Genomic DNA, 57,671 nt, shown 5'->3' on the forward strand with positions numbered 1-57,671 from the left:
ATCCTCGTGCGCCAACCTACGCCAGCAGCCGCCTTGCGTGGGTTTGAAATGAGAACTGCTGCCTCTGGCGCAGATCCTGCAAGGACGGCCCCGATTGCTGTAGACTGGGTCGCCGCCACGAATCGCGACAGACGGACACTTCACCGCGCAGCACTTTCGCGCTTTTCTTCGCCGCCCCTTGGCCCGAGTCACCGATCAACACCCGATCTTGAACTCGATCACAAAGACCGTCGTCCTGCACGACGTCGATAGCCGCATCCCGAATCTTGCGCTGCTGAAGCTCGGCACGTTCTATCGCCAGCAAGGCTGGCGCGTCGTTCTCAGCCGGGCTCGCGATCGGGCGAAGCAGGCAGTGACGATCGACGCTGACCTTCACCTGGGCAGTGTGGTGTTTCGCACACCGTCTTCGGCGCGCGCCGTGGAAAAGCTCCGGGCACTCTACGGCGACCGGATCGAGTTTGGCGGTTCGGGTGTCGATCTGGCCAAGCGCCTGCCGCCGGAAGTGGAGGCCTGTTTCCCGGACTACGGCCTCTACGATCACACGCTGTATGCCTTGGGTTTTCTGACGCGTGGCCGCACCAAGAGATGCCCTTTTTGCGTCGTTCCGGAAAAGGAAGGTCGGCTGCAACGCCAGGCGGCTTCCTTCGATGACTTTGTACGGTTTTGACAGCCGGCTGAGCGAAGACTACGAGCGCTTTCTCTTCATCCGGCAAAAAGGATACATTCCGTTCTTCCAGCAGTACTGGCTGATCGAAGGCGTCCCCAGCCGCCTTCCCGAGGACTATTTCGACATGGACCTCAACGAAATGATCCGGCTGACCTTCTACTCGAACGGGCAGAACTGGGAGAAGTACCTGCTCTGGATCAACACGCTCTACTTCCAGCGCTACGGGAGGTATTACCGGCCGCTGTTCGAGATTCTCTATCGCTACAACCACAAGCATCGGCTCGAGTGGTTCAGGATGAATCCCGGTTTCGTGAGCGATGAGCTCTACCAGGACCATCGCGACAGCGTTCCCGAACTGCGTGGAAAGCTGCAGCACGGTGTCGGCCTGCCGCCGCCGAGGGGCCTGGTCCAATGGCTGGCTCGCGAACAGCCCCTGAGCGCCCCTCCGACCGGGGACTGCCCGGTGCCCACCGAGCATCCGTTCTCCGGACAATTGTAGTCGAGCAGCCCGGCGCTGATCGGCTCGACGCTTCGGAACGGCATCAGCGCCCAAGTCCGCACCGCACTGGGCGACAGCCGTGCGTGATCGCGGGTCAAGAACGGTCTGGCCAGCGCGCCACGGCGTCTTGACATCACGCATGTTCGGCCCAGGACCACAGGCGCTGAGCGGGGCGGGATTCGGATGACTTTTCAGGGGCCACTGGGGTCAAATTCGAGATTGACGCCCCTTGATGGAGGCTCATATACTCTCGATGGTGCCGTTGGATTTCCTATCCTTATGCAGATCCTGCTGTTGCTGACCTATCTCCGTGCGCGGCTGAGAGTGGTCCTCTGGGCCGTGTCGCTATTTCTTTGCACTGCGGGGACGGCTAACGCGCAACTCGCCGCGAGCGGGTCCACGCTCACAGCCACCACACCGAACCTCGCCGCCACGTTTACCGGGGCTGACCTCGTCGGGCTCGCCAACCGCGTAACTGGCGAATCGTATCTGCGCTTTCCGACCGGCGGTGAGCTGGCGACCGTCACCCCGATGAACGGTGGCAGATCGCTGCCCCTGGCGGCATGGACGCTCGGCGCCGACCCCGGAACCGGCCAGCCGCGCGCTGTGCTGACCACGTCGGAAGGGGGACGTACGCTGACCCTCGGCGTGAAGATCGACGCGGCTACCGGCGAGATCGTGCTGCGCCTGGCGGCATCGGTGTCCGCACCAGGGCTGCGCGGCGCGTCGTGGGGTCTGGCTGGGCTGGATCTCTCACAGGGCCGGCTGATCCTGCCCGTCGACACGGGCCGGGTTTTCAGCAGTGCCCATCCAGGGGTTGGCTCGACCTACGAGTACCCTTTCGCATGGCAGGCGCAGATGGCTGTCTACGAAGGCGCGGCCGGGAGCTTGCTGTTGTACTCGACGGATCAGACGTATGCGTGCAAACAGTTGCACCTGGCGACCCGCGGGCGCACGACGATCGACGTATCCGTCACGACCGAGGCAGTCGCGCCGTTCCACCTCCGTGCCGACAGTCGAGTGGCGTCTGAGAGCGTTCACCGGCGACTGGCGCGCAGCCGCCACGCCCTACAAGGCCTGGCTCACCGCCACTCGCCCGCCGGTGTCGAACGCATCGCGGCCGTGGGTGGCCAACATCCGCGCGGTTGTGCGCACCGTGCCGGACGCGTCGCTGCTGGCGCCGCTGGCGCAGCAGTTCGTGCCAGAGCAGACGCTGTTGTACCTCCACGACTGGCGGCAGAACGGCTACGACGAGAACTATCCCGACTACACGCCGCGCGCCGCCGTCGCCAGCTACGTGAGCGCTGCCCACGCACTTGGGTTCCGTGTGATGTTGCACACCGACTTCATTGGCGTCACGCCCTCCAACCCCGACTACCCCGGCGTCCAGGCATTTCACGTCAAGACGCCGGACAAGCTCGCGCCCACGGGCTGGCTGTGGTCGTCGCCGCCGTCGACGCCGCAGCGATTCGCCTACATCAGTCCCGCGTCCGCAGACTTTCGGAGTCTCTTCATCGCCCGCGTCGGCGCGGCGGTGAGCGCCGTCGGGCCCGATGCGCTGCACCTCGACATCTCGGCACCTGAGTTCAACGACGGCAACGGGCTCATCGAGGGCAAGACCTTTGCCCAGGGATCCGCGGCCCTGCACGAAGATTTGACCACGGCGTTCCCGTCGCTTGCGCTCGGCGGAGAAGGCGAAAACGACATCCTCTACCGCTATCACGCGTTCGCGCAGGAGTGGGCGCTCAACGGCGACGCGCCCGGGCATCCCATCAATGCGTTCATCTTCGGTCCAACGGTGCGCTACTACGGGCACTTGAGTCAGCCGTCCGCACAGGATCCCTCCCTCAAGGGCGTGCTGCTGCAGCTCGAGCGGCGGGCGATCGCGCCGGCGATGATCGTGACGAGCGCGAGCGATCTCGACATGACCAACGTGGACAACGCGCGGCTGGTGAACATCGTCAAGTCGTGGCAGACGAACGCGTTCGTCCCGGACTGGACTGGCGATTGGACGGGGGCCGCGATCCGCTACACCGGCCTCGGCGGCACCTCGGCAGACTTCACCGAGACGCAGGGCCTCTCGACGTTGACCGCGCTCGGGGCACCCTGCTCCGCATCGCCCATGATGGGAGCCAGCTCACGACATCGGGGTTCACGTTCGGCTGGCCGGCGTTCGACGCGACGTCGCTGTTCGGGCTCGAGCGACTGGCGATGTACTTCGTGGACGCGTTGACGAGACCGACGACCACGCATGCCACGGTCCTGCCGCCGAACGTGCGCCTCGGGCCGGGGTCGTTCTCCGGCAGCCGGTTCGCGCGCGTCGACGTGGTCGATGACGCGCCCTCTGTCGACTTGGTGTCGCGGTTCGTCGAGGCGACGACGGGCGTGAGCTACGCCGGCCAGGACGTTCCGCTCGGCAACGGTGCAGTGGCCTATCCATCTGGCATCGTCGCCGGCGATGTCAACAAGGGCGGGCTCTTCCTTCATCCTCCCGACCAGGGCCAGGTCGGCGGCGAGACCTTCGCCGAATACTCGGTGCTGATCCCTGCTGCCGGGCAGCTGCGGTTTTCGGTCGGCGTGGCCGACGATGCGACCTGCACGGACGGCGTGACGTTCCGCGTGACAGTAAACGGCTCGGAACAGTGGAGAGAGCATGTGCTTCGAACCGGGTGGCAGGCGAGAGCGGTGAGCCTCGCCGGGTTTTCGGGGACGACCGTTGCGCTGAGGCTCATCAGCAACCCCGGACCGTGGTCGAACCCGAGCTGCGACTGGTCGCTCTGGAGCGACGTAGCGATCGGCGGCGTGCCCGCGAGTTCGACCTTGTCAGTTCCCCTCGCGCTTGTTCCGGGCGGCATGTTGGCTGGGTTCGACGGCCAGGGCTCGCCCACATTGACCTCCTCGTCAACTGTGCAGGTGGCGAACGTACCGGTGCCAGGCGGCTTCACTGTATTCACGAGCCCGGGGACAGCCGTAGCGAGCGGCGTGAACTTGGCGTCGCTGACGCTCGAGACGTGGAAGGCGAACCACTCCGACCTTCTGCAGCCGGGCCCGGTCTTCAATGACGGCACCGTCGGGTCAGTGACCTCTGGAGGCATGTTCAAAAGTTCCGCGATCTTCGCGCATCCGCCCGATGGCGGCCGGACCGCGCTCACGTGGGTCCTGAGGCTCCCGTCCAGCCCGGCCCTTGCGCTCAACTGGGCCGGCGGCATTTCAGATGCGGCGACGAGCGAGGACGGTGTCGACGCGTCGGTCCGGATCAATGGGGCGACCTACTGGACAGCGTCCGTGACCACGCCGGGTTGGCGTTCGGGGAGCATGGATCTCTCGCGCTGGGCCGGGAAGGACGTGCTCATCGAGCTCGTCAGCGACTCGCGTGCCCGGTTCATCTTCGACTGGTTCTACTGGGCCGACTTGACGCTCACGCCGAGTGGCGCATCGTGCACGTACGGCCTCCCCTCGGGCTCGAGCGTCGGTGCGGGCGGCGGGACGTTATCGATCGACGTGAAGACGGTGGCCACATGTTCCTGGAACGCCGTGAGCGACGCGGCGTGGGCGCTGGTCACCAACGGAACCGGTCTTGGGACCGGCATCGCGGCCGTCACCTTGCAGACCAACCCAGGGCGCGCGCGCACCACGGTCATCAGGATAGCCGGCCAGGGCTACACGATCACTCAAGCGGCCAACCCCAACGCCGTGCCCACGACGGTGGACGACAAATACGTGACGGCCACCGGCGTCGCGCTCATGGTTGCCGCGCCTGGCGTGCTGCAGAACGACGCTGCCAATCAGGGCGGACCGATGACCGCACGGCTCGTGGACGTGCCCACGCACGGCGTCGCGGTGCTCGATCCGGATGGACGGTTCGTCTACACGCCGGCGGCCGGGTTCGCTGGCGTCGACGCGTTCACGTACCGCGCGGCGAGCGCGGGTGGCGACGGCAACGTGGCTACCGTGCGCATCACGGTGACCGATACGACCACGCCCATGGCGCCGACCGGTCTTGTCGCGTCGTCGATTGTCGGCAACCTCGTGACGCTTCGCTTCACGCCGCCGGCGGTGGGCGCGGTGCCGACCGGCTACGTCGTCGAAGGGGGGCTCAATCCGGGAGAGGTGCTGGGCAGCATCGCTCGTGGCGCCGCGCCAGAGCAGACGTTCACCGCGCCGACCGGAGTGTTCTACGTGCGCGTGCACACGCTCGCGGGCGCCGCGCGCAGCGGGCCATCGAACGAGATCCGCATCTACGTGAACGTCCCCACCGCCGCCTCTCCGCCGACGGCGTTGACCGGAATGGCGAACGGCGCGTTCCTCGCGCTCGCGTGGCGCAACACGTTTGGCGGCGGCACGCCGGCGTCGGTGACCCTCGACGTCTCGGGCGCGTACAATGGATCGTTCGTGCTCGGCCCTGTGGAGACATTCACTTTCAGTGAAGTCCCGAGCGGCAGCTACACCTTCAGAGTGCGCGTGATCAGTCCGACAGGAACGAGTGCGCCGTCAAGCGCCGTAACGCTCGCGTTTCCGGCAGCATGCTCCGGGCCGCCGCAGGCGCCGACCGCGTTTCTCGCCTACCGCGTCGGGAGCAGCGTGGTCTTGAGCTGGGATCCTCCGGCGGGCGGACCCGCGCCGACGGGCTATGTCGTGGCGGTGAGCGGTGCATTCGCGGGAACGATTCCCGTTGGCGGGCGCGCGATCAGCGGCGTGGTGGCGCCAGGGACCTACCGGCTGAGCGTGGCCGGGACCAACCCCTGCGGGACTGGCGCGGCGACGGCAGCGCAAACGGTGGTCGTGCCCTGATGAGCGTTGCACGCGGCGGGGTCATGCACGCGGCGGGGTCACATGCACGCGGCGGGGTCAGATCTTTCCTTTTGTCTCGGTGCGCGTGTTGCCAGTGATTGCACCCTCTTCGAGGCCATGGGAAACAGACCCTACAATGTGTTCGCCCGCAACTAATTGACGCTCCGCCTCGCCGACGAGTCACGCGGCGACTTCCATATATTCAACAACACTTGAGGGTTGCGGAATTGGAGCCCCGTCTGCACGAAGCCCATCGATGTGAAATGCAATGGCATCGCGAATTTCACCTTCGACTTCCTGGAAAGTGTCCCCGGTTGCCACGCATCCGGGAAGGTCGGGGACGTAGGCAGAATAGTTGCCTTCAGCTCTCTCGATCACTATTGCGTAGCGCATCAAATCCTCACTTTCTCAATCCCGCCTGCTTCAGGATGCTGCCCAACGTGCCGGGCGCAAGATCATCACTCGGCTTTCCGGCAACGGTCACCCGGCCAGGCTTTGCAGAGTGCCTGAACTGGCGGTGGCTACCACGCGCAGCGACGAGAAACCACCCATCCTCCGCGAGCAACCTGAGGATCTCGCTGACTTTCATTGGCCAAGAATAGCAGGCAAGGGGTAATTCACCAAGTCCACGCAACAGGGGCAACAGCGGCATTATCCTAAAAACCTCTGTTGGCGGGGGGAAATCCCGTTCATGCTTCGACAGGCTCAGCACGAACGGGATTTTTTCGGCTCACCCAACGGGTGAGCTTCCGTTCGCCCTGAGCAGCCCGCGCAGCGGGCGTGTCGAAGGGCTCTCGTGTCATCAACAGAGGTTTCTAGGATTATGGTGCAGCCACTCCCTGCACCAGACTGTCGGTTCGGCAAAAATGCGCTTGTTTTCGACGAACCGGAGCATTTTCATGGCAGAGAGCCACGTGGTAACAGCCCTGGTGATCAAACGTTCCGAGATGGCCGGGCTGACCGAGCATCACAGGAAGGAAATGAGGCGACTGGCGGCTGATCTGGCCCACCTCGACGCGACCCTTAAGCTGTTTTGCCCGGAACTCGACCTGCGGACGATCCACGCCAAGGAACTTCGGACGCACAGCCGCTTCTTCCGGCAGGGAGAATGCCAGCGCATGGTTCTGGACATCTTGAAGGTGAGCGTCTTCCTGCCCCGGCGTCGCAGGACTCCACCTCCGCCTCGGTGTGCGTCCCAGTGGGCTGGGGTGGCTGCTCCATGATGCCGCGAATTTGCGCTAGGGCACGAGAGTGATGTAGCGCTTGGCGACAAAGCCCGTGCTGCGGGGCTGCTCTATCACATACCAAGTGCCGAATTCGCCGATGACCAGTACCGGCGTAGCGCTAGGCAGATGGGCAAAGATGTTGGCGTTGGTCGCGGTCGTCGGTCGGCTGCGGACCATCAGGTCGTCGCGCGCTGTGGCCACGACGCCGTTGCGGCGCAAGGGCGTAACCGCGAAGTCGTTTTCGTCGGGTACGTCGGCGCGGCCGAGGTTGATGTTGGCGTTGGCTGGGCGCGTCGGGTCGGGGGCCCCGGCGACCGGCCGGCCGATGGCAGCGAGGATCTCTTCCTCCGATCCGCCGGCGAGCGGACCGAGAGCGGCGAGAACTCCTGCCGCCGCGGGAAACGTCGGTCCGGCACCCAGCAAGCCGCGCAGGAAAGCGATGTGGGCCGGCAGTGGCGAGGGCGGCGGTGAGAGCACAGGGGCATGGCGGGCGGCGAGCAGGGCCAGCTTGAGTTGTGCGGCCGCCGGCGGCAGCGCCAGCAGGTCCGGCACCTGCGGCATGACGAGATTCATGTCCAGGTCGGCTGCGGCGAGTGCGCAACTGCCGTAACGGGCGAGCTCGGTCATGAACTGGCCGCGGCGCGCGTGGTTATATTGCATCCAGACCTGCTCGAGCGTGATCGCCACCCGCATGTTCGCCGTGCTGGTCGGATCGGCAGTGACACGGGTGAAGAACTGATTGACCTGGGCGACGTTGCCGGCGATCACCGCCAGGGAATTGTTGATCTGCGCCGGCGTCGTGTGGTTGACCATGTAGAGCAGGAATACGTGGTCGGCAACTTCGCCCAGTTGGCGAATGGCATCGCCACTACCCCAGTAATGGTTGGCTGCCAGATCGTAGAGCGGCTGGATGATGCTTTCGCGCCAGGTGTCGGTCGCCGCTGCGGCGACGTGCGTCGATCGGCCGGCGCCGATACGGCGCAGCATGGCGTCACGACAATCGTGCGTGCCGGCGACCTGGTCGGCAGCCCAGCACTCGAGCACGGCGCGCATGCAACCGGCGGGTTCGCTGCCGAATTCGACGTAAACCAGTTTGCTGGCTACCAGATCGGGGTCGCCGGGTACGCCCAGACCGATGTCGAGCGACCCCGGCGTCTTGAACGTGGTCTCCGATGGGGCGAAGGAAGCGTCGGCACCGAGGACCGTGGCGCCGGCACCGGCGATGCCGGCGACAACATCGCGCAGGCTCGGATCGGCGGCGATGGCCGCATTGACGTCGGCGGCGGCATCGGCCGGCGAGGCGCGCAGCGCCGAGGCAACATGATGCGAGTCGGTCAGGCAGGCGTCGAGAACGATCCTGCGCTGGGCCGGACTGCTGCTCATCAGTCGCGTCAGTTCGGTCATCAGGCCGGTGGTGTTGGCGCCACTGGTACCGCTGGTCCCCAGGGCATCGACCGTTACCGCGGCATTGGCGCTGCCGGCCAGGTTGAGCACCGTCGAGTTGCCGTGGCCGCCGACCATGGCCTGGTAGATCTCGCCGTTGATGCCATAGCGAGCGGCAACCGGCGCCAGTTGCGCTTGGTAATCGCCGACGCTGGCATGGCCTTCGATGACGATGCTCAGGATGTCGCTACTGGTGACCATGGCTTCCAGGCCGGCATTGCGGTGGAAGGCGTGATTGTCGTCGATGGCCGGATAGAGGACGACCGTCAGGGGACGCTGGAACCAGCTCCATTGCTGCTTCCATTGCGGGAAGGCTTCATTGCTGACCAGTCCGTCGAGCGTGTTCCTGGTGAAGTGGTGGTAGGTCTGCGCGTAGTTGATGCGCCCGTGGTAGCTTTGTGGCAGGACACCTTCACCGCGCAGCGCGAGGTAGGAATCGACTTCGCTGCCGTCGTTGGCCGACAACACCGGCTTGCAGGTCGTCAGATAGCCGATGAAGTTGGCCAGTTCCGGCGTTGCGGGGTCGACCAGTTTTTCGAACGGAGCTTTGGCCGCCGCCGGGTCCGGTGGTGCGCGCATGACGAGCGACAGATTGGCGGCCGGCCAGGCGGCCTCCAGAGTGGTCAGGTCGCGCCCCCAGCTTTCGGCCTTGTTGATGTCGCTGGTCGAGCGCAGCCACGCTGTGTTGCGCGTCGCCGCGCCCTCGGCATATTTTTCCAGCGGCGCATAGATGCCGGGAATCCCCTTGGTGATCACCTCGCCAACCTTCAGTTCCCCCGCGCCGGCCAGAACGTTGGGGCGCTCGGCAAAGCGATCGATTTCCCTGAAGGCCGCCAGCGCGGGCCCGTCGGCCTGCAAGTCGGGGCTGGTCGCCCAGTCGAGTTGCGTCTCGGTGAGCAGCGAAAAGCCCGACAGGGTCATCGCCCGGATGCTCGCCGGCGTCTCGGAGGTTTGTGCGCTGGTGCGAGTCACCGCCGGCCAGCGCGCAATGTCGGTCAGGCCGTCACGCAACTGCAGTACGTGGGTCAGCTCATGCGCCAGTAGTGACCTGCCTTCAGGCCTGTCCGGCTGGAATTCACCCTCCGCGAAAACGATGTGGATGTCGAAGGCGAAGGCGCGCGCCTGCAGCGATCTGGCGGTGTCGAAGGCGCCGGGGTTGGTATGGATGAACACCTGGCTCAGGTCTACGCCCATGGCCTGCTCGAATTCATTGCGAATGCGGTCGGGCAGGGGGACACCTTCGCCGATCCGTTCCAGGAGCTGGGCGCGGTCGAGTTGTTGCGCAGAGGAGCGGGGGTTTGGCGCGGCGCTACGCATGCCGGGGGCGGCAATGGCATCGCGGGGCGCCGGGGCACCGCTTGGGTTCGCATCGGCGGGCTCGGCAAGGGTGGTCGCGCCGGATTCGGGGCTGCGGCAGATACCCAGTTCTTCGTCATAATGGGTTTCGACGCGTTCTTCGCCTTTGCCCATGATGTTGCCCATCAGTTCGCTGACCTTGATGTCGGGCGTCTTGAACTCCGGCCGGCCGAATCTCACTTTACCGGTACTGGTGTTGTAGCCCGCCGAGATCGTGGCGGAGAGCGACAGTTTTGGATCCAGCGTGTACTTGGGACCGTCGAACTTTTTTTCCCACAAGGTGATGGTCTTGACGATGAGGTTGGCTTCCGCGAACAGCTTGCCGTTGATGCCCAGCGAAAGCACGGGCGTGAGCGAGGCCGTGACATCGCTCTCCACGTCCAGGCCGTCCGCGTAACTCCAGGAAAACTTCGGATTGGCCTCGATCTTGGGTTCGATCCCCGCCTTGCCCTCGACGCCCACGCTGCCACCCACCGAGGCGATGCCGGCATCAAGCGTAAGTCGTGCATCCAGGTCGGCAGCCAGCCCGGCATAGGCCGGCACCTCGAACTTCGCATCGCCGAACAGCTTGAGCTTGTCGATCGTGGTCTCGGCCGGATTGAATTCCTTGACCCCGATGCTGATGTTCTTGAACCCACCCGGCCCCACCCAGGCATCGCTGTACAGGCCACCTTTGAGCGAAAGATTGAGGCCTACCGCCACGCCACCCACCGAGATGGCCAAGCCCGGTACCGGGATCTTTGGTGAGGTCATTTCGAAGAGCGTCTTGCGGGAATCCTCTTCCTTGGGGAAGCGCTCGAAGAGCTTGGCCTCGGCCTTGGTGATGGTGCCGCTGATCCAGACGCTACCCCTCTTGTCGAGCCTGATGTTGGCTTCACCGTTGATGGTGTCGGTCAGCTTGGCCTTGAGCTTCCCGGTGCCATACACCACGAAGGTCTTGCCACCGCCCTTGCCGAGTGGTTTGCCGTTGTCATCTGCCCCACCGTTGGTGACGCCGATTGATATCTCACTACCCGAGAAAACTTTGCTGTCTTCGTAACCGAGCTTGCCGTTGAGGTCGACCAGGCCATCCTTGTAGCTACCTTCGAAACTGCCGCTGAGACCCTTGGGCAGGTCGGGCACGGCGCTGGCCGTGCCTTCCAGCGACCACGCGCCCTCGGCCTTGGCGAGCGTCATGTCCAGATTCCCGCTCTTGATGCCGGGCAGCTTTTCCAGCTCGGCCTTGCCGGTGATGCTGAAGTTCTCCGCGTCCTGAAACCTGGCGTCGGCCGTGAAGTTCTTGACGCCGGGGATATCGGTCTCGGCATTGCCGGAGGCCGTGAAGGTCTGGCTTTGTTGGGTGTAGGCGACGGTGAGCTTGGCCGCCTTGATGCCCTTGATCTTGCCCGGCTTGGAGATTTCCAGTACGCCCTTGGCGCCGAACTTCTCCTTCTCGCTCCACGAGGCCGTGATTGCGGCTTTGTCGAACAGGTCGCTCTGGAAGTCGACCTTGCCTTCGACCGACAGGCCGCTGCCTTGTACGAAGGTGGCCTTGAGCGAGCCGTCGGCCACATTGGTGATGGTGAAGAATATGTCGCCGCCCAGCTTGAAGCCTTGCGCTACGGAGTAGGCGGCCTGCACCGTGGCCTCATCGACCGTCACACCCGGCGCGCTCAGATTGATCTGGTCGGAGCTGAATTCGATGTAGAACTCGATGTCGTCGCCATCGAGCCGCACCATGATGGGGGCATTGAGCAAGGGAATCGAGGGCGTCAGCTTCCCTTCGCCCAGGATCTTGCCATCATCAATCTGGATATCATCGAACTCGACCGGGCTCAGGTTTTCAAAGGAAAGCGATTGCTTGCCGAGCTTGGCGGGGAAGCCGCGATACTTTCCGTCACCACTGAGCGTGAGCGTGACATCCGGCTTGGCGTGGGACCACTTCTTGGGCAGCTTCCAGGTGGCCTCAATCGAGCCTGCCGTTCCGCTGCCTTTCTTGGCTGCTTCAGTGATGTTGATGTTCTTGAGTGTCAGGCCGGAGATGGCGGATTGCGCCGTGCCGCTGATCGCGAAGCTGCCCGGGCCGCTCTTGTGGCTAATGCGCTGGATGACTATGCCCCCGGGCGCATCGGCTAGCAGGAATTCCTTGTCGGTGCCCTCTTCGTCTACATCCGGCGTGGCCTCGGCGGTTTCAAGCGGTTTGGCTCCCTTGATCTCCGCCAGGTTCCACCAGGCGCTGTCCGCTGCGCTGGCGCCCGACTTGAGATTGGCGCTGGCGCTTGCGAAAACCAGATCGTGCTTCTTGAGGAAGGTCGTGCGCTTGGGCTGTGGGGCCTTGAAGCTGTTGAGGTAGGCGTCCACCTTGCTGTAGATCGCGCCTCGAATCGCGCCACCAGAGCTGCTGTTGCTGGGCTGGTCGAGCAGCTCCATGTTCTCCGGGCTGTTGCCCGTGCCGGTACCGTTTTCGCCCGAGACCTGCAGCTCCACGATGTGATCGACCTGGAAGCCATTGGTCACCGGCTTGCCATGGCGTGTCCAGGTCGGGATCTTCAGCAGCTTCTGCAACTGCGTAATGCTCTTGGATTGTGGCTTCTTCTTGTTGCCCAGTTGGAGTTTGAAAGACTCGCTGGCATCGTCGGGAACATTCTTGAGGCCCTTATCCTTGAGCTTCTGGCGAATCGTGGCTTCGGCGATCGTGATGCCCGAATTCCAGACGCCGACCTGCGCGGGATTGCCACGGCTGTAGCCGCGCTTGCGCTTGAGGTTTCCACTTGACGCATTGCCCTGGTATAGCGCCAGGTGGCGCGCTTTTACTGCGGGAATGTCGAGCTGGTCCAGCGCCTTGAGCGCGGCATTCGTCGCCGTCTGGTTGCGTGGCTTGTACTTGTCTTCCATCTCCGGATCGATTTTGCGTGCGATCACCGGGCCGGAATCCTGGTGCTGCACCACGTGGGTGAGCTCATGGGCGAGCAGCGCCAGCCCTGCTTTGCTGTTCGGCTGGTAGCGGCCGTGAGCGAAGAAGATGTCGTTACCGGTGGTGAAGGCGAGCGCGCCCAACTGCGTGCACAACTGGTGGGCGCGTGAGTCCTGATGGATGCGTACCTGGCTGAAGTCGTGCCCGAGCTGACCTTCCATGCGGGCGCGCACGTCCTCACTCAGGGGCTCGCCCTGGCCCCGCTGGTCCTTGATGGAACTGCCGACATCGGCACCGCGTACCGGCTCGGCACCACCGGTTTCCTCGGCGGGTGGCGTGCTGGCTGAGGCTTGCGCCTCCGGCTGGGCGACCGCACGGGAGATCGGTGCCGCGTCCTGACGGCCAGCGGGGCCGTTTGCTGGCGGTTTTATGGGTGGCGCCACGGCAGGTGCTGCCGCCTTTTCTGGTTTGCTCCCTGGAGCGATCGGGCCGCCGGCGCCGGTCTGGGCTTTTCCCGCCGCTGGTCCGGCACCGGGTGCAGACGCCGCAGCACCTTGCGCGGGGTCGAGTGCCCGGGGATCTTCCTTGCGCTTGATTTCCGCCGGTTTCGCCGGGGCAGCGCCCTGGGCCGCTGCCGGCGTAGCCGCCAGCTCCTGCATGCGCATCACCTTGTCGGCAGCCGCATCCGCTTCGCGCTCGACGGCATCGCCAGGTTCGCTGACCGCCAGCTTGGCGCGCACAGCCATGCGGTCGAAACGTTGCTGGCTACCGGCAGGTGCCGCCGCACCGGCTTTCGCAGTCGCCGCCGCCGGCGCACCGGCCTGACCCTGCCCGGCGTTCTGCTCGGCTTTCGCTTGCTTGCCGGCCTGACGCTCGGCCGGCTTGCCTGCTGCGGCCGCCGGCGCCTTGCCCTGGTCGGCCTGGCCTGCCGCTGCGGGCGGCGTGGCCGGTTTCTTGAAGTCAGCGGCGGGAGCTGGGGCGGGCATGATCTGTCGACCTCATCAACCGGCGTTGAGTTCGAAGAAGATCACCTCGTCGTAGTCGTCGGGGACGAGCCCGATCTCGATGAGTTGGCCCCGGTCGTGCGTGTTGATCTGCTCGACGACCTGCCGCGCGGCCGTCGGAGCCGGCCTGCTGGCGGCAGTCAGGGCGTCGACCACTGCCTGCAGGCGCACTGCCGCGCCACCATCGGGAGCCGCCCTGGTGGTCGCCAGAGTCACCCCAAGCACCGGCTGGTTGGCGGTCAACGAAGCGATGAAATTCGCCAGCGCCATGCCCTGCGGCTGGTTGTCGACAAACTGCAGCGGACTGCGCGGCGCCTCCGTGGTCAGGTAGTGGTTGGGCGCATCCCAGTTGCCGTAGATCAGCAGCGCATTGCGCGCCTCGCCAATGACCGCAGTGACCACCAGCATGCCGCCGTCGAGAGCGCCATCGGCCAGCGCTGGTGGCGGGTGCGGAATCGCCGCCAGCGCCCCTTGACCAGCCGCTGGCGTCTCGGTGAGGCTGGCGATCTGCTGCAGCATGTTGCGCAGGCGGAAATGGTTCTGCCAGCCCTGCCCGGTTGCCGGCGCGGATTCCCAGACCCGGCCGAAAGCCACTTGCGGCGCTGGCTGCGCCAGCCGCCACATAGCCAACACACGGTCGGCCGACTCTTCGGCAAAGGTGCTCTCGTCACGGAAGCGCAAGATGCCGACGCGCTGGAACTTGAAACGCGCGAGCGTATTGGCATCGCCCTTGTCGACGGCGGCCCGCAATAGATCCAGATCCTTCAGGGTATCCAGCCGCAGATGCCAGACCTGAAACGCTTCCAGCGCGGCAACGGTGAGCGGCGTGCACAGCGGGCCGCACAGATGCGTCCGTGCCCGGCGGAACATGATCCAGTCGTGCGTCGCACGCACCTGTTGCGCCGGCAGGACGTCCAGAGTCGGGAACAGCCGGCGGCGCGCGCGCGCCAGGAAGGCGGCATCGTCAGTGGCCTCGGCGATCGCCAGCAGGGCGTTCATCACCGACGCACCGAGCGCACTCGACGCCGCCGGAATTCCGGCGAGGGCGCTCATGACCAGCAACTGCTCGCGGGCGGCGAGCAGCGCACCGCTGGCCAGCGAAGCGTTGCTGTTCACCATCGCGCGTACCAGCTTCTGGAGAACGACCTGTTGCGCTGTGGTGGCGGCGCTGACCGAAAGCGTCGCGCGGCGCGGCGTGTCGTCCCAGTCGACGAACACCGGCGAACTCTTCGGGTCATGCCGCTGATCGTCGAGGATGAAGCTCCCGGCGTCGCCGTCACCCTTGCGCAGCATCGTCAAGCGCAGCGAACTGCGGTTGGTCTGCGTCACCGGCCCTTCGCTGCCGCCGTAAGCAGTAGTGCTGGCCACCATGTCGATCTGCACCAGCAACTCGACGTAGTTGCCCACCGGCTGGCGCGACAGCAAGGTCAGCTCACCAGCGATCGCCGAGGCAGTACCCCGGCTGCCGATGATCAGGCGTAGTTCCGCCTTGACCTCGATGGCGTCGCCAATGCCAAGATCGAAAGGATCATTGCCGACGTCGCCAGCCAGGTACACGCTCAAGCGACCTAGATCGAGCCTCGTCGCCTGCGCACGTCTTGCCTCCAGATCGGCAAGCTCCTGCGCGTCGACCGATGTCGCCAGCGTCAGGGCGTAACTGCCTTTGTCGCGCGCTTCTGTGCGCGCCATACCCGAAAGCGTCAGCGTAGTGAGCGAGTTCACGGAATTCGTCGCGCCGCCAGAGGTGTTGTCCTGCAGGTCAGCGCTCGGCGCAGCGAAATTCGCGTTCGCCTCGCTGACCGGCGCCGATGTCTGTTCGACCACCTGGTCTTGCCCGTCGTCGTTGCCGAAGTTGAAAACCGTCAGGGCCGCGGCGCGCATGTCGACCTGCCACCAGGTGCCGGCTGCCTGCGCCTGCAGGTCGATCACCTGCCCATCGGGGACAAAGATTTCGACCTCCTCGAGCGCAGCGGGATTGTCGATGCCGCGGGTCAGCGAAATACGGTCCAGGTGCTGGGCTTCGGAGAGCAGATGGGCAATTTCGTCGGCGCGCACGGCGTGGTAGTGCAGCACGACTCCCTCGCCAAAAATGCGCGCGAGTTGCTCCTCGATGGCCACCTTGCCGGCCGCCACCGGAAGATAGCCGGCCGGCGGCAGTTCCATGAAGCCGGCATTGATCAGCATTCTCTGTACCGGCAGCGCGCCGGTCCCTAGTTCGGCCACCGAGAGCTGACTGCTCAACTCGTAGAGCTCGCTGTAAGCCACCTTCACTTCGTTGGCCGCATCCTGCGCTCCTTTCCTGGTCGGCTTGTCGCCAAACGACTGGACGATTTTCTCGGCGCTGTCGCGGTACTTCTTTTGCAGAGCCTCGAGTTCCTTGCGCGTCTTGTCGAGTAGCAGGCGCAACTGCTCACAGTCGTCGCCCGGATTGATGACCACGCTGCCGGCGTCGAAAGTGCCGCTGAGCTGGCACTGAAACTGCAGGATCTGGGCGACGAAGACGTTCCACGGCCGCATTGCCATGCGCCCCTGCCAGTAGCCGCGCGCCTGGCTATCCATGCGCTCGCGGCGACCACTCCAGGCGTCGAGTACCCGATTGGCGCCGGCTTCGCGCACCAACAGCCCGATCACCACTTCGTCGCGACCATAGAGACCAGCCGGCTCGCACCAGAGATTGCTGGCCAGGCCGGCGGCACTGACCGCGCTCGCCGTCAGCCAGGGTTCGGCGGCAAAATAGCCCGCCGCGATGCGATTGCGCAGGTGGACCAGCGACGCGGGAACTGCGCTGCTCACCGGCAATTGCAGACTGATCGGACGCAAGCGCACGACGACGCCTTCGCGCCACCACGGATGCCGCGAGTCGCTGACGCAGGCGCTCTCGCAGAGTTTGCCGAACACCGGCTCGTTGCCGCACTGCCCTTCGATCGGCCCGACGGTGATCTCGTAGATCGCCAGGGCAGCGGTTTCCTTCACCCCGACTTTGGCGGCTTCGGGACAATCGCCGAAACTCGCGTTGCCACTCGCCGGCGCCGGCGTGGCGGTCACCAGCAGGTCACTGATCGCCGCCTGCATCTCGCCGCTGGCGAGAACGAAATTGCCCGCCGCGGTGACCGCCAGTCCGGCGCCGACGACGAGTTGCGTGCCGCTGATGGCGATGCCCAGCCCGTGAACGACGCCCCAGCCGCCGGCGAGGTTGGCCAGCCGCGTCCGCGTGCGGTGGTAATCCTGTTCGAGCGCAAAAGCGTCAGCGCGCAGGAACTGACCATCGAAGAAATGCAGGCGGGTCAGTGGGCTGGCCTGCTCGATGAAAGCGACGCCGTCCCTGGCGCTGATTTCGACGGTCTCGCCGGTGATTTCGTTTGTGCCCATGACTAGCCCCTAAATGATGGTTGAGGGTGGTGGATCGGCGAGGAGGACCATTTGCAGCAGGCTGCTCGGCAGCAAGGTGCTGCGCGCGCCGAGTTCGACGCTGCCAATCGTCGCCTGCCAGCCATTTGCGTCTTGCCAGATATGGACCTCGCGCAGGCGGGCGAGGGTCAGGCAGAGGTCCGCTTCGTCGGCCTCGGGTGCGAAGGGCGAAATGTCGGCGACGGCGCGCGCGCTGATCTCGCGCAGCAATGCAGCGCGTGCAGCGCCCTGCTCGGCGGCCGGCAGTGCCTGCACGGCGGCGACGCTGTCGCTCAACCACTGCTCGGCAGGTAGCGGCTGGCCTTCGCCATCGGTGGCCACGACGGCCAGCCCCAGCCAGCGCTGCAACAGGTGATACGGGCCTGGCCGCACGGCTACCGCCGCGTCCACGTGTCGATGCAGCGCCAACTGGGCGGTTTCACAGAGCCGCGCGTAGGCAATGTCGGCGGCACTGCCGGCGCAGGGCTCGGCGATCGCCGGCACGGGTTGATCGAGACAACTGCTGTAACAGACGACGACGTCGAGGTCGAAACGGACATCCTCAACCGACTTGAGGTCGTCGAATTCCTCGTCGCCCGAATGTTTTTCCCACCACTTGGGCAGACTGACGCACTGCTCCTTGTCGAGCAGAAGGTCGCGCCCCAGCGAGTCGATCGCGTAGCCGGGGCCGACGTGCAGTTCGAAATCCTTGTCGTCGAAACGCACCGGATAACCGGCGACGACGCCGCTGCCATGCAACAGGCGTTGGTGACGGCGCAGACGGCCGACATGGAAGCCCTGCTCGGCGCGAAAATCCGCCACTCCCAACAGCATGCCGAAATGATAGTTCGGCGCGCACTGCGGGTTGTCGGGCAGACTCGCCGCGCAACGGTCGATCACCGGCAGGCCGTTGCAAGCGAGGCCGGGTGTGTCAGTCGGGTTCATGGCTAGCCCTCCGTACTCAGAACGGCGAAGCGCTACGGGCGAAGGCGCTGGCGCGTTGCCGTTGCGTTTCGCTCTCGGCCAGATCGGCGGCGCCGGCGCGGGCGGCAGCCACGGCGGCCGCGTTCGTCTTGCGCTGCACCAGGCGTGCGGCACTCAGGGCGCTGACCAGACTGGCCTCGGCCGAATCCAGACTGGCCAGCAGAGTGGCCACGGTGGGCGGCCCGGCCAGCCAGGTCAACCGCGCCAGAGCGCTGTCGAGGCTGTCGAGCGCCTCCCAGAGGGCGTCGGGGACGGCGGCAAACCACGCTTGCAGCGTCGTCCGCGCACCGCCATCGAGCGCCGCGCGCGCGGTCTCCAGGTCGGCCATTTTTCCGTCCAGTGCTGCGCGCTGGGCGCCGAGCGTGGCGGCATCCAGCTCGGCCTGCGTCGCGTCAGGCTGCGCCTGCATCGCGGCGTGCAGCGCCTGGTCGTAGCTGGCCTGCGCAGCGCGCAGCGCAACCTGGCCGTCATCGACGTCGGTCAGCCTGGCCAGTGCCGTTTCGCGAGCAGCCTTCCTGGTCGCGTCGTGCACACGTTCATGCTGCCAGGGCGTCAGGATCGAGAAGGCGGTCGGTGGCACCGCCACCGGCAGCGCTGCCAGCCGCCTCAAGGTGGCGGCGTCGGCCACCAGCGCCGGCGCCGCCTGAAAACGGGCGATGACCGCCTGCAGGGCAGCGTCGTAGGAGCGCTGCGCCTGCGCCAGATCGTCGTGACTGGCATTGAAAGCGGCACTCTCGACTTCGTCGGCGGCGGTCGCCGACGCCTCGACGATCGCGCGCCGCGCGCGCACGCGCTTGAGAAAGTCTTCTGCCGCCGTGACGCTTGACGGGAACTCTCCTTCGACTCGGTCGCGCGCGTCGGCGGCGTCAGCAGCGAGCACTGCGGCGGCGTCAGTAGCCAAGGTGGCCAGGCCGCCGGTGGTCAGCGCGTCGCTGATCACGGTGTGCGCGGCACTTTCCTGCGTCGCTTGCCTGAGCGCGCGCCGGGCCTCGGCCAGATCGCCGCCGAGCGCGCCCGTTCGCTGCTGACCAGCCGCCAGATCGGCGCGCAGACTGTGCACCGCGAACTCTGCTTTGGCCTGGCTGACTCTGGCCTCCGCCAGAGAGGCGAGCGCCTCCTCCATCCGGACCAGCAGCGGGTCGCCATCGGCCGGCATCGGGATCGCGGCCAGGGCCTTGCGTGCGGCAGCCAGCGCTTCGCCCTCGCTGCGCAGCGCATCGGCAGCCGCGCGCTGGGCGGTCTGAGCGGCAGCGAGCGTGCCGCGCAGCGTCGCCACCGCCACCTGCTCGGTGCCGAGAGCGGTACCGAGGCGGGTCACTTCGTCGTTCCAGTACTGGGTCCGGGTGGCCATGGAAATTCCTCCTGTCAGCGTGCCAGTCGTGAAAGTCGCGTTCGCGACTCACGAATCTCCCCTCTCCCGCATGCGGGAGAGGGGTCGGGGGGTTAGGGAAACGGGCATGACTTTCATAATCCAGGCTGTCTCGACAAGTCATGGCCGTGCGGGGTGATCAATGCGAGGTCGTCGACGTATTCTTCGGCCGGCCAGACGGTGTGTGGCGGAAAGCCAGGGTGGGCGCGCCCTGCCTTGTCGAATTCATTCTCGACGGCGAGCAGGAAATGGCGTTGATGAATGCGCCCCGCCGCGGCCGCGGCAAGGAACGCCGCGGCCAGCGCCGCGTTCTTGATCTGCGCGCCGGACAACGCATACCAGGCGGCCAGTTCCGGCAGGCTGACATCGTCGGCGAGCGGCGCGCCAGCCGGCAGATGCAAGCGCCACAGCGCTTCACGCGTCGCCGCATCGGGCTCGGGAAACTCGACGATGAATTCGAAGCGGCGGGCGAAGGCGTTGTCGAGGTTGGAGCGCAGGTTGGTCGTCAGCACCGCGACGCCTTCGTAGCGCTCCAGCCGTTGCAGGAGATAGGCGGTTTCCAGATTGGCGTAGCGATCGTGCGCATCCTGCGTTTCCGTACGCCTGGCAAACAGCGCGTCGGCTTCGTCGAAGAGCAGCAAGGCGCGCGAACGCTCGGCGATGTCGAAGACCGCAGCGAGATTCTTCTCGGTTTCGCCGATCCATTTCGAAACCAGGCTGGCCAGATCGACGACCAGCATATCGACTCCCAGCGCCCGCGCGACGACTTCGGCCGCCAGCGACTTGCCGGTACCCGGCGTGCCGAAGAAGAGCATGCGCACGCCGCGTCGTTCGCCGCGTCCCTGCGCAAAACCCCAGTCGTCGAGGACGGTAATCTGTTGCAGCACTCGCCGCACGGCGCGCTGCAACTGGCGGCGTGCCGATTCGGGCACGAGCAGCGCCCGCCAGTCGGCACGCGGCAGCACGCGCTGGATGCCGGGGCGGCTGCTCCAGATGGTCCGCGCGCGGATGCACTCAGCCACCTGTTCGACCGCCAGCGGTTGCTGCGACAGGCTCTGGCGCAAACCCAGATCGCGCACCACATCGCGCGCGTCGTCCGGATCGATCGGGTAACGCGCAGCAAGGACGGTGGCCTGTTCGCCGAGCTGGGGCAGCAGCGATTGCCACAGGCTACGCCGGGCGACTGGCGCCAGCGCGTGCACCGGCAGGCGGATCAGGGGAAGTCCGAGCATCGGCGCATGCCGGTCGGAAGGCCCGCTGGTGATCATCGGCAACTCGGGCAGGTTGGCCAGCGCTGCGCCGAGTCCGGCGCTCAGCCTGGCCAGCGCGTCGTCGAGCGCCGGCTCGTCGCTGCGCGCTTCGAGCCACAGGCAGGCCTGGTGCATGAAGGCGGCGGTGTAGCCGTCGACGCAGTGGTCGCCACGCGCGTCAGCCTCGGGGCCGTCGATCCGCGTCCGGATGGCGACCACCGTGGCCGCGCCGAGCAGCGCGCGCACGCGCGTCACGCGCATCGCCGCATCGCCGCCGACGAGCATGATCTGGCAAGGCAGGGCATGGCGCAAAGCCAGGATCGCCTGCGTCACTGCCGGCGCTGCGAGCCAGTCGTCGAGTCCCGGCACCTGCGCGTAGCCACCCACCAGTTCGGCGTTGTCGACTTGCGGTGGCCGTGCCATCAGCGCTTCCCAGACCCCCGGGCCGGGTTGCAGACTACGCCCATGCCAGGGTCCGCGACCCGACAGGCGGACCAGGCCGAGCACTGCGAGCGGTGAATCGTGCAGCAAATCCTCGACCGCATCACGCACCGCGAAGGGCAAGGCGAGGCCATCATGGACCGCCTCGGACTCGATCCAGTGCACGGCCAGCGCGCCGGTCGGCATCGGCAAGCCGTCGGGGTGCACCAGCCGGCAGAGTGTGGCGAAGCCTTCGTGTGCCTCCGGCAGGCAGGCCAGCAACAGGAGATCCTTGAGCAGCACGGCGCTTTCCCGGACACGCTGCTGCGCTTCGAGGCGCAGCAAGGGGTGTGCCGGCGGCGGCGGCTGCACGGCCACCGGCACCTGGCGCGCGAAGTCATCGGCGAAGGCCAGCGCCGGCCACAGCGCGTCGCGTGTCGGATCGGCGAGTCCAGTGGTGGCAGTGGCTGCGCTCGCCGGCGTGCCATCGCCCACGGTGACGAAGCGCTGGCGCAGGCTCTGCGCCACGCGCAGGCCGACCTGCGCGAGTTCGCGCCGGCTGTGCGCTCGGATTTCGCCGATCAGCCGTTCCAGGCGCTGGGGGGCGTCATCGCTCATAGCGAATCCTCAGGACGCAAGCCAGCCAGGGCAGCCAGCCGGGATCGAGATCGAGCCCGAGACGACGCGTGCTGGTGTCGACCGAATCGAGCGGCAGGAGCAATTCGATCCAGCCGGGCTCGAAGCGGATCCGCCCACCACGGCGACAGACCGATGGCAGGCGCGGCGCCGCCACTTCGGGCGCTACCTCGGCTAGCCACTCAGCCCAGCCGTCGGCCAGTTTCGCTGCGTACTCTTCGATCACCGCCGGCATTTCACCGCTCGGCACTTCGCCGCCACAGAAAGCCCGCCGAGCCGGATCATCGGCGGGCACCGCGAGCGCTTCGGCCAGAGCACGCAGCAACAGCGGCAGCGCGTCGGCCGGCAGCTCGGGCCGCTCGGCCAGCCACGCCAGCGCGCCACTGGCCGGCAGGCGGCCTAGCCAGAAGAGCGCGCCGCCCCAGGCGGTGCACTGCCAATCGCCTGACTCGGGTAGCGCTGGCAGATCGGGCAGGGCATCGACGCGCGTGATCACCTCGCTGGCCTGAACCACGACGACGGTCGCTGGCTCGGTGCGCCCCAGCTCGACGACGGGCGGCGTCGCTCCCCTGGCCAAGGCGCGCGCGCCGGGTGCGCCGATCGCCGCCGCCAGCTCGGCGCGAACGGCAGCCAGGCGGGCGCGCAGAGCGGGCACCGGGGTGGCAGCCGCCGACCAGCGAAGCGCCGCGAGCAGCACCGTCAGCGTGTCGAGATGTCGCGCTGCAAAATACGCGCGCGTTGATGCCCAGCGCAACCACTCGCATACCTCCGGCCAGACCTGCAGGGACGCCGCATGCTGCGCCCCTGCGTCTGCGGTCGCCGCTGTGCTGTGCTCGCCGCTTGCCTGCACGCTGACGTAAGCCGCGGTGCGCGGGCTGGCGGCAAAGACGCGGGCCCACGCCGTGGCCGGCAGGGCACGCAGCAGCGCGGTCAATGCCGCTGTCCGGCTCTCGCCGACGAGCAGGCGCTGCAGGACCGGCCAGACGTGCGCTGGCTCGCCAACGAGCAAGGCAATGCCTGCCGCCAGCACCTCGTCCGCGCTGCTCGCCGCGCGTGCGATCAGACCCATGCGCTGCCACGCCCACTGCCGGCTGCACTCGCCGAGGGCGCTGCGGTAGAGCAGGTCGGCCAGCGCGTCACGCCGACTGGCATAGCGGATGATCAGCGAGTCGTGGCCATCGCGGCCATCGTGGCCATCGTCGTCGGCGGCCAGCACCTGTTCGATGGCGAGGCGCAGTTGCGTCTGCCATTGCTCGCCGACCGCGGTCGGCGAGCAATCGAGCGACCAGCGCAGGGCAAGCGGCAGGCGCGCTATGAACAGCCACTCGTCGCTGCCGACCAGACCCGCGCCGAGCGCATCGCCATCGGCCTCGGCGAAGGCGCCAAGCCACTCGTCACGACGCTCTCGCGGCAGCGGCGACGCACTGCGGAAACGCGTGTTCAGGCAGTCGATGGCCAGGCTCATGTCCCCTCCCGATCGAGCTCCGGCCGTCCGAGCAGGTAGCCGGCACCGAGCACGGCGTCGCCCAGGATGCCGCGCTCGAAGCCAGCCGACTTGCCGATCACCGACGAGATGCCGACATGGGCACCCAGACTGGCGCGGATACCGCTGCTGGCAGTGCACAGCGCGAAGTCGGTGTGCGCCGGCTTGTGCAGTTCGATCAGCCGGCGCACGCAGGCGAGCTGACTCGCGTCGAGCGCGGCGACGACGCTGACCGTGAAGCGGTGAGCAAAATCGTCGAAGTCTTCAAGATCACCGGCGGCGGCGGGCGAGTCGGTGGCCAGAGACTGCCGCCGCGGGTCGCCGATGACTCCGCCGACGCGGTAGCCGACACCGAGTACCGCCTGCGAGGCATTCACCTGCGGGTTGCCGACGACGCCGCCGCCGCGCAGCCGGAAGTGCTCGATGACCACCACTTGGGCACCGCTCAGGATCTCGACCATGCGCTGCAGGCTGGCCAGGGTGCCGCGGCTGCGAAACAGGGTCGCCGCCTCGGCAATCATCCGCCGTTGCACGGCCGGCGGCCAGCATGGGTCGAGCACCAGGCCGAGGAACGACGCCAGCCAGGGCAAAGCCTGCTCGGGAGCTATCCGCGAGTCGAGCAGGCGATGGCGGTCGCCGGCGACCGCTTGCCATTCATCGAGCATCGCCGCCGGCGACATCAGGTAGCGGAACAGGAAGTCGCGGCTCGCCGGGTCGCGCCAAAGCGTTCGCGGCAGCTTGCTAAGGAGGTCGTGGCCCGGATACTCGACGCAGGCGCTGCGCAGGCGCGGGCTCTTGCTGCGCGTCCCGGTGAACTCGAAGACCAGCCACAGGTAGCGGCCGGGCGAGACGATCAGGGGTGCATCGTAGCGCGCGAAGCCCTCGCCCGGTGCCGGCGCCAGCGGACCTTGCGAGGGGTCGCGGAAGAGTGCCTGCATCTCCCCGGCAACGGTATCCCAGGTGTGTTGCGAGAGCACTGGCGTCTCGCTGGACAAGCCCTTGCCGTCGACCGGATCGTCGAATTCCAGGTCGTCGCGAGTGAAGGCCCGGAAACGGAGGCTGGTGCCGGCGGGCAGGCAAGCATCGACGACCAGTCGGCCCCAGGGCGTCTGGTCATGCTCGGCGTCGAGCGCGAAAGCGAAGAGCAGACCGCGTTGACGATACTGGGCGCGTGCCGGTGCCGCATGGCGCAGGCCTTGTGCCGTCCAGTAGGCGACCCGGCAGTCGGGCGCCAGCGCGATGCCGCGTCCGTCGTAATGCGGCGCCACCAGCGGCGGCAGCAGCGTCGGCTGATTGCCAAGCAGACGCAGGCGCAGGAAGTGGTCGCCAGGCAGTTGCGCGATGATTACCAGGGTTCCGAACTCGGGATGCTCGGCTTCGCTGGCGATGTCGGTGCAGAACGGCACGGTGATCGACTTGTCGAGGTGCAGCGCGTACAGCGACGCGTCGAACTGGCCGGAACGGCTGAGCACCCAGGCCAGATGTCCGCCGCGCGCGCTGGCCGAGACCGTCAAGCGCTCGGCGCCGGCAAGCACCGGCCAGACGGTGCGTATCGGCGCGGGGCAGGGCGCCAGTTGCCAGGTGCTGCCATCGGCGAGCAAAACGAAGACCTCGGCGCCGCAGGCGGCAAGGTCGAGCGGTGGCTGATCGAATTCGATCCGTCGGGCGACCTCCTGCTGCCAGGTATCGACCAGCCACACGGCCTTCGCATCAGGGTCGGCGACATAGAGATAATCGGCTTCGTCGCCAGCCAGCGCCAGTGGGCGCTTGGGCAGATCGCCGCTGACGCTGCCGTCGACTTCGGTGCCGGCGGCGGTAATGGCGAACGGCTGCGGAGCGCTGTCGTGTACGCCCAGGGCGCTGGTCTGGCCCCAGAGGACGTAGTCGACGGCGCCTCCTTCCGGCCGTGGGTGGAAGAGGCGGCAACGCCGGTCGAAAGCCATTCCGGCATAGCCGCCGCTGAAAGGCTTCGCCGCAGCGCCTGCGCCGCCATCGTCGGCACTGGCTGGTGCGAGCATCAGCACGTCGTCGACGCGCGCCGTGTCGCGCAGGGCACACAATTGCCAGTGGGCGCTGCCGCGCAGCGTCCGCGTGCCGGAGTCCGGGATCAGGCGCATGGTGTGTCCATTCCCTCAGCAGATGTCTCTGAGCACCGGTACGGGGACCGGCGGGCGGGCCAGCGGCGGCGCCAGCCCGCTGCCCGGAGCGGGCAGTTCGGTCGCCTCGTCGACGACGATGATCCCGGCCACTTCGGGGACCTCCCAGTCGGCAATCGGCAGGATCTCGGTCGCTGCCCAACTGATCTGGCCATCTTGGTCGGTGTTGGCGGCGTCGAGGCGCAACGTTTCGATATAGTCGACTCCTTCGACCTGCATCGCGACGCCTTCGAGTTCCCGTGCCAGTACCCGCCGGCCGAGTGGCCAGCCGTGTCCGTCGGGTCCGAAGGGCGGTAGCGGCGCGAGGTACTGGCGGAGCAGGATATCCACCCAGTCGCGGATGGCATCGAGCCCGTAGCCGTCGCGCACTTTGACCGAGACGGCCAGCGCGATGCGCCGATAAGTCGGCGGGATGACATACAACTCGGTGGTCACCAGACGCCAGCGATCGAGCCAGCCACAGACCTGCGTCAGCTCCCAGGCATCGGGCAGCGGTGCGTTCGGATGCTGCGCGTCGCGTGCCGGCCAGACGACGACGCTGACCGTTCCCGGCTTGCGGCTTCGGCTTGGCGCGTGAAAGAGCGGCAGGCACTCGGCGCGACCGAGGACGACGGCCGGCGTCTGCAGGGCGAGTTCGGCGAAATCGTCGCGCGCCACGGCGCGGTGGTTGCGCCGCAGTTCGCTCGGAATGCGGCGCAGCGCCGCGTCCAGGCTCTCGCTGTCGGCGCCACCGGAGGCGGGCAGCGGATTGCTGCATTTCAGCGCCACCTGCCCCGCCCGGACCAGCGGTGCCGGCGGCAGCGCCCCGGCGAGCAGCGCGCCGAGCTTGTCGATCCCCAGCGCGGCAACATTGCCGGCGGCGCCGCCACCCCAGCGATAGCCGATGACTCGCAAACGCTCGCCCAGTTGCGGCCAGCGTTCGCCAAAACGCAACGTACCGGCTTCGGCATCGAGCGCAAAGTGCCGGTCGGCGCTCGTCGAAGCGTCGAGCGTGTCGACCTGCGTCCAGTCGGTCCACACGCCGCTCTCCTCGACCTGCAGACGCACGGGGTAGCGCGGATCGAGCAACACCGGAGTGTGCGCGAGCTGGTACACCTGACCGGGCTGGCCGTTGCCGCTACCGAGCAACTCGCCGGCCGCAGCGACGCTTTGCTCGCCGGGAACGGCGTTCAGCGTCACCCAGCGGACCTCGCCGATGCGGCTGCCATCGCCGCGCCAGACGCGCAGCCAGAACCACAGCCGGTCGGCGCGATCGTCGTCGAGTTCGGGCGGAAAGTCGCCGCTACCGGCGAGGCCGATCGGTGCGACGGGAACACCAAGGGGCGTCAGGTCGGCGGCCAGTTCGAGACGGACGACACCCTGGCGCGTAAAACCGGCGGTGCTGTCTCCGGCGACGCGCACCGCCGTGTAAGCGGGGCTACCGTCCTTGTCGAGCTGCGCCAGCGACGCCTGCCAGATCAGCGACGGGCCGTCGCCGGCGGCGCAGGCGGCCACTTCGTCGATTCCCGGATACCAGGCCGCCGGCGCGAAGCCGATGGCCAGCGGCAGCGTGCGCCCGGCGGGGCGCTGAAGATCGACGACCGGATCCTTGACCACATCTGTGTTCTTGAGAACGCCGATCCAGAGGCAGCCATCGACCGTCGCCGAGAAGTCCACCGGCGCCGAAAGAGCGTCCGAGGTCAGGGTCAGCACATCGTAGGGCGCTACCGGCTGGTCCTCGCCCTGGGCCAACCTGATTGCGTCTACACTGCCGCGGACGGCGACGCTCAACTCGGAATCAAGTCCGTCGATGAATGCGCGCACCTTTGCCGTGTCGCCGAGGTCTTCGTCGCTGAGCAGGCTGCGACGCGCGACGGTGACGCAATCGAGCGGCCAGATGGTCGCGTCCTGGGTCAGCGTGAACAGCGTCTTGCCGGCCTTGACCTGATCGCCGCCATAGAGCACGACGCCGTTGGCGACCTTGCTCTCGAAACGGACCAGCACCTGAGCCGGCCGCGACGGCTCCATCGGCAGGTCGAGCAGCTTCAGGAAAGCGATCTGTGTCGCCTCGGGGATCTGGTTGAAGCGGAACTGCAGGCCCTCGCCGAGATAGGCAAAGAGCTGCAACAGGGTGATCCCGGGGTCACTGTCGAGGTGATCGGTCCACGTCGGGTTGTAGACCGGAATGCGGTTGCGCAACTCGGCGAACAGGTCCTCGAAACTGCGGTCGTCCAGGATAGGAGCGATCAGTGGCATGATTGACCTCCTGCCGGCAAGGCAGCGCTAGGGCGTGCGGCGCGATTCATCCGCTCTGCTCCAGATAGAAGGGATAGACCAGGACGTCCTGGCGACCGTCGAGCACATGCGCGTACTGAATCTCGATCAGCACGGTGGCGCGGTCGTCGGTCGGCGACACCCGAACACCGATCACCGTGACGCGCGGTTCCCAGCGTGCCAGCGACTGAGCAATCTCGCGCTCGATAGCGGCGCGCGTCGCCGGATTGTTCGGCGCCATCAGGAAACGCCGCAAGCCACAGCCGAAATCGGCGCGCATCACACGCTCGCCCGGTTCGGTATCGAGGATCGTGAAGATCGCCTGGCGGACCTTCTCCGGGCCGGCGACGACCGGCAGGCGACCGGCATCGTCGGCCAGAATCGGCTGCCCGAGTCCCTGGCCGAGACGTTCGTAGCGCCTCAGTGGGCTACTGAGAGGGGTGTTCATTGCCATGAAAGTCGCGCGAGCGACTCGCGAAGCTCCCCTCGCCCGCGTTCGCGGGAGAGGGGCCGGGGGTGAGGGAAACGGCCATGACTTTCATGACCTGGGCTGTCTTGGCAAGTCATGACCGTTTGGCACCTCCGGTCGCCGGCCAGACCGGCGTCACCGGGTCTTCATAGACCAGAGGTGTGCCCACCGGTGGCGGCGGTGGCAGCGTACCGTCGCTGGCCGGCAAGCGCTCGGCGTTGTCCTGCAGCGTCTGGTCGATCGGTCCGAGGTTGTTGTTGCTCAGATCGTCGATCGCCGGGTCTTGATCGATGCCGACGTCGCTCTTGATTCGTGTCTTCAGCGAATCGCTGCCGGTGGTCAGCGCCGCGTGCAGGTCGTCAGTGTCGATCAGCGTGTCGACCCCGTCGACCTTGACGCTGAAATCGGCGTCGAGGTCGACCTTTGGCGGAGTCACCGCCAGCGCCGCGTCGAGACCGGCAGCGACCTTGATTTGCGGTGGAATGCAGAAGCGGAAGACGAGCAGGAACCAGAGGTTGAAGATGAACACGACGATCGGCAGGAAGAGACTGAGGACGAAGAGCGCGATGATCGTGATCAGCGGAATCGAGAAACTGCAGATCGCCTCGCCGCCCATCTCGCCGCCGTCTACGGCACTGTCCTTGACCTTTGGCGACAGGTGCTGCGGCTGCACGAAGCGCACCGGCGAAAGCTTGCCGCGTGGCCGCGTCGCCGCCTGCGCAGCCAGTTCGCGCAGGTCGGGCATCTTGATGGTGATCGGCCGATTGGCCGCACCGAGCACGTCGAACGGCGCCGCGACGCGGAACGCTTCGCTGGGCAGGCTCCAGACCAGCGGCCCGTGACAGTCGGGCGTCTTGCCGATGCGCGGCGGACAGGGATGATGCTGGCGGACGAAACAGCGGATTTCATAGGTCATCAGGTCGTCGAAACGCGCTACGCCATTGGCGTCGTGCTGCACACCGCCGGTCGGCACCGTGCCGTAGTAGAGCGTACGGCCGGCGGCATCGTGCTGTGCTTCGCGCGGATCGGGAACGATGGCAAACAGCGGGTAGGACTGTTCGCCGGCGGCGACGTCGGCGAAAATCTTGGCGGGGCTGTCGAGCCGCCGCCATTCGCCATACACGCGGCTCGTCTTGCCGTCCTGAAGAGTCGGGAACCAGCCCTCGATGTCGACCCTGACGCCATGCTCGTCGTACCACTGCTGCAGGCGTTCACGTTCGGCTTCGAGCTGGCGGCGCTTGTCGGCGAGCAGCGCCGGCCAGCTCGGCTGATGCTCCAGCGCGACGAGCAGCGCCTGCTGCCTCAGCGCGTTGGCGCGCAGCGCCTGCTGCTGCTGGAGTTCCCTGGCGCTCAGGCCGACGCTGTCCTGCGCGTCGCGGGCACCGGCGTCGTCGAGGCTCAGCAGTTCGCGCAAGTCGGCGGCCATCGTCTGCGCCGCCTTCGCCTGTTCGGTGACGCTCTCCGCGCTCAAGCCGTCCGGACGTCTGCTGATCCGGCGGCGGACGACGAAACCGGCCTGACAGACCTGCTGGCGGGCGACGCGCGGAAAACCGGGCTCATCGCAGTGCAGTTCGCAGGTGACCAGGTAATGGCGGTCGTGCGCCGGCTGGTAGAGCTTGCGCAGACTGGTCGGCGCCAGACGGGCGCGGTACACCGCCGCCTTGCTGATCGTCGTGCCATCGGCCTCATACTTTGGCGCCGGCTTGCCGGTCGCGGTCAGCGGCAGCAGGCACAGCACCCTGGCGGCAAACGAACCGGCCTCGGCCAACTGGTAGCTGTTGACCACGTCGATCACTTCGTCGTATTTCAGCGAGTGCTGCGGCCGCGCCAGGAAGTCCTTGATGAAGTCGTCGCCGGCGAATTTCTGGATCGTCGGCCGGCTGACCCGACCATCGGCAGGCAGAGCGGGATGCGCCCAGCGATACCACGGCCCGACCAGGCGCCAGTTCGGCGCCGGGTGAGTCGCTTGGCGGGTGATCACCATACGTTCCCCGCTCCGGGGGTGTAGCTTGGCGAGACGACGCCGGTCGAGGCGATCAGCGTCGTGCATTGGACGATGCCGTCGCAACTGACCATCGGCGCATGGACATTGACCGCCGAGGCATTGACTTCGACCGTCGCGTTGGCGGTGATCGTCACCTGGCCGGCGATGTTGATGTTGATCTTGCAGCCATTGCTGTGTTCGACGGTGACCTCCTGGGCAGCGTCGTCGAGAACGATGCGGTGGCCGCTCTCCATCGACACGGTGACCTTGGCGGCGCCGTCGGTGTCGTCGAACTGCAGCATGCTGCCCGAACGTGTCTTCAGCGTGCGCAGGTTGTTGGCCACTGTGGCAGCTTCGGGCAGCGACCGGCTGCCGTTCCAGCAGGCGCCGACGATATACGGTCGCGCCGGATCGCCGGCCTCGAAGGCGAGCACGACCTGCGAATCGACTTCGGGCAGGATCTCGAGGCCCTGGTCCTGGTCGGCGTAGGGCGTGAGCAGCGTCGCCCAGGCAAAAACCGCTTCGCCGGCAGCGCCGAAAGCGGGAATCTTCACCTTGATGCGGCCCTTGGCATCAGGATCGACGAGGTCGCTGACCACCGCCGGGTAGAGCCCGAACCAGCGCGGCCCTTCACCGTCGCGCGGGCTGCGCGGGTCGCCGTTCATGTCGCCCTCCCAAGCCAGGCACGTTCGGCATCGAAATGCGTCCGGTAGCCTGTCGGCTGATCATACTGGTGGCGAACGCGCGTGACGTAGAAGCCGTCGCCCTCGAACAGCGGACTGACCCGTTCCAGGCGCAACAGGCTGCCAACGTGGATCGCCGTGTTGCCATCGGCGACACCGTTCACGCTGACGAAACGCCGTGCGCGTCCGAGCAGCGCAGCGCGGGCGAGGGCGGTGGCCTCGCCATCCTTGAGCGGCACCTCGCGCACACGGTAACTGACGCGCTCGCCGAAAGCGCGTTCGAGCACCTGCGCGCCATGCGTGTTGCCCTGCGCCTCGGCGGCGATCTGATTGCCGTCGGATTCCTCGTCGATGGCGTCCTGATCGGCGTCGTCGAAACCGCCGACGACGACCTTGCTGCGCTGATGCGCGAGATCGGCGCGCAAGCGCACCTGCAACAGATTGCTGCCCTGGATCAGGGTCACTGCATTGCCGCCACGCCGGTCGCGCGTCGCCATGTGCACCGCGTCGCCGTCGACCCATACCTCGGCGGCCAGCCGCCGCGCGCGCTCGCGCAGGAAAGCCAGGTCGCTCTGGTTCCATTGCTGTGCCAGCGGCCAGGTCGGTCCGTCGACGTCGGCAACCGCGCGCAGGCCGTGCTCGGCGGCAATCTGCTGCAGCAGGTCGGCCTCGCTGACGTTTTCGTAGGTCTTGAAGCGCCGGGTCATGCGCAGATCCATCAGGTGGTCCTCGGCCAGGCAAACGACTTCGGGTGATCTGCCCTGCGCCATCGACAGCTCGATCGCGCTGAGCTTGCCGGCAAACACTTCCTGGCGGGAATCGCTCGGACCCATCGCCACACGCAACTCCTTGCCGAAATCGAGAACGGCGCCGTCGAGCCAGTTGAGTTGCTCGTTCTGTTCGCCGGCGCGCGGTCCGACGGCGACGAAGGTTGCCAGCAGGCGACGCAGGCCGTGCATGTCCTCGTCGACCTGCAGCAGGCACACGTCGCGCGCCAGCTCGGCGTTCGCCCGCCCATCGACCTTGATCTCGGGGATCGTCGATGACTGCAGGGGAGTCGGGATCAGGGGCATGATTTCAGTTTCGTTTAGTCACATTCTCAGTCATCGAAACCCCAGGCCTGCGTTCGCGCGGCGAGTTGCGTATCGCGGCGCGCGACTTCCTGCCAGCGCTGCAGCGCCTCGGCAGAGGCCTCGCTGTGCGGCTGCTCACCGCCACTGCCACCACCAGCGGCATCGACCTCGACTTCGGCGTTCACTTCCCCAATCTCGATGGGCATCGCTTTTTCTCCTCAGGGGTTGCGGCGCGCACGCCTGCCGCGGCAGCCACAGTCAGCCAAGGCCATGCTGCGCCCGACACTTGCCGTGCTCAGCGCCGGTGTGCTACTCGTCGCAAGCTTGCCGGCCGTCGCCCAACCGGGCTGAGTCGGATCGCGACGCGCGGCAGGCAGCGCACTGCCGAAGCGGGGTCGCAGCGGTACGCCGGCACCCCACGGACGGTCGGCACTGTCGGCAGCTTCGCCGCTCGTCAGGCCGAAAGCGGCGAGGCTGCTGCTCGCCCCCTGCTGATGCGCTGCGCTCTTGACCTGCGCGATGGCGCCGCCGAGGCCTCCCTGACTGGCCAGCGCCTGCCCCTGATGGACCGGGTCGATGCCGCTGGCGCTGCGCGCCGTTGCGGCCCGACCGCCACCCGCAGCTCCTGTCGGCGCAGCGACGAGCGGCAGGCTGGCGGCGGTTTTCGCCGGGTCGCTCCCTTGCCCGTTGCCGCCGCTGGCGACGCCGCGGCCGGCAGCGGCGGGCAGCGCCACCTCCTGCCCAAGTTCGAGCCGCAGCGGGTTGCTCAGGCCGTCGGCCAGTGCCCGCCAGGCCTTGGCATCGAAACCGTTGCGCGCCGCCAGTTGCGCCAGGCTCTCGCCGGGCATCGCCTGCACGATGCGCTCGGGCGACTGCTGGTTACCCTGCGTTCCGGGCGAACCGGCGGGTAGCGCGCTGCCATTGCTCGACCCCGCCGGTGCTCCGGCCGCGGCGGCAGCGTTGGCCGGCGCCGGGGTGTAGGTCCAGCGCGGGTCCTGGCCCTTGATGCTGACCGACACCTTGGCGCGCAGCGGGACGCCATTAGCGTCGAAGAGATCGAGGTCGAGGTTGGCACTCTCCATCGTCCCCTGCACCAGGAAGCTGCCCCATGCGAAGAGTACGCGCGGCGGCGCTTCCTGACCCGGCCGCGGTCCGCGCGGGCGGACGAAGCGCTCGACCATCGCGGTCTTGTCGAGCACACTGACGCCGGACTCGGTACTGCCTTCGTCGGCGGTATCGAAGACCAGATCGAAGCTGACCTGCATCTCGCCGGTGCCCGGGCGCTGCCGTGCCTGGGCGCCGGCCTGCGCGCCACCGGCGGTGCGGTTGGAAATCTGCACGCGCAGCGTCGTCGGGTTGAACTGCACGTCCACCGACGTGTTGGGCGTCTCGGTCGGCCGCTCACCCGAGCCGATCTCGGCCAGACGAGCTTTCAGCAGCGCGCTCATGCCGGCACCTCGGCGGGTAGCAGGCGCAGGCCTTCGTGCGCGATCGACAGTTCCTCGATGGCGATCTCGCCCGTCCTGGCGTTCAGTTCGGGGCCGCGAATCTTGGCCGGCAGACCGCGATCGAACATCCACGTCGCGCGCACCGTCTGGTCGGCACTGAGCACGTAGACGATGCCGTCATAGCGCGTCACTGGTCGCTCGCCGTTGATGATCCGCTGCAGCCAGTGCCACAGATCGGTGTTCGCCTGGCCACCGCCATCGGGTTGATAGAACATGCCGCGCTTGAGCAACAGCGGCTGATACTTGGCGCGGCCGACGCGCCGGATGGTGCCGTTGTTGCGGCCACCCTCCTGGTATTCCTGGATGTCCATCTCGATTTCGAGGCCGGTGCACTCCTGAAAAGCGCCATTGCCGAGTAGCGCCGCGGTCTGCGATGGGTCGTAGCCGTCACCCGCACCGGGCAAGCGCTGGCGACCGGCAATCAGGTTCGGCGAGCGCAGCAGCTTCACCTCGAAGCGGAAAGCGGGCAGGATCAGCGCGTCAGGCATGGTCGCCTCATTCCTCGAGATTCAGCGTGCCATCACCGTCGCGACGCAGGCGGACGAGAATGAATTCGAGTGGCTCGGCGGGCGCCACGCCGATGTCCACCAGGAGCTCGCCGCGATCCAACCCTTGCCTATCGGTATGGACACGCACGAAGAAGGACTCGGCCTCGCTGGCCCCGGCGAAGGCGCCGGCGCGAAACAGGCCGCGCAGCAGACTCTCGATCGCGTGCTGCAGATCGCGCCACAGCGCCGGGCCGTTGGGCTCGAAAACGGCCCACTGCATGTCGACCAGCAGCGTTCGCCTCAGCATCAGGATCAGCCGGCGGACCGACAACTGTCGCCAGTCGCTCTCGCGCGACAGCGTGCGCGCAGCGACCAGCGCGATGCCGTCTGGACCGCGCACGAAACAGTTGATTCCCTGCGCATGGAGAGCGTCGGCGCGGCCCTCGGGCTGTGCTTCGGCGACATGAATGATCTGTCGCGCGATCTCGTTGGCCGGTCCGAACTGGATGCCACGCTCGAATTCACGCCGCGCAATGATGCCGGCGGCGACGGCCGATGGCGGCAACTGATGCCGGCGGGCTTGTGCCGCGTCGACCCCGTCGGCCGTGCGGCGGGCCGTCACCAGCCACGGGTGGTAAGCCGCCGCCCAGGAGCTGTCGAACTGCGCCCGCCACTGTTCGATGCGCGCCTGTGACAGACCGGGCGGTACATCGAAGAGCGCGATCAGCGCCTGGGTGCTCTCGCAGAAGTCGAGAACGCGCTGCTGCAGACCAGTGATCAGGGTCAGTCCGGCCTGCGTGCGCGGATCGACGATCAGACCCGAGAGAGCGCTCGGCGCTACCTGGCTCGCCGTGGCGGGGGTCGATACGGTCAGGCAGGCGGAGAACTCGGCGCCGGCGCCGCCGGTGGGCGGGTCCTCGACGGTCTCCGGGCCGGCCCATTGCGCCGGCACGTAGAGATCGGGCAGCATCAGGTGGGTGATCGTGTCATTGTGGGCCAGCGCGGCGATTCCCGCGCCGGGGTTGTCGTCGGCGACCGACCAGTGGCTGTCGAAAAAATCGTCAGGGGTGATGGTCTGCCAGTCGTCACGACCGCCGGCAAAAACATCGCTGACCCCGCGCAGGAACTCGACGCGCGGACCACGCGGCGCGATTCTCGTCGCCGCCCAGTCGGGATGCGGCCAGAGCAGCGTCGAGCGATCACAGAGGACGCTGGCCAGACTCTCGGGATGATCGGGCGATAGGGCCAGATTGTCGAAGCGCTCGCTGCGCCCGACCCCATCGGCGATCGCCAGGCTGGCGGCGACGAGTTCGGCACGCACCGGCGGCGAAGCGGGCGCACCATCGAGCGTCAGTAGCCAGCGCTCGCGCGCGCGGTCGCTGTCGCGCACCCGCCGCAGGCCAGCGCAGAAGGCCAGCGTTGACGCCCCGGCGGAGTCGGTCAGGCGCAGACAGCTACCGACGGCCACCGGACTGCGCGGGTCGACCAGCAAGCGGTCGAGCGCGTCGAGTGTGAACGCCAGCGCAGTCGCCGAAAAGCCGAGTGAGAGCTTGATCTGGTTGCCCCACACGCCTTCGTTGCGGGCAACGAACTTGAGGTCAATGGTGAACGCGCCGCTCAGTTTGCCGACCGCGCAGGCGTCGGCAAACGAAGCGCCGCGGGAATGCACGATGCGTACGATCCACGCCAGGCGTGCCCCCTGTTCGAAGTAACTGGCCACCGCGTGCGGCAACAGGCCTGGCCCTTCAAAGCCACCGAAGTCATGCACATACTCGTCGAAACTGCGCACCGGCACCGGCTGGCTGCGCCGCAGCGGTCGTGCCAGGTCGCTGACCATGCGATAGCCCGCCGGCCAGCTCTCGTCGACCAGCGGAACGTTCGCCGGGCCGCGCGGCGCCACACCCACGAAGGCACAGACGTCCATGCGCTGCGGATTGAGCACCGGCACGCGTACTTCGGGCAGCGCGAATACGCCTGGAGCGCCGAGCGGGGAGCGGACTGAAGTCAGCATGGCTCGTTGACCTAGACGTACTCGACGCCTTCGTGCACCAGGTGCAGCTCTTCCATCGCCACTTCGCCGCCACCTTTTGCCGCCAGCGTCGGGCCGACCCACTTCTTGGGCTGAGCATTGGTCAGCTTGAAAGCGGCGACCGGATTGCGCGCTTCATCGAGGACCGTAATGGTCACCGTACGGCGACCGTCGCCGCCTTCACGGACGTCCTTGACCCACTGGAACAGGTCGGTCGAACCGATCAGCCCACGTTTGAGCGTCACGTCTTCCTGTTTGAAGGTATTGGCGACCTTGCGCACGGTATTGACCATGTCGTTGCCGTTGCGGTACTCGGAATAGTTGATCTCGCTGCCCAGACCGGAAGCGTCGGAAAAGCCCGCGATGACGCTGGTCTCACTGCCATTGCCGAGCGAGACCAGGAAATTGAAGGCGCCGTAGGGATTGTTGCGTTGGGTTGCCATCTGGAGTTCTCCTCAATCAGCTCTTGCTGTCGGCAGTCCATTGACCGACGCGGAAGATCACGAACTCGGCCGGACGGCTGGGCGCCATGCCGACCAGGCAGATCAGGCGGCCGTTGTCGAGATCGTTCTGGGTCATCGTCGTGCGATCGCAGCGGACGAAGAACGCTTCCGCTGGCTTCGCGCCGATCAGCGCGCCATCGCGCCAGAGGACATAGAGGAAGTCTTCGACCATGCTGCGGATGTTGGTCCACAGACGCTCGTTGTTGGGTTCGAAGACCGCCCACTGGGTCGCCTTGTCGATCGAGTGCTCGACGTAGATGAACAAGCGACGGACGTTGACGTACTTCCATTCCGGGTCCGAACTCATCGTACGCGCACCCCAGACGCGGTTGCCGCGACCGTCGAAGAAGCGCAGGCAGTTGACGCCTTCGGGGTTGAGGACATCCTGGCGCGCCTTGTTGATGTTGATCTCGAACTTCGTCAGGCCACGCACCACCTCGTTGGCCGGCGCCTTGTGCACGCCACGTTCGATGTCGCTGCGCGCATAGATGCCGCAGACGAAACCTGACGGCGGCAGGGTCAGCTTGCGCGGCGGCACGCCGGGAACGGTCGGGAAGAGTGGATCGAGGATCTCGATCCACGGGTGGTAGAGGGCCGCATACTTGCTGTCGAACTTGCCGCGGAACTCGCGGATCTCGGAGATCGAGCTGTTCGCCGCGGCGTCGACGACGGCGATGCGATAGCGGTACTTCTCGGCGTGCGCGATGAGATGGTCGGCCGCCGCCTGGACCGAGTCACTATCGAGCATCGCACCGCCGTCGGGCAGGGCGACGATGGCGATGTCGTCGAGTTCGCCGAGCGCTTCGAGGCCGGTCGCGCGCTCGGCGACGACGTCCGGGTTGGCCTCCTTGCCGCCCAGATCGTCGGCGCTAGGCAGCGTGCCGTCGCCGCCGCCGGCGAGCCGCTTGTCGGCGGACTGCAGGCCAACCATCAGTGCCGCCGGCGCGAAAGCATTTCCGCCCGGCAGCCAGTCGAGATAGACCATCGCGTTCTCGTCATCGGGGTCATCGAGTTCGAGGACTTTGCCAATGTCGCGACGCTGGTCGCGGTGTGCGCCGAGTTGGTCATAGACGTCGATACGGCCGTCGGGACCGTAGACCGTGACGCGCAATTCGACGAGCGAAATCTGCGCGCCGGCGGCGACCGGTACCGGCAGGCCGGTGTTGTCGATGAAAGTCTGCCGACCATCGCTATCGACGTTGATCACCCGCAGGTTGCCGGCGACCAGCGGCACGTTACCGGTCGGCGCGACCGCCGGCAAGGGCGCGCTGACTTCGACGACGGCGCCGGCACGAATGCTCTTTACCTGCACACCCCAGGTGTGCCTGGCCAGAATGTCGCCAACGACCAGCGGGAATTCGAAGGCCAGGTTCTTGCTGCGCATGACCTGGGTGTCGACCAGGACGTTGCCGTCCTGACCCGGCCAGCGGGCGTGCCAGGCGGCCGCGCCAAGCGTCGTCGGGACGGTCAGATGGGCGATGAAGTCGGCGACCGGCTGAGCTGCCGCTGGCGTGAAGACTCGCGACACGTACAGCCGGCGCCCGCCGTTGTTGAAGAAGGCACGCGCTGCGTGCGCCAGATACGCTGTTCGCTCGCCGGTCGCCAGATCCAGTGGCGCCAGGCTGCCATAGACGCGCTCGAATTCGGTGAACGAGGTGATCAGGCGCGGCTTGGTCGTCGTCGGCCCGAGCGAGTACTGCACGGGACCGAAGCGGGTCACGCCGGCAAAACCGGTGGTACTGGTCGGCACGCCTTCGATCGACTTGGAGCGGAAGCTGACCTCCTCGACATAGACGCCAGGTGCTAGATACTCGGGCATGGTGTTCCCCTCTGTTCTGTGGTCATGGGACAAAAGGCGCCGCGGCGCGATCGCAACGCCCGCTGTGGCCAACGATTGCGCCGACTAGGCAAAAAGCAGGTCGGCATCATTTACTCCTGACACCCTGCCCGGTGCCAGCGTGATGTCGATGAAAGCGGCCTCCAGCACGTGGCCGGCCGGCATCGCTGTGCCGCTGAGGACCTCGTTCAAGGCGTCGCTGCCGGCCACCTCGAGCGGCAGACCAGAGAGCGGATCGGCAACACCAAGCACGCTTGCCGGAGCGAGGAAGATCCACAGCCGCAGGGCTATCGTCGCCGGCAGGACGACGCCTCCCGGCACTGCCTGCGTCCCGAGGACGACGAGGAATTCGCCGCGGTCATCGCCGTGCGCCCAGGCCAGCGGTGTTTCCGTGGCGAAGTTCGCCGGTCCGGCACCCGGCCGGGTGACCACCACGCGCGCCCAGGCGACAGGCACCGCCGACGCCAGCGAAGCACCGCGCCGAATACAGCCACGAATCGCCGAGGCATTGGCGGCCAGCGGATAGGTGGCGCCAGGCCACAGCCAGGCGGTACGGATGTTGGCCAGCGACGACGGCGGCACGCCGCCGCTTTGCACCGGCGTCAGCGACAGCCGGCGCGGCACGTACTGGCGGGGATCGTTGTCGCTGCGGTAGTCGGCGTAGCGCGCATCGCGGCGGGCGAAAGCGCGCACGACGAAGTTCGTCGGGTCGTCAGCGACGTCTGCCGGTGGCGTCGCCACCTTGTCGGCAGCGGCGAGTGGCAGCACTCTGGCCAACCGGCCGGCGTGACGCAGCGCCTGCCGTGCCTGCGGGTGGCGTTCGAAACGCAGCAGCCCTGGGCGCGTGCCGATCGCTTCGAGGTCGTTGACCCAGTCTCCGGCGACCGGCAGCTGGGTCAAGGCGTCAAGCCACTGGATTCCCAAAGCCAGGCGATGCGTGACCTGGCTGACCTGCACCGTATTGTCGATACCCAGCGGCCGCAGCGTCGCGACGGCGCTCATGTGCTGATCCGCAGGCGGATGTCGGCGTCGGTGACCGGCGGCGTGAGCTCTGCCTCGGCGGTATCGATACGCACCACGCGCGCCAGGTAAGGCACCGACAGGCGGTAGTCGCTGGGCAGCGAGTCGAAAGTGCGCATCAGCGCTTCGGTCGATATTTCCTCGAGCAGCAGTTGCACGGCGTCGGTCGGCGCCGCCTGCGGTTCGCCAGCGTATTCCGGCGTCGCCGGCAGGCTCGGGGCATAGAGCAGTGGCCCCGAGAGGACGGGTGCCCTTTCCAGTACCTGCATCGTGCGCCCGAGGATCATGTGCTGATACTCGGCGTTCTCGGCCCAGGGAGTCAGCAGATAATGCAGGTCGAGCGCCAGATGACCGCGGCCATCGGCATTGCCCACCGCCGACCAGGCCGCACGCATGATGTTGTTGAAGTCCACCCGGTAGAGCAGGATCGACAGCGCGTTGTCGCCGATCTTGTCCTTCGACTGAGTGTCGCCGAGATCCTCGGTACGAATCAGCACGGCCTTGGTCTTCTTGCCCGGCACCGGCTCACGTTCGAGAAAGGCGCGAGCGAGAACGCGCTCGATACTCTTCCCGACAGCGGCGATGCCCGTGAAGCCTGCCATGCGCTTGCCTCCTCATCGAGGTTTTGCCGCAACAATGCGGCGCTGATTTCGGTTACGGTTCGCTGCGCGCCGGCGGGCGCAGTCGGCAGTTGGCCGGGGCTTCCGGCAACGACTTCCCGACCTTCTTCCGGTTTGCCGATGAACGGCCGACCGGAGGCTTACCGATGATCCAAAGCAAGCCGCGTGCCAACGCAAGGCGCTTTGTTTAACTGCATGTATTGGTTCTTATTTCCGCAAAGTGCCGCCGCTGCGAGTGCTGATCTGGGTCGAATTCGACCCAGACGGAGGAGGGCTGGTCAACTAAAATCGCCTCGCGCAGGTCGTCACTGCGCTGCCCCTTTGCCCAGAAGCCAGGCTGATCCTTGCGCCGCCAGGCAAAGGGAGAAAGCCGGGTCAGCTTTCACCCGTGTGGGTCGGATTTGCCCCACTCGTCGCGCCAAGCCCTGCACGGGTCGACGTGACTCGGTCCAAGACGAGCTCACGCCTGCGCGGAACGAGGTCCTGCCTCGTCTTCGGGGCGCGAGTACACCACATGCCGGTCGGCGTTTTCGCGGCGGCGGACCAGACCTTGCGCCTGCAGGCGGGCGAGTGCGGCTTCGACGACTGGAATGTCGACGCACCAGTGGACCGGCAGCCACCACTCGCAGATGCCGTCCACGGTGTCAGCAGCCTCGGGATGGCTGTGCAGATAGCGCAGGATGGCGTCTACCACCTCGCTGAGGCCTGGCTGCGGGTCCATTGGCTTCTCTCCCCTGAAGCAACAGGCATCCAGAAGCAATCATCGTGCTATGCGGGATTTGGTCAGGGGTCAGCGCTGCGCTGCGGGGATTCAGTTCCGCCGGAATTCCTCCGGCTCGATGCCATGCTTCTTGAGCAGTTTGCCCAGTGCGCGCCGTTCCTTGCCGGCCAGACGTGCGGCGCTCGATACGTTGCCGGCGCTTTCCGACATCAGGCGCAGCAGTTGGCTACGTTCGAAAGCCACCAGGACCTGCTGCTTGGCTTCGTTGAAATTGAGCGCCGCGGGGTTGGCCATGCGGCGATCGGACTGGCGTCGGCGATCACCGTCCGGGGCCAGGGCACAGACCAGGATGGCTGGTCCGTCGCAAAGCAGGAACTCCCTCTGGATGCGGTTCTGCAGCTCGCGAACGTTGCCTGGCCACGGATAGGCGAGCAGCCAGTGCACGGTATCGGGATGCAGTTCCTGGACCGGCAGGTGATACTGACGCGCCGCTTCGGCGATGAAGTGACGGGCGAGCAGGACGGCGTCGTCGGCGCGCGCGCGCAACGGCGGAACGTGAAGATCCATCGCAGTGAGGCGATAGTAGAGGTCGGCCCGGAATTCATCCTGGCTGACACGCTGCACGAGATCGCTGTTGCAGGCGGCGACGATGCGAACGTCAGCCTTTTCGGTGTGGCTGCTGCCCAGCCGGCGATACTGGCCGTCCTGGAGGAAGCGCAACAGGCTGACCTGCGCCTTTGGCGTCAGTGCGTCGACTTCGTCAAGAAACAATGTGCCGCCCTCGGCCTGGGCAATCAGGCCGATCTGGCTCTCACGCGCGTCGGTATAAGCCCCTCTGGCGTGGCCGAAGAGTTCGTTCTCGACCAGATGATCGGGCAACGCACCGCAGTTGACCGGGATGAACGGACGGTCTCGACGTCTCCCCTGGTAGTGGATGGCGCGCGCCGCCATCTCCTTGCCGCTGCCGGTCTCACCGCTGATCAGAACGGTGGTGTCGTAGCGCGCGATCCTGGCAAGAATCGCCAGCATCCCCCGGAAGGTGGTGGATTGGCCTATGAAACCATTTGCTGCCGGCAGATTGCTCATCGTCCGTCCTCCATGCTGAGGTCAGCGAAAACGCCCGATTCATTGCACTTGGAGCTTGGAACTTAGCAAAGTATCTCGTTGAGCGTCCAATAGACTCTATGAATGCGGCTGGACGGGTGATCGTCGCGGGGCTTTCGGTCCATAATGATGAGTTTTCCGCCGTAGCCGCGAGTGGGGACCCGCGGGCGGCCCGTTGAGGTTCTGATCTTTTTTTGCGAGGAGATGCTTGAAATGAAGGTCACTGTCATTGGCGCCGGGTACGTCGGCCTGGTTTCCGGCACCTGCCTGGCGGATGTCGGCAACGACGTTCTCTGTCTCGACCTGGATCAGGAGAAGATTCGCATTCTCCAGAGCGGCGGCATCCCGATCTTCGAGCCCGGTCTCGAAGCGATGGTGAGGAGAAACGTCGCCGCCGGCCGCCTGCGCTTCACGACCGATGTAGAAGAAGCGGTCATGCATGGCCTTTTGCAGTTCATTGCCGTCGGCACGCCTCCCGACGAAGATGGTGCGGCCGACTTGCAGTATGTCGTGGCGGCGGCGATGAACGTCGGCAGATTCATGACCGAGTACAAGGTTGTGGTGGACAAGTCGACGGTCCCAGTCGGTACCGCCGACGCAGTGCACGCGGTCCTGGCCGAACAACTGGCGGTACGCGGCGTGAGCATCGACTATAGCGTGGTCTCCAACCCCGAGTTCCTCAAAGAGGGGGCGGCCGTTGAAGACTTCATGAAGCCGGACCGGATTGTCGTTGGCGCGCAGGATTCTCGCGCCGTAGACGTCATGCGCGAGCTTTACGCGCCTTTCCAGCGCAACCACGAGCGTTTGTTGGTGATGGATGTGAAGAGCGCGGAACTGACCAAGTACGCCGCCAACGCGATGCTGGCCACGCGCATCAGTTTCATGAACGAATTGGCGAACCTCGCTGAAAGTCTGGGGGCCGATATCGAACTGGTGCGCAAGGGAATTGGCTCCGACCCGCGAATTGGTTTCGACTTCCTGTACCCGGGCGCCGGTTACGGCGGCTCGTGCTTTCCGAAAGACGTGCAGGCGCTGATTCGAACGGCGCACGCTGCAGGTCATCAGCTCAAGGTTTTGCGCGCCGTCGAGGAGGCCAACACGGCCCAGAAGTCGGTGCTGACGCAAAAGATTGTCAAGCGCCTCGGCGCGGATTTGTCGGGCAAGACGATCGCCCTCTGGGGACTGGCCTTCAAGCCTAACACCGACGACATGCGTGCTGCACCGAGCCGGGTGCTGATCGCCGACCTCCTGGCGCGCGGCGCGCGGATCAGGGCCTACGACCCGGTGGCAGCCGACGAGGCGCGCCGCATCTTCGCCGGCGAAGCGGGCATTGATTTGGTCAGCAAGCCGATGGAGGCTCTGCGGGGTGCCGACGTCCTGGCGATCGTCACCGAATGGAAGGAGTTTCGTGCACCGGATTTCGCGGCCATCAGGTCGCTCCTCAAGACGCCGGTGATTTTCGATGGCCGCAACCTCTATGACCCTGCCGTTCCGCGCCGCGCGGGGCTCGAATACTTCGCCATCGGGCGGCTGTAAAGCAGCTTTTTTGCTGCACCGCACCAAATCTTGCTATAATGAAGTCCGTTGCTTGTTTGCCTTCGTCTTGCAGAACCCGTATGTATATCGTCGATGATCCCACCCTTGCGCTCATTGCCCGTTTCGTAGGGAACTCGGCGCACGATGAATGTTCGGACACGGAATTCTTCCAGCGGCAGATCGCGGCAATTGAAGAGTACGTCGACCGCTTTCCGCCGGACGAGCGGGAGACCCGCGCCTTGGCGTGGATTGAGGCAAATGCCCGGCAATATCGTCAGCAGTGGCAGAAGCAGGCGGCGATCAACGTCCTGGCCAAGACCCGTTGTCCCGATTGCCCCCTGGCCGGCGGTGATGAGTGGACGCCTTGTGCGGTTCATACACACTGGCTGAAGCTGCTGCAGCGTTACGCCGTCAACGAGCTTTCATCACACGATTATGTGGCCAGGAGTCTGGCGCTGCTGACCGCACACAAGGACTGGCTGAAGGTAAGTCGAGTTCTCGGCCCGTCGCGGTCAGCACGTCCGGAGACCTGCTGCCGAAACTGATGACCCGACTCGCCTGGCGCGCGGCACCAGGCGGACGTTCCCGGAAGGGTAAGCAGCGTTCAGTAAACTTCCGGAATGAAGGTCTGGTCGGAGATGGGAGGCCGGACATAGCCATGCTCGTCCTGACGAGGCGGCAGGACGATCGGTTCGGGCGTCAGGTCCTCGTAGTCGATCATGTTCAGGAGATGCGTGATCACGTTCAGGCGGGCCCGCTTCTTGTCGTCGCCGTCGACCACATACCAGGGCGCCTGCTTGATGTCGGTGTGCGCGAACATGGCGTCCTTGGCTCGTGAGTAGTCGACCCAGCGAGCCCGTGATTCGAGGTCCATCGGGCTGAGTTTCCAGTGCTTTTCCGGATGAAAGATCCGCTTCTGGAAACGACGCTCTTGCTCTTCATTGCTGACCGAGAACCAGTACTTGATCAGGATGATGCCGCTGCGGACAAGCATCCGCTCGAATTCCGGGCAGGTGCGTAGAAACTCCCGGTAGTCGTCTTCAGTGCAGAATCCCATCACCCGCTCGACGCCGGCCCGGTTATACCAACTGCGATCGAAGAGAACCATTTCTCCGCCGGCCGGCAGGTGCTGAACGTAGCGCTGGAAATACCACTGGCTCTGCTCCCTGTCCGTCGGTGCGGGCAGGGCGGCGACGCGGGTGACGCGCGGACTGAGGCTCTCGGTGATGCGCTTGATGGTGCCGCCTTTGCCGGCCGCATCACGCCCTTCAAACACGACGACGACCTTGAGTTTCTTGAACTTGATCCACTCCTGCAGTTTGACGAGTTCGACTTGCAGCTTCGACAGCGTCTCTTCGTACAACTTCGTTTTGAGCGCCGGCTTGCGAGCGTTGTCGGTATGGCTGCCTTTGCCCCGAGCTTCTTCAGGCTTCAGCGCGGCCAAGGTCACTTTCGTCGGCTTGGCCGCCTTGGCCTTGGCAGCTTTCGGCGCCGTGGCCCGCTGATCATTCTTGCCTTCGGTCTTGGTCGCCGCCTTTGCTGCCGTCTTGGCGGTGGCCGCCGTTGGAGGCTCTGTCACTTGCTCGGTTACGCTTTCGGTAGTGGCTTGATCGCCTTCCGGTGCGACATCTTCGTGCACGGTCTTGACTTCACTCATGGTGCCTCCTTGGCGTGGCTGAATCTTGAATGGTTGGCATGGTTCTTCTCCTCTTCGCGCACAAATTGCCGCGGGCGCCAATTATCGTCCTTTTTTTCGCAAAAATGAACAATTCGGCGCACGAAACGTGCAATCCGCCACGCGCTGCCAGGACAGGGTGCTGAGGAGGATCTGAACATGCCCCATCGTTCGCCGACCGGGACGGCGAGGGGAGGAGTTCGGAGGAGGTGTGAAGGGAAGGGGCAACGGGCCTGGCCCGCTGCCCCTTCAGCGCCATTCTCAGCCGAGCTTGGCAAATGCTTCGATGACTTCTGCCGGTGCCTGGACCATTTCGATCAGCACGCCTTCACCAGCGATCGGGAATTCGGCACTCGCTTTCGGATGCAGAAAAGTGATGTCAAAACCGGCGGCACCCTTGCGGATTCCCCCCGGCGCGAAGCGTACGCCGTGGGCTGTCAGCCATTCAACCGCCTTTGGCAGGTCGTCGATCCACAAGCCGACATGGTTGAGCGGTGTGGCGTGGACCGCCGGCTTCTTCTCGGGATCAACCGGCTGCATCAGATCGACTTCGACCTTGAACGGGCCTTTGCCCATGGCCACGATGTCTTCGTCAACGTTTTCGCGTTCGCTGACGAAGTTGCCGGTGATTTCGAGGCCCAGCATGTCGACCCATAGCTGGCGCAGTTTCATCTTGTCCGGACCACCGATGGCGATTTGCTGGATGCCGAGGACTTTGAAGGGACGTTGGTTCATGTAATGTTCTTTCTTGTAACACGATCGAAAGGAGTTCTGCTGGCGCTAGTCGCGAGCAGAACGGCGTATGGCGGCAGCGGCCGCAAACTCACTACCACGAGAAAAAGCCTCGACGTTTTCTTCTATGGTATCAGGGTCGTACAGATAATTCACCATCAGTCCGAAGGACTGTCGCCGGCCCCGAGGCGATGTGTCCGCCAGATAGTTGAGGCGTTCGATGCGCGCGCCGTTGCCGAGATGAAAGCGGGCAACCGGGTCGTAGGGCCGTCCGCTCTTGTCAGTGGCCAGCAGATAGCGCGCGGCCAGGCGCCTCAAGCCGTGCTGCAGGGCGCGCGCCAGACGCTCATCGTCGACCCAGCGGTCGTCGGCGAGCAGTTGGACAAGCCCGGCGGCGTTGGCCATCGTTGTCTGCGCTGGCGCCAGATGGCGCTTGATCCGTTCGAGGTCAGCTTCACCAAAGGCCTTTTGCCAGGCATCCGGGTTCTTCTCGGCCCAGCGCCGAAAAGTGGGCAGGGGAGACAGGGTGGCAAAGTTGACCAGCCGTGGGTAGTCGCGCTTCAGGTCGTCGACGACGCGTTTGAGCAGAAAATTGCCGAATGAGACGCCACGCAAGCCGGGCTGCGTGTTGGAGATCGAATAGAAGATCGCCGTGCTTGCCCGTTGCGCGTCGAAGACCGGCGCGTGTTCGTCGAGCAGTGTCTGAACGTTGTCGGCAAGCTTGTCGGTCAGCGCGACCTCGACGAAGATCAGCGGCTCCATGGGCATGCGTGGATGAAAAAAGGCGTAGCAGCGACGATCCGAGTCCAGGCGGTTTTTCAGATCGCTCCATGAGCGGATCTCATGGACCGCCTCGTACTCGATCAGTTTTTCAAGCAGTTTTGCCGGAGAGCTCCAGGTGATGCGCTGCAGTTCGAGGAAGCCGACATCGAACCAGGCAGCCAGGCGCAACTCGACTTCCTGGTCCAGCGAACGCAGGGCCGGGTCCTGGTCCACAAAGCGCAGCAAGTCGGCGCGCAGGTCGACGAGAAACTTGACGCCCTGCGGCAGGGCAGTGAATTGCGTCAGGATGCGCAAGCGAGACGAACGGATGGCATGACGCAGGTCCGATTCGGCGGCCCAGCGCTCCTCGCTGTCGATCGCCGCCTGATAGTCGGCGTGCGCCCTGGCGACCTGTTGCGGGTCGGGACCGAATTCGCTAGCGATGATGCGCAGAAAGGTGGCGCGACCTTGGTCATCGAGACGCAGATAGGTCTCCGCCAGACGGCCTGCGCGCCGCCTTGCCGAGACTTCACCGCCGACGCCGCTGGCACATTCATGCAGCAGATCATGAATCCGCGCCAGTTGTTTACCATCCAGAGTACGCGCGCCAGCACTTTCAACGAGGAGCGTGCGGACCTTGCGCAGCCCCCGGACGACTATTCCTGCAGGCATTTCATTTTCCTCCTCGTCCACCATGGCTCGGCAAACGGTCCTTCGACTTTAGACAGGCCGGCGCTGCGCGCCGACGACAAAAACGATACCGATCAGAATCATCGGCAGCGACAACCACTGCCCCATGCTGACGGTGTATGAGAAACCAAAGATACCCTCATCGGGCGAACGGAAATACTCGGCGAACCAGCGCAGAACTCCGTAGCCGATCAGGAAGAAACCCGAAACGGCGCCGCACGGCCGCGCTCGCCGCGAATAGAACCACAGGACGATAAACAATACGACGCCCTCGAGCCCGGCCTGATAGAGCTGCGACGGGTGGCGCGGGAGATCGTCGACGCGGGGGAAAATCATCGCCCACGGCAGGGACGGATCCGCCGGACGACCCCAGAGTTCGCCGTTGATGAAGTTGCCCAGGCGCCCGGCGGCCAGGCCGAGCGGCACCAGCGGAGCGATGAAATCGGTGATTTCGAGCCACCGTCTGCCGGTCTTGCGGGCGTAGAGCGCCATGGCGACGAGCACGCCGAGGAAGCCACCATGAAACGACATGCCCCCCTTCCACACGGCAAGGATCTCCAGCGGATGCGCGAGGTAGTCGCCCGGCTCGTAGAACAGAACCTGGCCAAGGCGGCCGCCAATGATCACCCCGAGGACACCGTAGAAAAGCAGGTCGTCGAGCTCGCGCAACGTCCAGCCGGCTTGCGAAAGCTGGGGATGGACCAGAATGCGATGGCGGCCGAGCCACCAGAACTGGACAAAGGCAAGCAGGTACATCAGCCCGTACCAGTGAACACTCAATGGGCCCAGCTTGAGTGCGACAGGGTTGAACTGCGGATGGATCAACACGGTGCGAACACCCCGGGGGCTTTCGGATAGAATCCCGATTATATCGCGCCACCTTCGGGCGTGTTTCAGATTGGAGATCGGCAATGCCCCACTATCGTTCCCGGACCTCGACTCACGGCCGCCACATGGCGGGTGCCCGCGCCCTGTGGCGCGCGACGGGGATGAAGGACGGCGACTTCGGTAAGCCGATCATCGCGGTGGTCAATTCCTTCACACAATTCGTTCCGGGTCACGTGCACCTCAAGGATCTGGGCCAGTTGGTGGCGCGCGAGATCGAGGCCGCCGGTGGCGTGGCCAAGGAATTCAACACCATCGCCATCGACGATGGCATCGCCATGGGGCACGATGGCATGCTCTATTCGCTGCCCTCGCGTGACTTGATCGCCGATTCGGTCGAATACATGGTCAATGCGCACTGCGCCGACGCCATGGTGTGCATTTCGAACTGCGACAAGATCACACCGGGGATGCTGTTGGCCGCGATGCGGGTGAACATCCCGACGATCTTCGTTTCCGGTGGCCCGATGGAGGCGGGCAAGGTGAAGTGGGGCGGCAAGGTGATTGCCGTCGACCTCGTCGATGCGATGGTCAAGGGCGGTGACAGCAACTGTTCAGACGATGAGGTTGACGCTTTCGAACGCTCGGCGTGCCCCACCTGCGGTTCATGTTCAGGCATGTTTACTGCCAACTCGATGAACTGCCTGACCGAGGCGCTGGGTTTTTCGCTACCCGGCAACGGTAGCTGTCTGGCGACCCATGCCGATCGCCAAGAGCTGTTTCTCAAGGCCGGTCGCCAGATCGTCGACCTGTGTCGTCGCTATTATGAACACAACGACGCCTCGGTCTTGCCGCGCTCGATCGGCAGTTTCGCCGCCTTCGAAAACGCGATGACGCTGGACGTTTCGATGGGCGGTTCGACGAACACCGTCCTCCACATCCTGGCAGCGGCGCAGGAAGGGGGCGTGAATTTCACGATGGCCGACATCGACCGCATTTCGCGTCGGGTGCCGTGCCTGGCGAAAGTCGCGCCGGCGACGCCCGACTATCACATGGAGGACGTCCACCGTGCCGGAGGCATCTTCGCAATTCTCGGCGAACTCGACCGTGCCGGCCTGCTTCATCGCGGCGTCCCGACGGTGCACGCCCGAACGCTGGGCGAGGCGATCGACACCTGGGACGTGATCCGCTCGCCAGACGCCATGGTCCACGAGTTCTTCAGGGCCGCGCCGGGAGGCATTCCGACGCAGACCGCTTTTTCGCAGGACCGGCGTTACCCGGAACTGGATCTCGATCGCGCGCACGGCTGCATTCGCGACCAGGCCCACGCCTATTCGCAGGAAGGCGGTCTGGCCGTGCTCTACGGCAACATCGCGAGCGATGGCTGCATTGTCAAGACCGCCGGTGTGGACGAGAGTATCTGGGTGTTCAGCGGTCAGGCACGGGTGTTCGAGAGTCAGGATGATGCCGTGCAGGCGATTCTTGGTGACCAGGTCAAGCCCGGCGAGGTGGTCGTCATTCGCTACGAAGGCCCGAAAGGCGGGCCAGGAATGCAGGAGATGCTCTACCCGACGTCGTACCTGAAGTCTAAGGGGCTGGGCAAGGTCTGCGCGCTGCTGACCGATGGCCGTTTTTCCGGCGGTACGTCAGGGCTGTCGATCGGGCACGCCTCACCCGAGGCTGCCGAAGGCGGCGCGATCGGTTTGGTGGAAGAGGGCGATGTGATCGAGATCGATATTCCGGCCCGACGTATTCATCTGCTCATCGACGACTCCGAAATGGCCCGCCGTCGCGCCGCAATGGACGCCAGAGGAGATGCCGCCTGGCAGCCGGCAGCCGAGCGCCCGCGTATGGTTTCGCAGGCCCTGCGGGCCTATGCGCTGATGGCCACTTCGGCGGCAACCGGCGCGGTGCGCGACATCGAGCAGTTGAAGAGGCGCTGATCAACCCACGGTGATTGTCTCCAGCCTGCGCGAGCGCCAGTCGAGGACCGCCGTGCGCATCGCCATTTGCTCGCCAAGGCGGGGAAACTCGGCGCGAATCACGTCCGCGGCGAAGGTAGACAGGAAGCGCGACTTGAGCTCGGCGCGAGCGCGGTCGACGCCGATTTCGTCGTAGGGCACCGAGGCCAGGAGCAGAAAACCGTCGCTCGGGATGCGCCCGGCCTGCATGTTGGCTTCGATGATGCCGGCCGCCCGGCGGATCGGCACGTCCAGATTCGGGCTGTAGGGACCGATGATCAACGCGATGTTGGGCGTATGCAGGAAGTCGAAGCCACGACCCAGACAGATCATCCACTCGCGGTGCTCGATGTCGAGCAGACGTTCGTTGCGGCGAATCTGGGCGCGCACGTTCTCGATGTGCGCCAGGTTGCCGTACAGCAAGGGCAGCAGGTCGGCGCGCATGCGCGCCGGCATGTCCGGCAGCAGGGCGGCAAGACGGAGCTCGAGCGTTGCCCGGTCGGACGAAGTCAGGGTCGATAGATCGAGCTTGTCGCCGGCCGTGCCGTGGATGACCAAGGCATCCTCGTCGGTCTCGAAGCCGCAGACCAGGGGATAGACGGTGCCGTGATCGCTGCCGAAGATGTGCTCGACCTGGCGCCGGATTTCGTAGGTATGGGCAATGGCCGCCGCCGTGTCGTACTGGAAACCGGCGCAACCACGCCGTGGGTCGCCTTGCGAGTAGTGGTAGGTGACCAGGAAGACGACCTGGCGTCCGGTGCTGACGACGCGCTGTACGTGGTGGGCAAGTACCTCGCCGAGGTGCGGCCAGCCGAGGTCGAAGATGCCGCCGAGGTTGCGAAAGGGCATCAGGATGCCGACCGGTGTGTTGGTGGCCACCGGAATGTTGATCCGGCCGTCCATGCACTTGAGGACGGCGATCGCCGTCGGATGCTCGGCCAGGTAATGTTCGCGCGCCAGCCAGGCTTCCGGGCTGCGAAAAATCGCACTGTGCCGGTCAGCGAGGCCGAACAGCCAGTCGATACGCTCGTCGATCGGTTTGCCGTGGATGTCCATGGCGTCGCGGCAGTCTCCAATGTAATCGCTACCCTCTCGTTCTGGCGAGGGCGACGGTGGGCTATGAACGGTAACGGGGTGTCGGTGCGACGGATTGATCTTCAGTCGTGATCCTTGCAACAAGTGCTTGACATTTTATCCTGACTGACGTAGCTTCAGAGGGTGCGATGCGGGAGCGACTGTCTCAACACTCTTCGGATTCGCAGATTACTTGAAAAGGGCAAACCAAGCGAGAGCTTGAGGCGCAAAGTGACCGGTCTGACGGCTTCGGCCAAGACAGCGGGACTGCCAAGTATAGAGGTTGCTACAAACTGCACGCGTCCAGTGCACGGCCAGGGAACGAAGGGATCTGCCAGAATGGCGCCGTTCCTGCCCGGCAACCAACATGAACAGGCTCTCCATGCTGCCTTCAGTTCAGGCGAACATCGAGAAAACTGAACATGTTGTCCCGCCAAACTTCTCCACGACACAGTTCTACTCACGCTACGGCTCTCAGCCCTGCGCCTAGTGTTCATGCGCCCGTACATTGTTTGCCTGATCGCTGCAGCCGGCCGACGCCAGCGTTCGTCTGCTCCTGTGGACTGGTGGTAAGGGAATGTGAACAATGAGAAGGAAGGCTGATTCCGCTGATTCCGGATTCACTTTGATAGAAATCATGATCGTCGTAGCGATCATCGGGATCATCGCTGCCATTGCCATCCCCAATTACACCGACTACGTCCGTCGCAGCAAGATCAGCGAAGCAGTGTCGGGCCTTTCTCAAATGGCCACGAAACTGGAGCAGTACTTTCAGGACAGGCGTACTTACGCCTGTGATGCGGGCACTGTGGCTGAGCTGATTCCGGCGACGAATAATTTTCAGTTCACCTGCCCCATTCTGAGTGACACCACCTACACGGTCAGAGCCACCGGTACGGGCCAGATGGCCGGATTTACTTACGAAATCACACCGACCGGCAAGAATACGGTTGCCGTTCCAACCGGCTGGACGGGTGCACCCAAGACGTGCTGGATTGTGAACAAAGGGGGAGGTTGTTAGGCCATGACTCTCCAGGGGAAGGGCTTTTCCTTGCTCGAACTCCTGATTGCGATAGCGATCATGGGCGTACTCCTTTCTTTGGGGCTACCGGCGTTGTCCACCTATTCTCGCAATATCAAGCTACGTGCAGCAGCCGAGAGTTTCTTTGCCGGACTCCAGTTGGCGCGCGGCGAGGCGGTCAGGTTGAATGCCAGTGTCGAGTTGATTCTCGCCAATGCCGCTCCAGCAGTTGATGACGGATCGGATGGTGACTATCCCGTACTTGCAGAGGAGTCAAGGGACAATCTGGACAATCTGGTGGCAAGCGGCAAGCTGGCCGCCAATCATCCCGTTGCTCACGTAAGCACCAGTGGCGATCCCAGCTATAACTGGCTAGTGAGGACCAAGCCGGCGGCAGGCGGGGAGTGTGGCGCCAATCCCGACCGGGAACAGGCCAAAGCATGCTGGTTTCTTGCCGGCAAGCGAGGCGCCGAAGGCGCTGGCGGGTCAGGGGCAGACGCCGAGTCCCGAATTCTGATCGAGGGCCCGGCGTCGGTCTGGTTTTCGCCTCTCGGTGGCGCAAACGCCAAGTCCGACTTCTTTTTTTCCAGTCCAGGAGAGGAGTGTGCCAAACCTCCACCAGACAAGGGTGGTCCAATTCACTGCCTGAGAGTCAGGGTCGAGCTGGGTGGGCGCGTGAAGCTGTGCGATCCGGCGGCCACTGCCGGTGATACGAGAGCTTGTTGATGAAGACCTCCTCCCGTTCTCAGCAAGGCGTTTTTCTGCTTGAAGCGCTGATCGGCATTCTCGTTTTTTCGCTGGGAGTGCTGGCCATGGTGGCCTTGGGGACAGCGGCCGTGTCGGCACAGTCGGATGCTCAGTACAGGACGCAAGCGGCCAACCTGGCCAACGAAATAGCCAGTCTGATAGCGCTCAAGGTGAATCGCATCGAGGTCCCTGGAAGCGATTCGCTGGAGACGGCACAACTTACACGGACGGCGGTGAATGATTCTCTGCTTCCTTTTCGCTATCATCCGGTCACTGCAGCCACCTGTAACTTTACCGGTTATGAGCCTCCAAACACCCCGGAGACCGCTTTCGTGGCCGCCTGGGTTAACAGGGCCACTACTGACGCCGAGACCAGACTGCCGGGTGCGCTCAGCAGCGGTTTGCAGATTGATACCACCACACTCAAGGATGCGGGTCTTAGCGGAGTGCGTGTCACCGTATGCTGGCAAGGGCCGACTGACAAATCGGTGCGGTCGCATACCCTGGTCACTTACATCAACTGAAGCCGGCGACGAAGACCATGTCTGCCAAACCATTTGCGAATCGAAACGGAGGGTTCACACTGATCGAGATCCTGGTCAGCGTGGTCATTGGACTGCTGGGCATTGTGGTCATGTTTCAGGTCCTGAAGATGTGGGATTCACTCAAGCGAACCACCGCGGCAGGGAGCGACGCGCAAATTGCGGGAACGGTTGCCATGTTCAGCCTGGAACGAGACATCAGGCCTGCCGGAATGGGGTTTAGCAAGGGTGATAAAGATGACCCTTTGGTGCCCTCGATGGGGTGCAAGGTATGGGCCATGGGCCCGACGGCTTTCTTTTCACTGGTTCCCGTTCAAATTGTCCAGGGAGCCAACGGTGCACCTGATCAGATCATTACCCTTTACGGCAGTTCTTCCTTCTTCGTCTCGACACAGAAGTATAAATTTACGGCGACTGACTCGAAGACTGTCGATGGCTCCTTCGCAGGCTTCAAGAGGGGCGATGTCGTGATTGCCGGTGGAGACACCGCGGCGACAGACTGTGAGTTGCTGGAAGTTTCCAGTGACGCCACACCAGGCGTGCTTGGGCACACCGCGTCGAGCTATGACAACTATTACACGGGGGTCTCGGTTGCTTCGCGCTTTAATCCGGCGCCCGTTCACATTGTGGCTGCGACGGGTTTTCTGTACAACCTCGGGCCTACACCGCAGCGCAACGTCTGGAGTATCCAGAGCGAGAAACTGTATCGGCAAGACAGTCTTTATGCAGCCGCAGCAACCGAGGTGGCCGACAATATCATTGACTTGCAGGCCCAATACGGAATTGACACCAACGGCAATGGCAAGATCGAAGACGACGGCACCACGACTTTATGTACCGTCACCAACGAATGGTGCGAGGCTGATCCGGTTGCTCCGGCTGACTGGGCAAAGGTAATCGCTATCCGCGTCGCGCTGCTCAGCCGCAGTCAACAATTCGAGAAGACTGAGGTGACGCCTGATCGCCCAAGCTGGGCTGGCGGAGTTTTTAATGTGCGCAATATTGCCGACGCCACCGTCGATGTCGCCAACTGGAAACATTATCGTTATCGTGTCTATGAGAAGGTCGTTCCTCTGCGCAATATGGTTTGGGGAGGCGACTTCAAATGACTCGTCGCCCGACTCCTGGCTGTGCCGCCAAGAACCAGAAGCTGAACGTCGCTGCGGGTGTGCCTCGCCAGCAGCGCGGCGTGGTGCTGTTGATCGCTCTCATCATGCTGGTTGCAATGACTGTGGTGGGACTGTCAATGCTCCGCTCGATTGGTGCGGGTGCGGGCATTGCCGGGAATCTGGCATTCAAGCAAAACGCGACTTCGGGGGCGGATCTCGGCGTTGAGATTTCACGAATATGGCTGCTCAGCAAGAGCAAGGTCGATCCGCAAGCCCTGAATGACGACATCGTTGCTGATGGCTACTACGCGACCTGGCAGGATGGTTTCAATCCGTTGACCTATGACTGGGCGAATTCAAAGAAGCTGACCCACAACGAAGTGGACTTCATCGACAACTTCACAGGCAAGGATATGAGTGGCAATGAAATTCGCTACGTCGTGCATCGTCTCTGCGCGGAACCCGGAGCTGTAGACAAGGGTGGCACCCAGAAATGTGCGAATTTCACTGATTACAGCACGCTTAGTTCAAAAGGTTCCCGCGGTTACGGCGGAAACGCCCCCGCGCTTACGGAACAACCGTATTACCGCGTCACGGCTCGCGTCAGGGGGCCGAGAAATACCTTGAGCTATATTCAGATTGTGATGTACTAGGAGCGACCATGGTTGCGCGAGTGTTGTGGAAGCTGTCTGCTCTTGTGAGCAGCAGGCAGCAGCCGGTTTTGACGAGTCAATGCAGCCCTTGCTGCGGCGCGAGCCGTGTCGGTCAGGAGAGCGAAATGAGCAACTCTAGGCAGTATTTCAGTCCCCGATGCGCGCTGCTGTGGTGCGCCCTGGCCACGCTCGTGGCGGTCTTCCCGCAGGCTGCTCTGGCCGCCGACAGCCCTGTGCTTTCCGACAGTCCGATCGCCAACACCACCTCGGTGCAGGTCAAACCGAACATCATGCTGCTCATGGACACCTCGAACTCGATGCGCTTTTCGCATATGCCGGATGAGATCGAGGGTACGAACAACGGCGCCTTCCCCATCGGTTACAAGAGCTATCAATGCAACGCACTGTATTACAAGCCAACGCAGACCTACGCTTTACCCAAGGACTCGACAGGAGTCGCACTTTCTCTGCCGACTTTTAACGCAGCTTTCTACGATGTGTATATCAATCCTTCGGATACCCGGGACCTGGCCACGAACTTCAGGGCCTACGACACCACGACGCGGCAATTTGCGACCCTGTCCGACCCCGCTCAGCCGGCCTATTACTATGTGTATACCGACGCCAGCGGTGTGGAATCGAGTTTCCAGAGTTTCTCGGACCCGAGGTGTACACAGCCTGATACCGGTGACTCTTCAACGACTACCATTCAGGAGACTGCTCCCGGAACAGGTAAGTGGACCCGTGTCCTGGTCTCCTCGCTCAGCGCGGATCAGCAAAAGAATTTCGCTATCTGGTATTCCTACTATCGCACCCGGATCAGCATGATCAAGAGTGCAGTGAGCCTTTCGTTTACGCCATTGACTGATAGCTACCGCGTCGGCCTGGTGACGGTAAAACCGTATTCCGCTTTGGCGCCGACTCAGGGCATGTCGGTGTCTTCCGACTACTACCTGGCGATCAACGATTTTGAGACCAATCAGCGGCAAAACTGGTTTGCCAAACTCTTCAGCCAGGTTCCCGGAGGGTCTTCGCCGGCACGTGAAGGCTTGGCGAGGGTTGGGCGTCACTATGCGGGCAAACAGGATTCGATCAACACAGGCATGACGGGCGATCCCGTGCAGTATTCCTGCCAGCAGAACTTCACTATCATGACCACCGATGGCTACTGGAATGCAGCAGCCGAAACGGCAGGGCCGGTGAAGCTGGATGGGATCTCGCTCGTTGGTCAGCAGGATGGCACGCTCGACGCAACGGTTCCGGATCCCAATTCTCTCGCCGGCACCATCAACATCGTGCCGCGACCGATCTGGGACGGTTTGCCGACAACGAAAGTTCTGACAGCGAAAGTCAAGGAATATCAACTCGCCAACTGTTCAAGCAAGTATGGTCCGCTGTCGACGACGCAGAACCTGCAAAGCACGACGCAGAACCTGCAGAGCACCGCGCAGACGACCCAGAGCACCGTGCAGAACCTGCGGAGCACCGTGCAGAACCTGCGGAGCACCGCGCAGAACCTGCAGAGCACCGTGCAGACGACGCAGAGCACCCTGCAGAACCGTCAGAGCACCGTACAGAACCTGCGGAGCACCGCACAAAATTTGCAGAGCACCGTGCAGACGACGCAGAGTACCCTGCAGAACCGCCAGAGCACCGTTCAGAACCTGCGGAGTACCGCACAAAATTTGCAGAGCACCGTGCAGACGACGCAGAGTACCCTGCAGAACCGCCAGAGTACCGTTCAGAACCTGCGAAGCACCGCACAAAACTTGCAGAGCACCGTGCAGACGACGCAGAGCACCCTGCAGAATCGGCAGAGCACCGTGCAGAACCTGCGGAGTACCGCGCAAAATCTGCAGAGTACCGTGCAGACGACGCAGAGCACCCTGCAGAACCGGCAGAGCACTGCGCAGAACCTGCGGAGTACGACACAGAACCTGCGGAGCACCACGCAGAATTTGCAGAGCACCGCGCAGAACCTGCAGAGTACGACACAGAATCTGCAGAGCACGACACAGAATCTGAAGAGCACTGTGCAGAACCTGCAGAGTACCTCTCAGTTGTTTGCGTATGACTCTGTCACCGAACTTTCCACACCGGTTGCTTCGTGCATCAATGCCCCACCCATTTCCTGCAGCGTCGTGTTGACAACCAATGTGCCGGTTGCGTCTTGTACACCACAAACTGCGCAGGCCAGCAATCTCTACCTGACCATCACCTGCCCGGCGCCGGTGATTACGACGAACGTCCCGGTGGCGACGTGTACGGCCTCCGCGGCGAGTGCCGGCAATAGCTGGACGACCACCACCTGCGCGACGAACAACACGACCAGCGTCCCGGTGGCGACGTGTACGGCCTCAGCGGCGAGTGCCGGCAATGGCTGGACGACGACGACGTGTCCGGCGCCGGTGATTACGACGAACGTCCCGGTAGCGACGTGTACGGCCTCGGCGGCGAGCGCTGGCAATAACTGGACGACGACGACGTG

The 57,671-nt window shown here is 64.9% G+C and carries 43 protein-coding genes and 1 riboswitch; of the genes, 14 read left to right on the forward strand and 29 right to left on the reverse strand.

Annotated features, from left to right (window positions below; translation table 11 throughout):
• Positions 1-208 precede the first annotated feature (208 nt).
• From ACCAA_RS13215 to ACCAA_RS13230, 4 genes are all read left to right on the forward strand, one after another.
• On the forward strand, positions 209-667 hold the full coding sequence (locus tag ACCAA_RS13215) for a hypothetical protein (RefSeq protein WP_186407719.1): 459 nt from the start codon (positions 209-211) through the stop codon (positions 665-667).
• Complete coding sequence (locus ACCAA_RS13220; protein WP_186407720.1) at positions 648-1,166, forward strand: hypothetical protein; 519 nt, start codon at positions 648-650, stop codon at positions 1,164-1,166. Before ACCAA_RS13215 ends, ACCAA_RS13220 begins: the two co-directional genes overlap by 20 nt.
• Before the next feature lie 1,006 nt (positions 1,167-2,172).
• Complete coding sequence (locus tag ACCAA_RS13225) at positions 2,173-3,399, forward strand: DUF6259 domain-containing protein (RefSeq protein WP_186407721.1); 1,227 nt, start codon at positions 2,173-2,175, stop codon at positions 3,397-3,399.
• Positions 3,378-5,957 carry an Ig-like domain-containing protein gene (locus tag ACCAA_RS13230; protein WP_186407722.1) on the forward strand — a complete coding sequence of 860 codons (2,580 nt, stop codon included), beginning with the start codon at positions 3,378-3,380 and terminating at the stop codon, positions 5,955-5,957. Before ACCAA_RS13225 ends, ACCAA_RS13230 begins: the two co-directional genes overlap by 22 nt.
• Positions 5,958-6,137: 180 nt before the next feature.
• Here the strand turns inward: ACCAA_RS13230 and ACCAA_RS13235 are convergent, their stop codons facing one another.
• Entirely contained in the window at positions 6,138-6,350 is a 213-nt protein-coding gene (locus ACCAA_RS13235; RefSeq protein ID WP_186407723.1) for a type II toxin-antitoxin system HicB family antitoxin, read from the reverse strand.
• Positions 6,351-6,357: 7 nt separating this feature from the next.
• The gene (locus tag ACCAA_RS13240; protein ID WP_186407757.1) at positions 6,358-6,546 is read right to left on the reverse strand and encodes a type II toxin-antitoxin system HicA family toxin; all 189 of its coding nucleotides are present in this window, start codon (positions 6,544-6,546) and stop codon (positions 6,358-6,360) included.
• A 310-nt stretch (positions 6,547-6,856) separates the two neighbouring features.
• Between ACCAA_RS13240 and ACCAA_RS13245 the strand changes: the two genes are divergently transcribed.
• Positions 6,857-7,180 (forward strand): hypothetical protein, encoded by a 324-nt coding sequence (locus ACCAA_RS13245; RefSeq protein ID WP_245754570.1) that lies wholly within the window; start codon positions 6,857-6,859, stop codon positions 7,178-7,180.
• Positions 7,181-7,195: 15 nt separating this feature from the next.
• Here ACCAA_RS13245 and ACCAA_RS13250 read toward each other — a convergent pair whose 3' ends face one another.
• The 22 genes from ACCAA_RS13250 to ACCAA_RS13355 form a co-directional block, all read right to left on the reverse strand.
• Entirely contained in the window at positions 7,196-13,861 is a 6,666-nt protein-coding gene (locus ACCAA_RS13250; RefSeq protein ID WP_186407724.1) for an eCIS core domain-containing protein, read from the reverse strand.
• A gap of 15 nt (positions 13,862-13,876) precedes the next feature.
• Positions 13,877-17,248: a hypothetical protein gene (locus tag ACCAA_RS13255; protein WP_186407725.1), complete on the reverse strand. Its 3,372-nt coding sequence runs from the start codon at positions 17,246-17,248 to the stop codon at positions 13,877-13,879.
• A 9-nt stretch (positions 17,249-17,257) separates the two neighbouring features.
• Positions 17,258-18,211, reverse strand: coding sequence for a hypothetical protein (locus ACCAA_RS13260; protein ID WP_186407726.1), 954 nt, complete (start codon positions 18,209-18,211; stop codon positions 17,258-17,260).
• A gap of 16 nt (positions 18,212-18,227) precedes the next feature.
• Positions 18,228-19,601 (reverse strand): coiled-coil domain-containing protein, encoded by a 1,374-nt coding sequence (locus ACCAA_RS13265; protein WP_186407727.1) that lies wholly within the window; start codon positions 19,599-19,601, stop codon positions 18,228-18,230.
• Between the two features lie 113 nt (positions 19,602-19,714).
• Entirely contained in the window at positions 19,715-21,907 is a 2,193-nt protein-coding gene (locus ACCAA_RS13270) for an ATP-binding protein (RefSeq protein ID WP_186407728.1), read from the reverse strand.
• Complete coding sequence (locus ACCAA_RS13275; RefSeq protein ID WP_186407729.1) at positions 21,897-23,390, reverse strand: hypothetical protein; 1,494 nt, start codon at positions 23,388-23,390, stop codon at positions 21,897-21,899. The genes ACCAA_RS13270 and ACCAA_RS13275 overlap by 11 nt, the downstream gene beginning before the upstream one ends.
• Positions 23,387-25,525, reverse strand: coding sequence for a phage tail protein (locus ACCAA_RS13280; RefSeq protein ID WP_186407730.1), 2,139 nt, complete (start codon positions 25,523-25,525; stop codon positions 23,387-23,389). The genes ACCAA_RS13275 and ACCAA_RS13280 overlap by 4 nt, the downstream gene beginning before the upstream one ends.
• A 15-nt stretch (positions 25,526-25,540) precedes the next feature.
• Positions 25,541-27,799: a putative baseplate assembly protein gene (locus ACCAA_RS13285; protein ID WP_186407731.1), complete on the reverse strand. Its 2,259-nt coding sequence runs from the start codon at positions 27,797-27,799 to the stop codon at positions 25,541-25,543.
• Between the two features lie 46 nt (positions 27,800-27,845).
• Positions 27,846-28,265 (reverse strand): GPW/gp25 family protein, encoded by a 420-nt coding sequence (locus tag ACCAA_RS13290; protein ID WP_186407732.1) that lies wholly within the window; start codon positions 28,263-28,265, stop codon positions 27,846-27,848.
• A 115-nt stretch (positions 28,266-28,380) separates the two neighbouring features.
• Positions 28,381-30,270: a hypothetical protein gene (locus ACCAA_RS13295; RefSeq protein WP_186407733.1), complete on the reverse strand. Its 1,890-nt coding sequence runs from the start codon at positions 30,268-30,270 to the stop codon at positions 28,381-28,383.
• Positions 30,264-30,935, reverse strand: coding sequence for a phage baseplate assembly protein V (locus ACCAA_RS13300; RefSeq protein WP_186407734.1), 672 nt, complete (start codon positions 30,933-30,935; stop codon positions 30,264-30,266). Before ACCAA_RS13300 ends, ACCAA_RS13295 begins: the two co-directional genes overlap by 7 nt.
• Positions 30,932-32,026, reverse strand: coding sequence for a phage late control D family protein (locus tag ACCAA_RS13305; RefSeq protein ID WP_245754571.1), 1,095 nt, complete (start codon positions 32,024-32,026; stop codon positions 30,932-30,934). The genes ACCAA_RS13300 and ACCAA_RS13305 overlap by 4 nt, the downstream gene beginning before the upstream one ends.
• 26 nt (positions 32,027-32,052) lie before the next feature.
• A complete protein-coding gene (locus ACCAA_RS13310; protein ID WP_186407735.1) occupies positions 32,053-32,232 on the reverse strand; it encodes a hypothetical protein in 180 nt (59 codons plus the stop codon).
• 12 nt (positions 32,233-32,244) lie between these two features.
• Positions 32,245-33,474: a CIS tube protein gene (locus tag ACCAA_RS13315; protein ID WP_186407736.1), complete on the reverse strand. Its 1,230-nt coding sequence runs from the start codon at positions 33,472-33,474 to the stop codon at positions 32,245-32,247.
• Complete coding sequence (locus ACCAA_RS13320) at positions 33,471-34,022, reverse strand: phage tail protein (protein ID WP_186407737.1); 552 nt, start codon at positions 34,020-34,022, stop codon at positions 33,471-33,473. The genes ACCAA_RS13315 and ACCAA_RS13320 overlap by 4 nt, the downstream gene beginning before the upstream one ends.
• A 7-nt stretch (positions 34,023-34,029) precedes the next feature.
• Positions 34,030-36,033, reverse strand: coding sequence for a phage tail sheath family protein (locus ACCAA_RS13325; RefSeq protein ID WP_186407738.1), 2,004 nt, complete (start codon positions 36,031-36,033; stop codon positions 34,030-34,032).
• Between the two features lie 11 nt (positions 36,034-36,044).
• On the reverse strand, positions 36,045-36,494 hold the full coding sequence (locus ACCAA_RS13330) for a phage tail protein (RefSeq protein ID WP_186407739.1): 450 nt from the start codon (positions 36,492-36,494) through the stop codon (positions 36,045-36,047).
• Positions 36,495-36,510: 16 nt separating this feature from the next.
• Entirely contained in the window at positions 36,511-38,373 is a 1,863-nt protein-coding gene (locus ACCAA_RS13335; RefSeq protein ID WP_186407740.1) for a phage tail sheath family protein, read from the reverse strand.
• 84 nt (positions 38,374-38,457) lie between these two features.
• Positions 38,458-39,393: a hypothetical protein gene (locus ACCAA_RS13340; protein WP_186407741.1), complete on the reverse strand. Its 936-nt coding sequence runs from the start codon at positions 39,391-39,393 to the stop codon at positions 38,458-38,460.
• Positions 39,390-40,013, reverse strand: a complete 624-nt coding sequence (locus ACCAA_RS13345) for a Pvc16 family protein (RefSeq protein ID WP_186407742.1) — start codon at positions 40,011-40,013, stop codon at positions 39,390-39,392. Before ACCAA_RS13345 ends, ACCAA_RS13340 begins: the two co-directional genes overlap by 4 nt.
• 478 nt (positions 40,014-40,491) lie before the next feature.
• Complete coding sequence (locus ACCAA_RS13350; protein WP_186407743.1) at positions 40,492-40,752, reverse strand: hypothetical protein; 261 nt, start codon at positions 40,750-40,752, stop codon at positions 40,492-40,494.
• Between the two features lie 90 nt (positions 40,753-40,842).
• Positions 40,843-41,838, reverse strand: a complete 996-nt coding sequence (locus ACCAA_RS13355; RefSeq protein WP_186407744.1) for a sigma 54-interacting transcriptional regulator — start codon at positions 41,836-41,838, stop codon at positions 40,843-40,845.
• A 231-nt stretch (positions 41,839-42,069) separates the two neighbouring features.
• Here ACCAA_RS13355 and ACCAA_RS13360 point away from each other — a divergent pair, with 231 nt between their 5' ends.
• Together ACCAA_RS13360 and ACCAA_RS13365 are read left to right on the forward strand one after the other, a co-directional pair.
• Complete coding sequence (locus ACCAA_RS13360) at positions 42,070-43,392, forward strand: UDP-glucose dehydrogenase family protein (protein ID WP_186407745.1); 1,323 nt, start codon at positions 42,070-42,072, stop codon at positions 43,390-43,392.
• An 80-nt stretch (positions 43,393-43,472) separates the two neighbouring features.
• On the forward strand, positions 43,473-43,937 hold the full coding sequence (locus tag ACCAA_RS13365; protein ID WP_186407746.1) for a hypothetical protein: 465 nt from the start codon (positions 43,473-43,475) through the stop codon (positions 43,935-43,937).
• A gap of 59 nt (positions 43,938-43,996) precedes the next feature.
• Here ACCAA_RS13365 and ppk2 read toward each other — a convergent pair whose 3' ends face one another.
• The 4 genes from ppk2 to lgt all read right to left on the reverse strand — a co-directional run bounded on the left by ppk2 (position 43,997) and on the right by lgt (position 48,079).
• A complete protein-coding gene (gene ppk2 / locus ACCAA_RS13370; protein WP_245754572.1) occupies positions 43,997-44,755 on the reverse strand; it encodes a polyphosphate kinase 2 in 759 nt (252 codons plus the stop codon).
• 573 nt (positions 44,756-45,328) lie between these two features.
• Positions 45,329-45,802, reverse strand: coding sequence for a VOC family protein (locus ACCAA_RS13375; RefSeq protein ID WP_186407747.1), 474 nt, complete (start codon positions 45,800-45,802; stop codon positions 45,329-45,331).
• Positions 45,803-45,847: 45 nt separating this feature from the next.
• Positions 45,848-47,233 carry a malonyl-CoA decarboxylase gene (locus tag ACCAA_RS13380; RefSeq protein ID WP_186407748.1) on the reverse strand — a complete coding sequence of 462 codons (1,386 nt, stop codon included), beginning with the start codon at positions 47,231-47,233 and terminating at the stop codon, positions 45,848-45,850.
• 48 nt (positions 47,234-47,281) lie between these two features.
• A complete protein-coding gene (lgt, locus tag ACCAA_RS13385; RefSeq protein ID WP_186407749.1) occupies positions 47,282-48,079 on the reverse strand; it encodes a prolipoprotein diacylglyceryl transferase in 798 nt (265 codons plus the stop codon).
• An 83-nt stretch (positions 48,080-48,162) separates the two neighbouring features.
• Here lgt and ilvD point away from each other — a divergent pair, with 83 nt between their 5' ends.
• Positions 48,163-50,019: a dihydroxy-acid dehydratase gene (gene ilvD, locus ACCAA_RS13390; RefSeq protein WP_186407750.1), complete on the forward strand. Its 1,857-nt coding sequence runs from the start codon at positions 48,163-48,165 to the stop codon at positions 50,017-50,019.
• On the opposite strand, the gene ACCAA_RS13395 is transcribed toward ilvD, so the two are convergent.
• On the reverse strand, positions 50,020-51,093 hold the full coding sequence (locus tag ACCAA_RS13395) for a carboxysome shell carbonic anhydrase domain-containg protein (protein ID WP_186407751.1): 1,074 nt from the start codon (positions 51,091-51,093) through the stop codon (positions 50,020-50,022).
• A gap of 209 nt (positions 51,094-51,302) precedes the next feature.
• Positions 51,303-51,386: riboswitch (cyclic di-GMP riboswitch) on the forward strand.
• Positions 51,387-51,697: 311 nt separating this feature from the next.
• On the opposite strand from ACCAA_RS13395, the gene ACCAA_RS13400 reads away from it, so the two are divergent.
• The 6 genes from ACCAA_RS13400 (at position 51,698) to ACCAA_RS22735 (ending at position 57,257) form a co-directional block, all read left to right on the forward strand.
• Positions 51,698-52,132 (forward strand): type IV pilin protein, encoded by a 435-nt coding sequence (locus ACCAA_RS13400; RefSeq protein ID WP_186407752.1) that lies wholly within the window; start codon positions 51,698-51,700, stop codon positions 52,130-52,132.
• A 3-nt stretch (positions 52,133-52,135) separates the two neighbouring features.
• On the forward strand, positions 52,136-52,858 hold the full coding sequence (locus tag ACCAA_RS13405) for a GspH/FimT family pseudopilin (protein WP_186407753.1): 723 nt from the start codon (positions 52,136-52,138) through the stop codon (positions 52,856-52,858).
• Positions 52,858-53,403, forward strand: a complete 546-nt coding sequence (locus ACCAA_RS13410) for a type IV pilus modification PilV family protein (protein WP_186407754.1) — start codon at positions 52,858-52,860, stop codon at positions 53,401-53,403. The genes ACCAA_RS13405 and ACCAA_RS13410 overlap by 1 nt, the downstream gene beginning before the upstream one ends.
• A gap of 17 nt (positions 53,404-53,420) precedes the next feature.
• Positions 53,421-54,530: a PilW family protein gene (locus ACCAA_RS13415; RefSeq protein ID WP_186407755.1), complete on the forward strand. Its 1,110-nt coding sequence runs from the start codon at positions 53,421-53,423 to the stop codon at positions 54,528-54,530.
• Positions 54,527-55,183: a pilus assembly PilX family protein gene (locus tag ACCAA_RS13420; protein WP_186407756.1), complete on the forward strand. Its 657-nt coding sequence runs from the start codon at positions 54,527-54,529 to the stop codon at positions 55,181-55,183. The genes ACCAA_RS13415 and ACCAA_RS13420 overlap by 4 nt, the downstream gene beginning before the upstream one ends.
• Positions 55,184-56,555: 1,372 nt before the next feature.
• Positions 56,556-57,257 (forward strand): alanine-zipper protein, encoded by a 702-nt coding sequence (locus ACCAA_RS22735; RefSeq protein WP_425394484.1) that lies wholly within the window; start codon positions 56,556-56,558, stop codon positions 57,255-57,257.
• Positions 57,258-57,671: the final 414 nt, after the last annotated feature.

The organism is Candidatus Accumulibacter aalborgensis, from assembly GCF_900089955.1.
GTDB classification, from domain to species: domain Bacteria; phylum Pseudomonadota; class Gammaproteobacteria; order Burkholderiales; family Rhodocyclaceae; genus Accumulibacter; species Accumulibacter aalborgensis.

Bases quoted from the DNA above. Each gene is read 5' to 3' on its own strand.
- ACCAA_RS13330 (WP_186407739.1), bottom strand. From the start codon at position 36,494: ATGGCAACCCAACGCAACAATCCCTACGGCGCCTTCAATTTCCTGGTC.
- ACCAA_RS13310 (WP_186407735.1), bottom strand. From the start codon at position 32,232: ATGCCCATCGAGATTGGGGAAGTGAACGCCGAAGTCGAGGTCGATGCC.
- ACCAA_RS13235 (WP_186407723.1), bottom strand. From the start codon at position 6,350: ATGCGCTACGCAATAGTGATCGAGAGAGCTGAAGGCAACTATTCTGCC.
- ACCAA_RS13365 (WP_186407746.1), top strand. From the start codon at position 43,473: ATGTATATCGTCGATGATCCCACCCTTGCGCTCATTGCCCGTTTCGTA.
- ACCAA_RS13295 (WP_186407733.1), bottom strand. From the start codon at position 30,270: ATGGTGATCACCCGCCAAGCGACTCACCCGGCGCCGAACTGGCGCCTG.
- ACCAA_RS13290 (WP_186407732.1), bottom strand. From the start codon at position 28,265: ATGAACACCCCTCTCAGTAGCCCACTGAGGCGCTACGAACGTCTCGGC.
- ACCAA_RS13305 (WP_245754571.1), bottom strand. From the start codon at position 32,026: ATGCCCCTGATCCCGACTCCCCTGCAGTCATCGACGATCCCCGAGATC.
- ACCAA_RS13380 (WP_186407748.1), bottom strand. From the start codon at position 47,233: ATGCCTGCAGGAATAGTCGTCCGGGGGCTGCGCAAGGTCCGCACGCTC.
- ACCAA_RS13375 (WP_186407747.1), bottom strand. From the start codon at position 45,802: ATGAACCAACGTCCCTTCAAAGTCCTCGGCATCCAGCAAATCGCCATC.
- ACCAA_RS13250 (WP_186407724.1), bottom strand. From the start codon at position 13,861: ATGCCCGCCCCAGCTCCCGCCGCTGACTTCAAGAAACCGGCCACGCCG.
- ACCAA_RS13285 (WP_186407731.1), bottom strand. From the start codon at position 27,799: ATGCCACTGATCGCTCCTATCCTGGACGACCGCAGTTTCGAGGACCTG.
- ACCAA_RS13255 (WP_186407725.1), bottom strand. From the start codon at position 17,248: ATGGGCACAAACGAAATCACCGGCGAGACCGTCGAAATCAGCGCCAGG.
- ACCAA_RS13405 (WP_186407753.1), top strand. From the start codon at position 52,136: ATGACTCTCCAGGGGAAGGGCTTTTCCTTGCTCGAACTCCTGATTGCG.
- ACCAA_RS13240 (WP_186407757.1), bottom strand. From the start codon at position 6,546: ATGAAAGTCAGCGAGATCCTCAGGTTGCTCGCGGAGGATGGGTGGTTT.
- ACCAA_RS13220 (WP_186407720.1), top strand. From the start codon at position 648: ATGACTTTGTACGGTTTTGACAGCCGGCTGAGCGAAGACTACGAGCGC.
- ACCAA_RS13320 (WP_186407737.1), bottom strand. From the start codon at position 34,022: ATGCCTGACGCGCTGATCCTGCCCGCTTTCCGCTTCGAGGTGAAGCTG.
- ACCAA_RS13325 (WP_186407738.1), bottom strand. From the start codon at position 36,033: ATGCTGACTTCAGTCCGCTCCCCGCTCGGCGCTCCAGGCGTATTCGCG.
- ilvD (WP_186407750.1), top strand. From the start codon at position 48,163: ATGCCCCACTATCGTTCCCGGACCTCGACTCACGGCCGCCACATGGCG.
- ACCAA_RS13360 (WP_186407745.1), top strand. From the start codon at position 42,070: ATGAAGGTCACTGTCATTGGCGCCGGGTACGTCGGCCTGGTTTCCGGC.
- ACCAA_RS13280 (WP_186407730.1), bottom strand. From the start codon at position 25,525: ATGCGCCTGATCCCGGACTCCGGCACGCGGACGCTGCGCGGCAGCGCC.
- ACCAA_RS13300 (WP_186407734.1), bottom strand. From the start codon at position 30,935: ATGAACGGCGACCCGCGCAGCCCGCGCGACGGTGAAGGGCCGCGCTGG.
- ACCAA_RS13400 (WP_186407752.1), top strand. From the start codon at position 51,698: ATGAGAAGGAAGGCTGATTCCGCTGATTCCGGATTCACTTTGATAGAA.
- ACCAA_RS13345 (WP_186407742.1), bottom strand. From the start codon at position 40,013: ATGGCAGGCTTCACGGGCATCGCCGCTGTCGGGAAGAGTATCGAGCGC.
- ACCAA_RS13355 (WP_186407744.1), bottom strand. From the start codon at position 41,838: ATGAGCAATCTGCCGGCAGCAAATGGTTTCATAGGCCAATCCACCACC.
- ACCAA_RS13245 (WP_245754570.1), top strand. From the start codon at position 6,857: ATGGCAGAGAGCCACGTGGTAACAGCCCTGGTGATCAAACGTTCCGAG.
- ACCAA_RS13275 (WP_186407729.1), bottom strand. From the start codon at position 23,390: ATGAGCCTGGCCATCGACTGCCTGAACACGCGTTTCCGCAGTGCGTCG.
- ACCAA_RS13410 (WP_186407754.1), top strand. From the start codon at position 52,858: ATGAAGACCTCCTCCCGTTCTCAGCAAGGCGTTTTTCTGCTTGAAGCG.
- ACCAA_RS13270 (WP_186407728.1), bottom strand. From the start codon at position 21,907: ATGAGCGATGACGCCCCCCAGCGCCTGGAACGGCTGATCGGCGAAATC.
- ACCAA_RS13265 (WP_186407727.1), bottom strand. From the start codon at position 19,601: ATGGCCACCCGGACCCAGTACTGGAACGACGAAGTGACCCGCCTCGGT.
- ACCAA_RS13350 (WP_186407743.1), bottom strand. From the start codon at position 40,752: ATGGACCCGCAGCCAGGCCTCAGCGAGGTGGTAGACGCCATCCTGCGC.
- ACCAA_RS13260 (WP_186407726.1), bottom strand. From the start codon at position 18,211: ATGAACCCGACTGACACACCCGGCCTCGCTTGCAACGGCCTGCCGGTG.
- ACCAA_RS13315 (WP_186407736.1), bottom strand. From the start codon at position 33,474: ATGAGCGCGCTGCTGAAAGCTCGTCTGGCCGAGATCGGCTCGGGTGAG.
- ACCAA_RS13395 (WP_186407751.1), bottom strand. From the start codon at position 51,093: ATGGACATCCACGGCAAACCGATCGACGAGCGTATCGACTGGCTGTTC.
- ACCAA_RS13340 (WP_186407741.1), bottom strand. From the start codon at position 39,393: ATGAGCGCCGTCGCGACGCTGCGGCCGCTGGGTATCGACAATACGGTG.
- ACCAA_RS13415 (WP_186407755.1), top strand. From the start codon at position 53,421: ATGTCTGCCAAACCATTTGCGAATCGAAACGGAGGGTTCACACTGATC.
- ACCAA_RS13420 (WP_186407756.1), top strand. From the start codon at position 54,527: ATGACTCGTCGCCCGACTCCTGGCTGTGCCGCCAAGAACCAGAAGCTG.
- ACCAA_RS13230 (WP_186407722.1), top strand. From the start codon at position 3,378: ATGTACTTCGTGGACGCGTTGACGAGACCGACGACCACGCATGCCACG.
- ACCAA_RS13335 (WP_186407740.1), bottom strand. From the start codon at position 38,373: ATGCCCGAGTATCTAGCACCTGGCGTCTATGTCGAGGAGGTCAGCTTC.